Raw genomic sequence first — 57,671 nt, forward strand, 5'->3', positions numbered from 1 at the left:
CTCACGCGCCTGCCGACGCAGAAGGCCAGCGCCCTGGCCGAGCTGCTGCCGCACAACTGGGTGCCCGCCGGCAAGGTGTGATGCCCGTTCGCTTACCACGCAATGCGCCTGTGGTTGCCAGCTCAAGCGCACCGGCGAAGATGTCAGTGAAAAACTCGACTACCCCCCAGGCACCTTCACCGTCGAACGGCATATCCGTGGCTAGTGCTTCTGCGAGGCATACGAAGCGCTGATCCAAGCGCCGGTGACCGCGCAATCGACATGGGATCCCGCGCTCCCCCCCTCTTATGTCAAGCAAACCGCTCGCTATGTGCACAACCACTGAAGAGTAAAATCTAAAGGGCCAAGCAGATGCTGCCAAAGGACTGAGGGTACCGAAGTCCACCGTACAGCAGCTTGGATACCCGCGACCGAGTAAAACAGCTCACCGCAATCAAATGGCCCAATGGTGAAACTTCGCCCCTATGCGAAAGCAAAGATATCTTGGCCACAATGTACAAAAAGGGGGCTTCCGCTTTTTACGACGGCTTCGCCGGAGTTCTCCGTTGGGGTATCCACCTCGACTGGGGCGCCGGATCGCTGGAAGAAGGCTGCGGGCTCGCAGAGGCTGGGGCGGGGGGCAAAGAAGAGGCTGGCGGTGTAACCATAGTCGGAGCGCTATACACGAAGGCGAAAGTTGCAATTCCCAGCGCAGCGGCACCGAGCATCGTCAAGCCTTGGCAACTGACCCTGTAGAAGAATCCCTCCGCTTGCTCAATGGGGTCATCAACCATTTTTTTGAACTCAGCCTCGGAGAGAAAGCGATATAACTTCGGCTGCCAATCATGGCGCAGCTGTCGCTGAATGTTTATGAATTTCCGACCCGACATCACATTGAGCGTCGTATATCCGAATGCAACTGCCATTACGAGCGAAATGAGGTATGGGTTGATTTGCAATGTTAGTCGCGCGACGATCAAGCCCATGCCCACAGTCAGCGCCGTAGAGATCGCCGTGATCGCCTGGCGGGTCGCATCTGTCGCCTTCGAAGTTTCCTCAGTAACAGCCTTGCGAAGGTCTCCCAAAGATTTGAGGGTATCTTTGGTGATCTCTGAAACCGACATCTGATAAGCGATCTTCGCGCAATCCAACGCAGCAGAAAGATTCTCCTTGAAGTACTGCTGCACCTCTCCATCTGCCCTACCAGATCGGGCAATCTCTGCAGAAAGCAGAATATGCTTAACCTCGGCTTCCCGTGCATTCTCGAACACCCAAACTGCGGCGTCCTGGACGACATCGAAGTCTTTCAGAGACATCTGGGTGTCGCCTTCGACCGCTTCTTTGATCGTCAGATTCAGCTTGGGCGGCCCTTTGAAACTGAGATTGCTCCCGGTAGTGTCGATCTCGTTCGCAAAACACCGACTCAAAGCATCGAAGGCATACATTGCCCAAACCATGTGCAAAGAATCATCACCATCCAGGCCATGCCCTTCTGCGAGCAACCAATGGCGCACATCCTCTGGCACAGTCCGGACATTAGCCGACTCCTTCACCAGAAGCCGGGGTGATTTAGTCAGCGGAGACTCGACGAAAGCCTCTACTTCACCCCAATCGCTATACGACCTTGCACGAGTATTGAAGGGCTTGGTCAGGCCGAGCACATGCCAATGCTGCGCAGAATATCCCTTGTCGAGAAAGCCCTTGAAACCCTCCTCTGTCGCCACATACAAAACCTCAGCCCGAACATGCGCCCCCAGAAGAGGCTTTTCCAGCTCAGCACGAAAGGGCCCGAAGTCTTCGTCACCGTCTTCGACTTCGGTTTCGATACCCGCGCTGTCAAAGATCGTGATCGACCAGGTAGCAGCGGAGGCTGCCTGAGCAATTGCCCGGGCGGCCTCCGCTTGTAGGTCAGACACGATGAGGGTTGTCTTTCCCTCAGTAATCAGCGCCTGGCGCTTCCGTGACAAGTCGTTAAGAAGGCAGGCCAGTCTTTGGTGTGACAACGCTGTCCTCCGTGACCCTGTCTGTATCTACGATGATTTGCTTCTTATCCCCCTTCAGATCTACCACCGTCACATTGGGGTTCTCTGCCCTGTCGGGAAACAAGATTGTGACGCCTTCGGCCGTGACGATCTTGCGCATGTATGGCTGCCGAAGGATCCGCCGATCGGGCTTGAAGCTAAGCTCGTGTAGTTTGCTTTTCCTGACACGGCTGCGCGTCTCACGCTCCAGACGATTGGCTACTTTCTCATCTTCAGGATGCCCAGCAGCCAGCATCACTGCCTCAACGATCGCCTCTTCATCGATCCGTCTACGGGTTCCAAGATTGGCCTGGGCTTTCTTCAGCGCTTTGGCCACATCCTGGCCTGGCAAATGAGCTATGCAACTCTGGAGCGTCGCTTTGAGTACCTTGCGGGTGATCTCGCTCAGCTCCGTGTCAGAGACCGCCCTGCTCACAGCCAGGAAGTCAGCGAAGTAGTCCGTGAGGTCTACGCCCTGTTTCGTCCGATCAGTAGCCGAAATGTTCTGGTCTGCAACACCGCCGACCACACGGACGAGTGCAGTTTTCTGAATGGCCCTCTTTTCATCCACCAAGGCATTCACGATACGGCGCAGCTTCTTCCCAGGAGCTCCGTCGTTCTGTTCCAAGGCCAGCTTGTAGTCGTATTTGATCAGGCTATAGATCTTCACATCGGGGTCTTTGACCGCTAGTTCGAACATCAACAGAACCCCATCAGCACTGCCGACCACGTGTTGCCGGTTGAAGCTGGCGGCCAGGCTCTGTGCACCATCAACAAACGATGTGTCTCCGGCTGCAATAGCTTCAATTTCTTTCCGGGTCGTAGACACAGCTTTAAACATGAAGACCGGCGCAGCAGCCATGTCCACAATTTTACCGATAAAGAATGCCTCCTCCTCCAAAGCCCGCTCCGGCATGGCCTCAAAGTGCTTGGTACCCACCACGTGCAGGATCATCCGGGTGATCTTGAGTGAATCTGTCTCTTCGTCCGAAAAAAAGCTCATGCGATCTCCATATAGGCATGCCCTCCTGCACGGAAAGAGAAACCACTCGTCTCGGCAGGCGCCTTGGCGGCGATGGCATCAGTTGCAGCCTGTTGAGGCTGGTGCCACCCCACAATCATGGGATTGGACGTAATGCTGTGGTCGGAGCATATCCGTAAACACTGGCAAGCAGCCAGTACGTCAAGGCAGCGTGCTGCATGGTCGAGTAGTATGGCATTGCACGAACGGCGGGGAGGGTCTGGAGACTCTGCATGAAGTCCATTCAGGGCAGAAAAATGGACTTTGAGATGCACCGCTGGATGCCAGTATTTACGGAGGTAATTTAGGGAGGATATTGAACTGCGGGAGTTGAGCTCTAGGAAGCTGTATCTATCACATCTTGAGTTCTGCCGCTTAGTCGCAGGAATGGGCATAAGTGATCACACTCATCTCAGCGCAATGAGTTCCAGAACCTGGCCTGCCATCGACTCCTGAGAAATCGCCAAGCGGCGGCGGAGCATATCGGCCACGATGGTGCCCCCTATGCTTTCTAACCACTCCACCGCGGCAGACTGCCTATCGAAATCAGCAGGTTTGTTGAGGCGTGCCTCAAGAATGCGTGCGATCGTCGCCGGCGCTGGCACCACCACCGCCGAAGCGCCAGCAGTCAGCGAGTTCATCAGGCCCTGCGGGTCGTAGTCTGGAAAGCTGATTAAATCGGAAATCCCCTCCCTCGCAGCAGAAACAGCCCTCGGCGACCACTGTCGATCGCCCCGAAACAACATAGGTACGTCCTTGAGCTCTGTCGGCAGCTCGTAGAGGTGGGCCGCGAACATAACGCTCAGATTCTCTACCAGCAGCACCCTATCAAGCCCATGCAGGTCGATAGCCTGGACGTTCAGCGTGCCGCCGCGGGGGTGCTGGTAGCCACCTGATGGCAATAGGACCCTACCCGAGGGATGAGCGACCAGCACCAGACCCTCGCCTACCGGCCGGCCGCTGACCTTTTCGTTTCTGGATATCGCCGCCAGAGCCAGCCTATCCCCCTCGAGCGCCGCCGAGCTGTGCTTCAGCGGATCCAGGGACATGTCCTTTCTCACCAGCGCAAGCAGTGTCTGGTGATCCGCAGCAGTCAGCAGCAACGCCGATGTACCGAGCTTCGTCCCTACGCCGTAAAGCTGGTGGATCTGCCGCCAGGTATCCGTAAGGGTGATTTTGTCCTGGTTACGCCGCACCGCATTTATGATCGCCGTCAGGTGGCGCTTATTGGTCAGCATGCTCTATCGCCTCGACGCCCTATCTAGGGTCAACTCCAGGACACGCCGATTCGCCGAAAACCGACTATGAGGCGCCAGCGTCGGCACAAGGCAGTAGTTCAGTTTCTTACCGTTGACTTTGGCGAATGCCGCCTGCAACTGGGCATAGCCATCCAGGGCGTAGAGCCATATTCCTTCAGGGATGTTGGGATCACCACAGTCTTGCCAGTAAGCAGTAGCCGATTGAGGTTTACCAGTGGCAATCAGCTCCCGAAGCATGGCCTCCAAGTGGGCACGCACGAAGGGTTTTTCCAGCTCCTTTTCCTGATTGGCGCCTGAGGGGATAATTTTCGATTCACGCTCCTGGGCAGCTGCCGCTGGCGCCGCTTTGACCTTCGGTGCCGGCAGTGAGGCTATCAGCAACTCCAGCTGCTCAAGGTTCTCGCCGGCGTGGACGTCGCAGAACGCATTGCCGCCCAGTGATAGTGGAGCAGCACCAGCCCAAACTGCAGCATCAAGTCGTTCAAGAAGTGGCCCAAGATCGATTATGCCCCCTGCCTGCAGGTGAGCGTCGACGGCCTGTGCCACCTGGCGCATCTTGTTGCGCTTACGCACTGTCAGACTGAGCCGATCAAGCCGACCAATCATCTCGTCAAGAGCGAAGCGGTTGCGGGACACCGCACCCAACAGACCGTCGATAAGTTTGCCTCGCAGCGCCCGGTCGCTTCTTGTCAGCTGCAATAGGCCCGTGTGTGTAAACAGGCCCAACTTCTCGTGCAGTCGCTTGAGCCGGTCGATCGCATTTTTGATGTCGCGGATCCTGTCGGTGAGCCGGACGGAGAATCCATATCCTCCCTCAATGAATGCCCTGGTGACGTTCTGCTCGTTTCTCAGGTGCTGCACCACCTGGCGGGTGGTATTGGTGACACGCCGCAGGTGGCGCTCGGTCTCGGCCGGATCGCCAGCTGCCTTGGCGCCATGGTAGGCCTCGCACCCCTCCTCAATGCTGATTAGGATCTCCTTGAGGTCAGGCGCTACGCGATCAAACCCTTGGATAGAAATTTGTGCGCCCACGTCGAGCAGTAGGCCACTGAGATGCAACAGGTCGCTGCCCTCTTCCACCAAGCCTTTGGACATGAGCCACGAGAGGCCCTTGGTCATACGCTCCGGGCGCGTGATGCCTGCTTCATCGGCCAAGGCCATAGCTTCCAGCAGATCAGCGTTCGCTTTCAGGTGCTCGCCTAGCCTTACCCAGTCTTCTGCCTTCACAGTTCGAGGCCTCTTTGCTCCAACTGAGTCGAAGATGGTTCCGGCTCCGGATCCAGGCTTAGGCTGCTGAACTCAGCCACCCAGGCCAGGATCATGTAGAAGTACCCCATCTTGCCAGTGGCCACGTAGTTCGCGGACTCACTACTGCGCTTCACTAGGTAACCCGCGTCGGCCAGGGGCCGCAGCACCAGCGCCAATCGTTCTTTGTTGTCCTTGGCGCTCTTGGACTTGCTGAAGAACTCGTGGCCACTCAGGTCTCGCAGCTGATCCCTGTAGGTGGGATTGTTCTCGATGGCCTCGAGCAGATCCGAAAAGGACACCGTGTCGCCGGGCGCTAGGCACGCATCGGTGCGCCCAGAGCGATTGAAGAGGCGGATGAACTCCAGGCAGGGCTTGAGCTGATCGCGCATCTGCACAAGTTGCATAGCCGCTGCAGCTCTATCCTTGGGGTCAGACAGATCGGCATACCGCGAAAAGTACGTGTCCGGGGCAGTTTCTTCACCGATGGTGCCCAGCTCCCGGCCAAGAGGCGCCAGCGCCGCCCTGACCTCTGCCTCAACACCAGGTGCGCGAAGCTGACGATGGAGCTCTGGATAGGCATATTGGCAGATGAAGCCACCAGAGAGCAGGGTTTCGAGGACATCGCGAATCTCGCTCACGATAGGTACTCCTCTGCAGCCAAAGCCTCATTCAGTTCATCCAGCTCCTCGTGCACGTCCAGGCCGTACTCCTTGACGACGATCGTGCCGGTATCAGCCTGCCTCTCCAGGAAGTAGCGGTTGGTGAACTGCCGAAGCAACTCCGGCGCACCACCTGGGAAGCATGCCAGCATGGAGATTCCCCGCTGGTTGAAGTAGTTGACCAAGGCAACATAGTTCTCCGGCGAAAGCTCCAGAGCCTCATCAATGGGGATCGACATTAGGAAATCAGCGTCTTTACGCAGCAGCTCGAACAGAGAGACGTAGATCATTGCAACGATGATCTTGGTCAGACCGGTGCTGCTGAGCTCAATCAGCTCTGAGTTGTTGGTAGCAATCTTCGTCCGGCCCTGGTCATTGCACGACACACTCACGTCAAAGCACTGCTCCAGGTCAGAGGTGAACTTGCCCTCATTGATCTGCCTGGCCACATTCTCCAGGGCCTCGACGAAGCTTTCGGTAGGCATGACGCCATCCCCCATGGCCTGCCAGCGGCGATAGTGCTGATCGTAGATGGATAGATCAGACCAGAAGGACATTTCTTGGATGCGAGATGTAACCCTGAACTCGAACTGTTTGATCTGGGCAAATGCGCCAAGCACCTCCCGAGCTTTCTGCGTCGCATCTCGACCAAGCTGCTGGATACTCCGATGCAGCTCCAGCAGCTTGGTACGACGATCGCAAAGCTCATCAGAAAGGTTCTTCGCCTGCATGATCAGTTTCGTCTTCTGGTCAGGATGCGAGACGTCGATGTATTCCTGCAGGCTCGGTGCCGCCTCCAACCAAGCCAAGTCAGGCTCTGCTGCAGCATTACCGGCCTGACTAGCGATCTGTTCGATGGCAGCGCCTTGCGGCGTATGCAGGAGTTTGCGCGTCCTGAACTGAGACAGTATCTGGCGATAGGTCTCAGAGGCGGACTTATGGAACATACTGCGCTGGAGCATCAACCTGGTTACATCTTCGTCGATGTCCTGGGCAGTCAATCCATCTAACGCGGCGCCGGGATCAACGATGTCGACTTGAGTAAGGCGATTGAGTACACCGTTGAGCAACCTGGCCTGGGCCTCATCCTGCTGCCCTTCCAGCGTTAGTGCCTTGCGCTGGTCGACAATCTCTCTCAGCCGGGCTTTGACCTCTTCGTTGTAGTCAGCGATCTGCCTGTCTACCCTGGCTACCTGACCTTCCAGGTCAGACATCTCGGCGATTCGTATCGGGAGCTGCGGTAGCACGTTCTCCACCCAGTGGCGGTAGCTCTCGATAATCGATCGCTGATCAGTGATCTCCTTAATTTGTGAGTCAAGCTGGTTTATCTCTCGCTCGAGCCGGCGATTTTCCCTGTCATCAATGCCCTCACTGCGGAGCTTGACCGACTTGTCGTTCTCGATGGTCTGAAGCTCTGCGTTCAGCCCTTCGGTGATTCGCTGCAATGCAGCCTTGTGCCCCTCGGTCAGTCGCACACGCTCTTCAGCAAGGTCCTCACGTGCAGTCTTTTCATTCGTGGCCAGCTCCAGCATGTGCCGTCCGTGAACCGACTTCAGTTGCGCGATACTTCCGTCTTTCTCGGCCAAGACCCGCTGCGCTTCAGCAGTGCGTGCACCCTGCTCTTCGATGTAGGCGCTATGTTCATCCTGCGCTCGTTCGTACAGCGCCTTGCGCTGTTCACGCCGCGATGCGAGTTCAATTCCGGCCTGGCTCTCATCGTTCTGGCACTTGCTCAACCGAGCGGTATGCTTCCGGAAGCGCTCTTCCAGAACACGATTCTGCTTATCCAGGCTCTCAAACTCGGCCTGGATACCCTCAAGCCGGAGCGTCAGCGACGCAATTTCTTGTTCCAGCGCTTCATCGCTGGCGAACGCTGGAACTGATAGCCCTTGAAGCGCCAGCTCAAGTCCATAGAGAGATTGTTGGGGGGACTCCAGCATTGCAGGGTTCAGATCAGTTCGCAGGAGCGTCTCTACCGGAACCAGCCTGGCGATATTGTCTTTCCAGCTTGGATGATTCTTTCGCAGGTACCCAAGCATCGTCTCTGCACCAGCGTTAAGTTGCTCCTTCAGCGCGTCGCGCAGCTTCGCTGTTTCGCTACGCTGCTTATCAAGCCCCTGGAACGCAGACACCAGCCTGGATTGCTCATCCTGCAGGCTCTTTTCCTCTCCACGGACAACTGCTAATTCGGCCTGGAAAGCGGCCAGCAGAGCAGCTTGCTCGTCTATCGCGTGCTGAGCTGCGTCAAGGGCGTCTTGGGAGCTAGGAAGAACCTTCGTTTTCTTCAGGTGCTCAAGTTCAGCTGTTGCGCGAGCGGCAGCAGTGGCCAGCAGTTTACGTTGCTGTTCATGCTCCTCGAGTTCAGCGCGCTGCTCCCTTTCGGTCTCCTCCTTGCGGCGGCGTAAATCGTCCTCAAGCTCATCCTGCCGCTTCTGGATAGCCTCCAGCGCAAGACTGTGACGGGAGTGAGCCTCTTCCCGCTGTGCTGATGCAGAGTCCTTGGCTTTCTGGGCACGCACGTCGTAGACCTGTCGTATGTCGAGGCCCTTAACGTTGAGCTTGGTCAGGTGATTCTGTTTCAGATCACGTTGAGTTATCACCTCGCCGATGTTGTCAGCTCTCGCCAACAGGTCTGCCATTCCTGCCTGCTCGTGGTGCTCCTTGGCCACCTCAATTTTGTTTACCGAGTCAGTGGCCGCAGTGAAATTTGCCTGTAGGTGGCCGCGCTTAACTGCCAGCGCCTGACGCTGAGCGCTAGCATCTTCGTTGAAGCGCGTCTCACGCTCAGTAAGCACACTCAGGGCTTCCATCCGCACAGCTTCGCGCTCACCCAGTCGCACAACAATGCGGTTTGCACGGGCCTTCTGAATGCCGAGCTGGCGCGTGGTTGCCTGCTGGTCAATTCGGAGTTGCGACAGTGACATCACCTTAGGTCTCAACTCGTCCATGAGGAGATAACCGACTCGGTTCTCCAGCACCTTGTTGAACGGAGCAGCGTTCAGGGTTTCCAGGGTGCGGCCGAGGTCAGAATTATCCTGCTCGAGGATCTCGGCCATGGTGGTCTTCATGGTGTCGAACGTACCGGCGCTGGCCAGGAGTGCGAGCGCCACATTGTCAATACCGTTGAAGTCAGTCCGCTTCGGCGCCAGCGAAAACGACGGACGGAGTGCCAGGACCAGCTTTCGCTTCTGGGGATCCGTCAGCTTCTCCATGTTGGAGTAGCCGCTGTTGAACTGGATGATGTGCCGGTAGTGAATCGGCTGAAGCTCAGGGCTGCAGTCGATACCTTTCACTGCCAGATGACGTATCAATTCCCCTGCCCTGACCAGTTCTCCGGACTCATAGTCTCGGTAAAGCAGATCTGGCTCCCAGGCGTGTGCCACAAGGCGGTAGGCGTAGCTGTCACCGCTGCGGTGCATGATCGCGCACCGCGGCGCATTCATGGAGTTGGTGTACTCGAAGACGATATAGCTGGAGGCATTGGGCAGATACCAGTTAGCGAAGCTTTCCCGGTTACTCCCTGCCTTGACCAACTGACCAGGCGCAGCCCCATAGAAAACAGGTATGAGCTTCAGAAACGACGACTTACCAATGCCATTTGTGCCATTGACGCTGGTGTTCCCGCTAATCGCTATCTCAGCTTTGGTCCCCGCGCACAACGAGTCGATAAGAACTATCTTGAGCAACTGAGACATCGTAGATTCCTTTCAGATGGCACCGCCACATTTGTAGTCGGCTGATATTTTAGGGTGGTTAACAAGTGCCAGCGCTACAGCAGACCATCCCCCTCAAGGCGGCCAGCCAAGGCCCTAATACAAATTTCCGAGCTTCGATATCCATAATTGCCACTCCATCCTTCACCAGCGCCTTCTTGCTTCCCGAATGCGAATTTATGGCATAGGTGTTGATACTCGGAATCACATCAGAATTTTCACTCCACCTAAGTTTGAATGCTGCCAGCCTTAGATTCCTGACCGAAGCCTAAACCATGACCAAAACGACACAGACGCTGTGCTTGCGCCCGGCACGCTGGCCATCCATCGGATCACCAGCGCGGGCTTAACTGTTAGCGTCGAAGTTACCTTCAGCATTATGAGCGATAGTGTCCGCGTATTTTTAAGCGGACGCGACAGCCCTTACCGTCGGGATATTCATGCACCAACGAGGCTCTTACCACCTATCCCCTATCACCCCGAAGAGGGAAGATAACGCTCGATCTCGGCGATGATCGTGTTCGATGAAGTAATTCGCTGTTCTATGGACTCATCCAGCTTCTGGATAACGTGCTTGTCACGCTCTAGCTTGATGGCACCGAAGAGGTCGAGCTTATCGAGTAGGTAGCAAGCGAAGATCATGCAGAAGGACGTAGAGGCACCAATAATGATCGCCGTGAGCTGTCCGGCGAATGGAATCAACGGCGGAAATGTCATGAGTATCTTTTCCAGTACTTCTTCAAGGGCGATACCGCCGATCAAAATGCCCGCAGCACCAAGCAGCTTCAGCCCCTCATGAGAAGCTTGCTCCCAGGTCATATCCTCTGGTTTAAAGATAAACATGCCTAGAGCTCTCATCAGCGAAAAAACGCCTTCCCGGATCATCCTCACGAGTCGCTTTCCAGTGGTGCAGACCATGTTGATGAGGACCGTAACTATGTTGGAGATAAAGCCTGAAATGAAGCCCTGACCGAACCCCTTGATCACGCCATCCCATTTTGAAGCAACAGTCTTGCCCACTCGAATCAGCCGGACATTGACCTCATCAAGCACGGGAGACTTGTCAGCGTAGCGCTGATACATGTCTTTGATCTCAAGGGTGGCCGCGCTAAAGAACTCCACCATAATAAGACCAAACACCTGCTGAGCCCCCATTTTCAAGCCTTCACTAATGCCTGTCTTTGCGGAATTGACACCATAGAACTTCCCCTTCTGGGCAATTGTTGGAGCGTGCTCTGCTGCGGCCTCTTCACCGCGCTTGACCACCTGCCTCACAAGTTCTGGATCGACCTCGTAATGCTCGCCGTTTTCAACCTCTCGCTTGCCACTTCTTCGTGCAATCCACTCTTGCTTTTCGTGGTCACTCATTGATTGATTAATGGAGCGTTTAGTTATGACAAGATTTCGCGTATCGGTCCCAAAGTCGGCTTTTTCTGCTGCCGACAGCATAAAACCGCCATTCTTGTGAAAGCTTGAAGTGGAAATAATGTGATCCGGACTCGTCTCTTCAGCTTTCAGTTTTTTACCGGTGTAACCGTCCGTTACATTCCGATCTGCATCCATTTGACTGATGGTAAACTGACTACCAACCGACTTTTTACCTTTACCTTGAAATTTTTTACCTTGGCTATTTAGTGACTTTGTGTAGTCATCCCGACGGTACTCATCCTCTTTACGAGCATAAATTTTTTGTTTGGCGTTGTGGATTGTCGTGACATTCCCCCCATTCTTATCGCCTATTTTTTCATGGACAGATAGCACCTTGCCTAGCCCTAGCGGGCCAGCGATAGCACCAATAACATCGCGTTGAGCCTTCTCTAAAGCTTGATCCAGACGATTGCGCTCGAAGGCCTTTTCAAGACGCTTAATCAGCGCTAGGTCTTCACCAGGCAAGGCAACCGAGTTAATTGAAATCATCGAAAAATAGTCAAGTGTCGCAATTCGACTGGTATCCAATGGTGAGTTCAGGAGCGCCTCAACGTCTGCAGCGTCTGCAGCGGGGTGCATCAACGGGCGCCCAGAAATTTTATCCCTTAGTTTTTTTTGCTTGCTGAAAAGATCGGACCTGCTCATATACGTGACCTCAGGCGAGCTTAAAACCATTCCACGCCTGCATGAAGGCATCCTCCATCGGATGCTGAACCTCATCTGCGTGAATAACGATCTGGATAATCTCGTCAAAGACAGGGATTGCCACGCCCGAGTGTTTGGCTAGCTCCCAGGCATCTCGAATCGATGGAGGGGTATCGTAAAGGGATTGAAGCTTGGCGGTTACTTCAGCGGGAATTGAGCTTGCTGAAACCCCCGAAATGAAGAGTTCGATATTTTCGCGCTCTCTCTCACAGATAGAACCATCACAGTTTGCGGTCGCTACAGCTACAGCATGCATAGCGATAATAGCTTTGTAGTGCTCCGCTGCTCCTTTCAGTCCATTGAGCGCGGCCTCTAGGTTTTTCTGTAGATGATCTAGCTCTTGCTGGTGTTGAGCCTTGGTAACTTTAACGCCTTCTCGATAGGCCTCCTCACGTACCTTAGAGTCATCACCAAGCTTATTAGCGATGACGCCCCCCGCTACAGCTGCCGTGCCTGCAGCCGCCACAGCACCTGCACCTGCAAGAGAGCTTGCCAAGGTTGCCCCCGCAAGTAGGGATCCTCCGCCCGTGAAGGGCGCAGCTGCAACAGCTGCGACTCCGACGGATGCCCCAAGCATTACCTTTCCCCACTGAACATCTTTTTCGCCGGATGCCACAGCCCCCGCGTAGTCCTTCGTGGATTCATATGCCTTTGATGCAACGTCGCCGATAACATCCTTGGCGCCACTTGCCGCGTCTGCAACAGCAGACCCTGCCGAGGACAAGCCGCTAGCCGTTGCGTCAATTGCATCACCGGCCTTATCGGCAACTGTGCGAGCCGTGTCAGCAACTACGTCCCTGGCGCTACTTGCCACGTCAGAAACAATGGATCCGGCAGAGGAAAGTCCGCTTGCAGTGACGTCATAAGCATCACTGGCCTTGTCTACGACAACACGCGCCGCATCCCCAATGCCATCAGCCACTTTGGACAGGCCGCTTTTGATCGTTCTGAACATAACTACTCCTTAGTTTTCAGTGTTGCTGAGCTGCTTCGCGAGCATTTTTCTCACGTTTGAGGGCGCTGTACTCGAAATACAGATCCAATGCCTTTCTTGCGATAACGATGAAACCGACTATTGCAAATAGATTTTTCATGGCACACCACTCCACTGACATCAATGAGCCACCATGCGAATATCACATTAGGCCGCTCCCTTCGCAACCACCATACTGGCTGCTCTTACAGGTAAAGTTTTCACCCCATCCCTGTCAGATGGCCTCTCTTGTAGCCCCCAGCAAAACCGCCCCCGCCCCCTTCTTCAGCAGCTCGTACCCCACCGTCAGGAACACATCCCACGTCGACTCGTCGCTGAGCAGCTTGGTCGCCCGATTTGCCCATTTAGTTAGCTGGCACGCAATCCTGGGACATTGGCGTTTTCGCCACGTCGCCGCGACCTGTGCAGATCAGGCTGATGCGCATGCCCGCCTGCAGCCCCGCCGCATAGTTGGCGTGTACTTCGTCCAGCTTGAACTGCGGCTCCATGAATTGATTCACACCACCGCGCAGGGTGACGTAGGGATTGCCGAAGAGATCGGTGTTGATGGAACCCACTACGCCGGTGACTTTGAAACGCTTGCCCTTGAACTGCTGATCAGCCGCCACGGTATTGCGGTCGTAAGCTTGAGCCAGGTGCTGGGCGCTGATTTCACTCCGTGGTTCGGCAGGCGCCGACACATTTTCTGGCTGGCCTTGGCTGGTAGTAGCGGCCGCTGGCCGCGTATCGCTCCGCTCGTGCCCAGCCAGAACAAACAGCGCCAAGCCCAACCAAGCAAAGCCAATTACCCGGCTCGTGGTGCTATGCCCTTGGCGCAGCAAGAACCAGACAAAAACGGCCGGAAACAGGAACACACCCACGCCGAGCCAGAAACCCACGCTCCGGTTAACTACGAGAACTGGCTGCGCTTGAACGGCGGCGGCCTGATCGGCGATAGGCGCACCACAGTGTGGGCAGGCGGCTGCTTGGTCGCTAGCCATACGGTCGCATTCGTAACAGGTGATCAATGCCATGTTGCTACTCCTTGATTGCTCTTCCTGGATTGGCCGGCGCTACCGGCTTGCATGTGCGAACCAAGATATGTAGCGTGACTAGACATATCTAGAGTGTTTGCCCGTACAGGTAAAGTTTTCAAGCAGATGGAGGGGCCATGAAACGCAAGCAATCAATCGAATCCGTACGCTGGGATCTAGCGCTGCGCTATCGCCTGATCGAGACAGTGGCCTGGTGGGAAGGCCGTCTGACCACCAACCACCTGATTCAGAGCTTCGGCATCAGCCGCCAACAGGCGTCGAAAGACATCAACTCCTACATCACAGATTACGCGCCGAAGAACCTGGAATACGACAAGCATCTGAAGGGGTACGTACCCAGCAGGCAATTCAAGCCACTGTTCATCGACGATAGCGCCAGCGCCTATCTGCATCTGCTCAACCAGAATCACGACCGTGCCCCGCATATCGAGGGCCTGGCATTGGCCTATGCACACACCGAGGTGCTGCAGGTGCCGGATCGCACGGTACGCCCGGAACTACTACGCCCGCTTCTGCGGGCCTGCCGAGAAGGGCTGCGCTTGGAGTGTGAGTACGTATCCTTCACTACGCCGGATGCAGAGACACGCTTGATCGCTCCGCATACGCTGATTTACACCGGCATGCGCTGGCACGTACGCGCGTACTGCGAGAAGAATCGCGATTATCGGGACTTCGTATTGAGTCGCTTCCGCGGCGTGCCTGAGCTTATTGATGACCCTTCCGCCAATGGACGCGATCAGGACGCAGGTTGGAGCACTCAGGTGGCTGTCGTGATCGAACCGGACTCACGACTAAAGCCGGAGCAGAAGGTAATCATCGAGACCGACTACGGGATGCGCGAGGGTCAATTGGTGATCGAAACGCGCGGTGCCCTGGTGCAGTACGTCCTGCAGCGCTACCAAATCGACCCGACCAAGGTGCACGCCAAGGCAACGGCACAGCAGATCGTGGTCGCCAACCTGGATGAACTGCAGCCCTGGCTATACCACTAGCAGCTGTTGAGTCCCATCAAGGACTGGCTGAGCCGGTTATGGCTGGCAAGACATTTTCATTTGGTCTTGCAGCATCACGATCAACATCAACGACGCGAGGACCGCACCTTGGAAACAGCACAATGGATCGCCTTGTTCAAGCAAGCCTTTTGCTCAATGGACAAGAAACTTGAGCAGGTTCTGCAGCTAAACAGCTGCCGTGAGCATTGGATACAGGCTGAAATCAGCCTGTATGCCTGGTTCGAAGAAAACATTGAAATTTGGACCGATCTACCAATCGGCGGAGGCCGAAAAGCTGATCTTTATGCCCAAGATGAAAGAGGCGCGACATCCATGGTCGCTGAGGTCAAGTGCCTGAGCGACGCATCGCAAGCCAAGTGTCTAGAAGGGGATTGGTCCGTACGAGCCGATATCGAAAGGCTTAGCTCCTTTAACACCTCAACCCGTTTATTCGTGCTGGTGATTGCTAAAGGTGAGCAGGAAAGCAATACCGGTAAACGTCTTCGCACTGATACGTGGGTGGAAGGGCGCGAATCCATCAACCTAGATTTGGGGCATGCGTTGATTCGGATATGGGCCTTATAACCTTGCCTACCAATGCGTCGACCATCTCCATCACCTGAATCCGACCGAGCTCAGTCAGATGGCACGGCCGCCGTAAGCGAGCCGTGCCAACCCAATCATCAGCAGCATCGAACCCAACAGCACGAGATATTCACTCAGTGAGCTCAGAATGATCATGGAAGGCCTCCTCGGTAGTGACGAGATGACCATAACCTCGGCCCCCACGAACCGCGACACGTAAACTTTCCGCCCGTAAAGGTTTCGGGCACATCCGAACCTGCACTAGCCTCCGGTCATTAACGGTCCTTGGCAGATTGGTAAGCGGCCCCGCGCTCGCGCTTGCCAACGGCAACCACCACGACCAGATCGACGAGCAGGCCACTGCTGCCGTCAGTGCCTAGGACAAGCCCTGCTGCCAAGGCCTGCGCCAGGTAGACGCCGCTTAAAGTAAGTCCCGCCAAACCTCGTTGCGCTCGATGACTCGGATAAACGCCTGAGCGCTGAATCCGTCCGGATAAAGTGTGGCGATCGCCTCCTCTTCCTCCGCGCCCTGGTCAAACGCCCTCAGGTAATGCTGCTCATCACGCAGCGCGACCTCCAGGACTTCTCGGGATACCACAAGAGCACCATCAACAACCTCCCCATCCAGCTCAATCGAGGTGTCTACAACCCAAGCGTGCAAGTGTGGCAACGGATCGGAAATCTCCAGCCCCAGCGCGTCACGCAAGTTAGCGTCCGCCAGCAATGCAGGGAGCGCCGCAGGGCTTTACGCTTCAACTGTCTGGCAGCCTTACGTAACGTATTCGTGCGGTGAAGCCAGACTTCGTGGCCGTTGGACCGGATAAATCCTGACTTGACCTCGAGCAGTAGCAACACGTCTTCGAGGCACGCCAGCACATCGATCTCTCCTGCATCGCCCTCATCCATGCGAGGCGGCTGGTAGCCCACCACCACCTGGAAACCTCGCTGCCGAAGAGACGCAGCCAGTTCGTGTTCGACACGTTCAGTTTCGGAGCGAAGCTCAGGTCTGCGCGTATCCACGCGACGCAAATTGTTTACTGCGGCGGTGAGGCTGTTCTGTCTTCCTGCTATCCAGGGAAACTGAAAGCTGAAGCGGCCGATTTTGTAGAACGGCCGCTCGTATAGGCTGGGCGTCGGTTGATTAGGCGCTTGCTTGATCTGCTCGGACAGCGCCTGAAGATCACTGGTCCAAAACTGCAGAATGGCTTTGGCGGCCTCTGGATCACCTGCGGGATGCTCATCACTGACCGTCCACGCGCGGATCCGCGCCACCTTCTCCGGCAACGCCGACCAGGTCATGGGAAAGCGATTCTCTCCCTGCAGCAGCCCCTCAAAAGCCAAACGCCCCAGTGCCCCTATGGAATCCCCGGAGTCAGCCAGGTATCGCCGATAAGGTCGCAGATAGGCCTGCTCGAAAAAGGCGTTAGTCAGCTCACTGGCCAGCATGGCGTGATGCAGCGAGACCTCCGCCCCATTATTAAGCCTGATGCTTTCGCCTAGCCCAAAAACCACCTGCAGATAGAGCTGGCTACGAATCGCTTTGATGTAGGCAAGCTGGTTGGCTTCATGGTTTTCAGCACTCCCGATGACCTGCCCGGCCAGCTCAGAAGCCGCAAAAACATCAACCGCGCGGCGCATCCAGTAGCACCATAGCAGCTGGCTTTTTCGCTCAGTGCGCTGCCAGCGCAGGGTACCCTCGTCTGTTTTGTTGAAAATGACTGATTGCCCAGGCTGGAGCTGGTAATCGCATTCACTATCGAAGCAAAACCAGTCGATGGAGCGCTCATAGTCAATGAGCTCCCGCGTTGTCTCGATCATCGCGCCGACTGCTTCTAGGTTTACAGCGCACTGCGCGCCTTCCCCAGGCTGCGGAAACAACATGGGCGACAGATGCTGCCTCAACGAACGGCCGAGCACATCGGCAGAAAGCCGAAAATCAGACTCGCCACAAGACTTCAGCTTACGCAGGATGATCCGCTCGTAAGCAAGCCAATCCATGCCTGCTGGATCGTCACCAGCATCCCCGAGACGGGCATAGGCCAATACGCTGAGATAGGAAAGCAGCTCCAAAAGCGTCAGAGACTGCAGTTGTCGCTCAGCACTCTTGATCACGGCTTCAAAGGGTTCCAGCTGCAGCAGCAGACGCTCGCAAACTCCGAAGAACGTCTGCCACTGCTCGCAAGTGCAGTTTTCTTTAAGGTGAGTCCAGAGAGGCGAATCCCTACGGGTGAAAAGCTTGGAGTAGCGAATGGCCCAGCGCAGCTGATCAGGGTGGTGAACTGCCAGGTGATCCAATAGCTCAGTACTGATCACATCATCAAAATGCAGTACACGCGCAAGCGCCAGACTGGCCAGAGCAGCTCCCTCTAGGTTTGCGGGCTGCCACCAAAAATCGGCGCCAGCCAGCCCAAAGGCACGATGCCTCTGGGTGTACTTTCCGCTTGGTCGTTGATCGAGAAAGTCATGCAGACACTCATCAAGCGCAACGCCGCATGCCAGGTAGCGCGCATACTCTGCGAACTGCGTCTGGTAGTAGTCCCTGCACCGCAAGTTAGGCCCCACTAGCACTCCCCGGGGCAATAGCAGCGGAGGCTGGAGCCACCTGACCAGCAGCCGATGAGCCCGTGCAATGCCTAACGTGCAAAAACTCAGCCTTCCTGCTCAGCACGTAGCACCTCAGCCCAGAAAGAATCGATATCGATCGTATGCGCGCCCTGATCGAGCCCAAGCCGGCGCAAATCGAGTGTCCAGCTCAGCGATCGAGCAGAATATCCCGCTGTAGGAACAATCGCCCCCAGCTCCTCCAAGACAGCAGCGAGCTTACTGGTATTGGGCGGATTGGCGCCGGTCGCCTGAAAGTAAGCTACCCCCATGCCTTTTGGGGCAGTGCCATCACGAACATCGGTAGCGCTGTTTGCAAGGGGGAACGCACTCGAGCCAAAGTCAGTCCAGAGCTGCATCAAGGTTAAAGAGATGTCCGCCAACGTAAAGGTCGGACCGCCCTCGATAGCAATGCCACTGTCCGTCAGTTTGTAGCGAAAGGGATTCCCCTTGCTTAGCGTCTGACAGTCGTTCCAAAAACTATCGTCCTCATCTTCTTGGGCGCGGTCCATGACCTGCTCGGAAATCGCCGCGGATGCGCCTGTCTGAGTAGCATCCAGGTCATACCCAATCATGAAAAGCGCAGCCTCGAGCGCCCGTAGACGAGTATCAAAACACTCAATCTGATTGAATCGACTGTTCTGCGCCGCAGGCTGCTCTAGCACGTCACTGAGCAACCAACTGGCTTTCAGATTCCAGGCAGCATGGTTAGCCCCTGACTTTAACCTCGGAAAGAAAAATTCTGACTGGCCTGGGTTACGCCGTTTAGGGGACGGGTCATTAGCTGCGCTCTTTGCAGGAGCCCACGGGAAACGAAGCTCTTGCGGCACCTCTGACAGCCCAGCGGCCTGACAAAACTTCACAACGGCCCAACCCAACGCCGCAGCAACACGGCTGTCATAAATAACGAAGCGGTCGCAGATGAGTGAATAGACCTTGGTCATCCCGGCATTGAACCGGAGATCTTTGGCAACTAGCAGAGGATGATCAGTGCTTCCTGCATCCAAGGCTTGCCTGGTGCTGGATAGAACCTGAGGTAGATTGGCTTGATTCGCATGCAGCCAACGTACGTTGCCAGCACGTACGCCACCCCATGTCATGACGTCGACTGCAGCCGTTACAACCGAGTGATCGCTTCCCTGGGATCCCAAAGCGCTCTGAAGATCATGACTAAGCGCCTGAAGAGTGGCTGCGCTGGATTCGAAAGTGGTGCCTGTCGGCTCTCCGAGACGCTGATTGCCTGGGTGCGGCCAGTGATACTGGGCATAAGCGTCATAAAGGCTGTCGCAGCGCCAGACACATCCCGAACGACGGTTCGTGTACTGATGCGCGAAGGTATCGCCATCGAGGTTCTCACTCATCCATTTGACGAAATTCGCTACGGCGGGAGTCTGTAGGTAGGTGCTCTTTTCCATTCGTGACGTCCTTGAGAAGAATCTTGAACCAACCTGGTTGCTGCGCCAGATCAAAGTCTGAGGCTGGGAATGAGTCAATTGTCCTCAGCAAGGCGCAAGCTAGAAACCTCATCCGCATCCCTCATCGCGATCGCTGTGCTACTCCCCTGGTCGATAGCAAAATCACGCCAGAAGCGGTACAGCCGACGCTCGGGATCAGGTGGTGAATTGAACGGAGAACTGTAGAGTTCAACAAGCGCTTCGCTCGCGCACCGCCCACCGAGCATTGCGGACCATTGCAACCAGTAAACCCCGGAGGCCATGTCGTGCTCTGTCGATGATTCATTCAGTGCCAGCCGTCCACGATAAAAACCTGCCAGCACATCCCCCTCTTCGACCGCCCGCTTGTACCAGAGCATGGCCCTGCCATGGTCGACCATGACACCTTCGTCACCCTCTTCGTAGATTGCTCCCAGCGCCAGCGCAGCACCTGGAGCACCATGCTCGAATGCTTGCTCGTAGTAGTCGATGGCAAGAGCAGGATTCGTGACCATCCCCTTGCCGTAGTAAGCCTGCTCAGCCAGGTTGAAAAACGCTTCGCCGCTGCCCTCGACAGCAGCTAGCTTGAACAGCCGCCTGGCCAATATCGGGTCAGATGCCAAGCGCGTTCCATTGAGCCATAACCAGCCCAAATCATTCATTGCATCGGGGTCGCCATCAACGGCCGCAGCCCTCAGGCAAGGGTATGTTTGATGAATCTCGATCAGGTCAACCAATCCCAGCAGTGGATTAGCCGCTTTGACTTCATGCAGATTGGCAAACCTGGCCTGCCCTGCCAGCTCCGCGGTGCGCAAGGATGGAATCCCAACCCCGCTGTAGAGACGCTGCATTTCACCCGGCTCGACAACCACAACTTGCTCAGGCATCGGGAGCAATCGCTCCAGCAGATTGAACACACAGACCGATTTGCTCATGCTGCAGCCCTATCGTTAATCGCAGGGCTATTTTCCGTGAGTCTTGCGACACCTCATGTCGTGTTGAGCACAAGGATGCAAACGTGGATCAGCTATTTCGCCAGGACCTGATTCTGGGAATTCTTCCCGGCAAGGAAAACGCGTTGGGCAGTACAGCCATTCGCGAGCGCGTAGCTCGACAAGGTCTGAATGTCGACCTGAGGACGATCCAGCGGGACCTGAGCGACCTGAAGGAAAAATACCCTCATGTACACAGCAGAAAAGACGGACGCTCGACGCTGTGGTGGGCGGAAAAGTCCCTTTCCCGATTGTCGATGCTTCCCACCGATGCAATGAACCTGACCATGATCATGGATCACGCCACGCGTTTTGGGATGGCTGCGCAAGTCGAACGACTGGCCCCGCTTCGTGATTACGCTGTTTCCCTGCTCAAAGGCAACCGGCCCAGTCAGGATGTTTCCAATAAGATCACCAGCAACACGCGCTTCATTACCCTGCAGCCCAGCGTGGTCAAACAAGAGGTGCTGGACGTCATTCAGCAAGCGCTTTTGGACGGCATGTCAATCGAAGCGCTCTACCAGAAGCGTGGCGCCGACGAGCCCAAGCTGCTCCAACTAAAACCGCTGGGGCTGTCCTATCAAGATTCGAACATCTATCTCTCGTGCGTCTTCAAGGGGTTGCCTCAAGGCAGTATTGCTGCGCTGCCCCTGCATCGTTTCAGAACCGCACGCACGATGTTCGAGGATATCGCTGCGCCAGAGGACTACGACATCAATTCAATCCCCGCAATGCGCAGCCTGGTGGGTCTGAGAACGGATCATCCTGTCCAGATCCGACTCCGCGTCAGCCACACCTTGAGCGAGCGCCTGCAGGAGAACCCACTCACTGAAGACCAGACTCTGGAACCGGAAACGACGGACTGGTGGCTTATGAGCGGCAGCATCCACCTCAGCCAGGGTTTGGACTTGTGGCTGCTGAGCCAAGGTGAACATCTGGAAGTTCTCGAGCCCACCGCCCTTCGTGCGCAAATCGCAGAGTCGGCTAAGCGCATGGCGGCTCTTTACGCCGGCGAGTGATTGCGACACAGAACGTCGCCCTTCGGCAGCATCATATCTCCACCTTAAAAATGGAGACCTGCTGATGAAAACCTACTCCGCCTTTTTACAACGTGTCGTGGCGAATGCTGGGCCGCGGGCCAATTTCACGATCACCGTCCAAGCGGTGAACTCGGCCATGGCACGGGTAACAGCAGAAGCTCAGTATCCTGGATACAAATGCATCAACGCTCCGGTGCAAGTCCGGTAACTGTTCCAATCATGCGGCCTCGGGACTACCTCTTTTACCTGCTGGGCATCGGTGATGACCCGCAGGTCGCCGTGCCACTCGTTGCGCAGCAGTCGTCGCCCCCGATTCAAGAGGGCTGCTACGAAATTGCCTTGCTCGCCGCTACTGAGGAGGAGGCACTACGGGCATGCAGGGAATTCCTTGAGAGAGGTAGCAGTCCTCACGAACTCCCCAAGCAGAGGCAATCGCGCCACAACTTCCACGCAATCGCCCCGGATGCCACCTGGCCAACGCAGCGATTCCACGAGCTTCACTGGCTATGCAGCCACAGGGACTCGCCAGCCAATCTACAGCGCCTGAAGGGGCTGGCCGACATCATCCATGTACATTACCTCCGACCAGCTCCTTCAGCGATGCCCGCCGGCATTCGCGTCTATCAGTGGACGAAAGAGCAAGACATGTTCGACTTCTGGCATGCCCTGTACGCTGCCCGGGACAACCCAAATTTACTTGGGTTGGACTGGACCAGTTATGCCACCTGGAATCCGCAACAACTGATCGGCAGGTACGTCTCAGCGCAAGCGAAATCAGCCCTTCAAGCATTGCAGCATTTACGAAACCGTGTGCGACTGCACCAGTCAGATCGTGCACAGGAGGCACTGCTAGTCGTTGAAGGCACGCCTACGCTTACGCTCGGCGAATACGCAGCGATAGTCGGCAGTCTGGCGGAAGTACTGGGATGTGAAATCGCCCCAGTGCTTCATCTCACGGATCTGCATGAAGGGTGCAAAATGAAACTGCTGATTTTTCTCCGCAGTGACGGGCCCCGCTACTGACTGCCGCGATCAGATATAACGAAATTTCAGACCTGAATCATTTAAGGGAAGACGGGTGCGTATTGCCCTCTTCAGCCCTTCCCTTCTCAGGAGTCTGAACGATGTCGATTAACTGCCCTTCCTGTAACTCTTCACGCGTCACAGCGCGCAACCATGCCCGCAAAATCGGTGGCGCAGCCGGTGCTGTAGGTGGAGCCGCAACCGGCGCGGCGAGCGCTGCAGCCGGAGCGCAGAGTGGTGCCGCACTGGGCGCGGTCGCTGGCCCCATCGGAGCGGCCTTGGGCGGCCTGGCTGGTGCCATCCTGGGCGGCTTGGCTGGCGGCGCCGTCGGCAGCCTCGCCGGTGCACGCATGGGTGAAGAAATCGATGCCCGCGTGCTCGATAACTTCGAGTGCCATGCCTGCGGCCACATCTTTTCCCTCAGCGACCAGTAATCCTGCCTACCAGGCGCGCCACGCGCCTTCATTCACTCCCATTCCCACCGGCTCGGCACTCGACTGCCGGGCGATAGCCAGTTCCGCTGGCAAGGAGATCTGTATGGCTCACCTCATCGAGCAAATGGCCTACGTCGGAGCCACCCCGTGGCACGGCCTGGGTAATCAACTTACCCAAAAGCAGCCCCTTGAAGTCTGGCAGCGCGAAGCCGGTATGGACTGGCAGATCCTGGAAAGCCCTGTTCATTTCAAGTCAGACGCGATTGGCCATCTCGGCACGATCCACTCGTTCCCCGAGCAGAAGGTATTGTTCCGTTCGGATACCAAGGCGCCGCTGTCGGTGGTCTCCCAGCGCTACCACACCGTGCAACCGCGCGAAGTGCTGGAGTTCTACAGGGACCTGACCGAGGTCTCCGGCTACGAGCTGGAAACCGCAGGCGTACTCAAAGGCGGCCGCAAGTTCTGGGCGCTGGCGCGTACCGGGCAAGGCGCGGCGCTCAAGGGTAACGATCAGGTCAACGGCTACCTGCTGCTCGCCACCTCCTGCGACGGCACCCTGGCCACCACGGCAACCCCAACCACCGTGCGTGTGGTCTGCAACAACACCCTGACCATCGCCTTGGATGGCACCAGTCGCGCGATCAAGGTGCCGCACAACACTCGTTTCGATCCCCAAGCGGTGAAAAAGCAGCTCGGCATCGCCGTCTCGCAATGGGACGACTTCATGTACCGCATGCGCGCGTTGGCCGAACGCAAGGTGCAGTGGCATGAGGCACTGGGCTTTTTCATGAACGTGATGTGCGAGACCAGTCCGACCGGTGCACTGCCAGAACATCTGCCCAACGAGCGCGCCCTGCGCAAGGTACAGGAGCTGTACGAGGGTCGTGGTCGTGGCAGCCAGCTGGACTCGGCACGCGGTACCGCCTGGGGCCTGCTCAATGCCGTCACCGAGTACGTCGACCACGAGCGCCGTGCACGCAGCAACGAGTACCGCATGGACTCGGCCTGGTTCGGCCAAGGCGCGCAGATCAAGCAACGCGCCTTGGACGCTGCGCTGCGGCTCGCCGCTTAAGCCTCCATCAAATCAATCCCTCGCGCCCGGTCAGCCTTGTGCTGGCCGGGCGTTTTTATGTCTGCAGGTGAGCAACATGAAAGCAACTTCACTGAACAGCAGCACCCGCAAGAAACGCCCTGCCTTGCGCCTGGTCAGCACCAAGGAGCTGCCGCGCGAGGACTGGCTGCAAATCCGCAAGCAAGGTATTGGCAGTTCGGATGCGGCAGCAGCGGTCGGCCTCAATCCCTACAAATCGCAGCTGGAACTGTGGCTGGAGAAAACCGGCCGCGACACCAAACTGCCGAAAACCGATCCGCATGACGAAGAAAGCCCAGCCTACTGGGGCAACGTACTCGAGCCTATCGTGGCCTGGCACTACAGCAAGCGGACAAAGAACCGCGTGCGGCGCATCAACGCCGTGCTCCAGCATCCAGATCCGGACATGTCCTGGATGTTGGCCAACATCGACCGTGAAGTGATCGGCGCTGACGATGTGCAGATCCTCGAATGCAAGACCGCCGGCATAAACGGAGCACGCCTTTGGAAAGAGGGCGTGCCCGAGTATGTCCAACTGCAGGTCATGCACCAGCTCGCCGTAACCGGCAAGCAGGCGGCTGATGTGGCTGTACTGCTCGGCGGTCAGACGCTGGAGATTCACCGAATCGAGCGTGACGAGCAGATGATCACGCGGCTCATCGAGCTGGAACGCAGGTTCTGGCAGTACGTGGAAACGGACACACCGCCACCGGCCGATGGCTCGGCATCCGCTGAAATGGCCCTGCGCTGCCTCTATCCGGAAGACAACGGCCAGGTCATTGACTTCAGCAGTCATGCCGGACTGACCGCAGCCTTCATCGAGCTGAAAGCCGTTCGCCAGTCGATTGCCGACAAGGAGAAGCGAGAAGCCGAGCTCAAGCAGATGTTGCAGCAAGCCATGAGTGACGCCAGCCGGGCTGAGTTCGCCAGCGGTTACGTCAGTTGGCGCAGGGCCAAAGATAGCATTGGCTTGGACGTCACTCAGCTACTCAAGGACAAACCTTACTTGCAGGCCAAGTATCCGCTGCTGAAGCCCGGCACGCGGCGCTTCTTGGTCGGCTGAATCCGGCTGTTTCCACCCGTTCCCTCCCCCTTGGCCAGTCCATGCAGTTCGCGCTGCATGGCTGGCCTTTTTTCGTTTCCAGGAGAACACCCATGTTGAAAGGTCTGGCTCTAACGCCCCCAGTGATTGGGCGCATCTCGATCGGCAAAGTCGTCGAGAGAAACGGCAAACGTCTGCCTGAGAAAGACGATCAATTCACCATCACCTCCCAGGTGCAAGGAAAAGACGGCTGGTTACTGCATCCACTCAACGACCAGCTGCGCCAAGGCAAAGAGGACAAACTGCGCAGCATCCCGATCCGCCTGATGTTCAACGAACCCGAGCTCAACTTCCGCGCCGACTACACCCTGTTCGATCGGCAAACCGGACGCCCGGTTTGTGTGGGCAATGGGGAAACCTGCAAGCGCATTGGCCAGGATGGAATCGAGACACTGCCGTGCCCCTCACCAGATGCCTGCCCACTGGCCAAAGGGGGCGCCTGCAAACCGTATGGCCGACTGAACGTGGTTATCGGCGATGAGGATCCGCTTGGCAGCTTTGTGTTCCGCACCACTGGTTTCAACAGCATCCGTACCCTCGCAGCACGCCTGAAATACTTCCAGGCGATCTCAGGCAATCGCCTGGCCTGCCTGGCATTGGAGCTGCGCCTGCGCGGCAAATCCACCCGGCAAAGCCATGGCACGCCAATCTTCTATGTGGACATCACGCTGCGTAGCGGCATGAGCGTGGAGGAGAACCTGCTGGCCGCCAAGCAATTGGATGAGGGTCGCCAAGCGGCCGGCTTCGACCAGCGCGCGCTCGATAGCGCCGCGCAGCAAGGGCTGGGCAATGGCGCCTTCGAAGACAACGAAGAGGACAGCGGCGCGATTGTCGATGAGTTCTTCCCGCTCACCGAACCAGCGCCCACCACCAGCGAGCCTTCATCCCCACAGCGCACAGCCCTGGCCGCCAAGCTGGAATCGCTCAGCAGCGAAGCGAGGCCCTAAGTCTCAGGAGGTTCTTCATGGAAACACGATGCCTGATTTGCGAATCGACGCTCGTGGTCACCAAGGCGCAAGCGCAAGCCGTCTCTCTACTGCTGGGAACGCTAGGCGGCTTCTTGGAGGGCTGTTCGGAGATGCGCGTGCAGAGCGACACGCACCAAAACCGCGATATCGGCGACACGTTTCAAATGGGGCTCGAACGGCTTACACGCGCCGTAGAAAGCGCAACCTCTGGATGCGCACAGGGCTGGGAATTTGCCCAAGACGTTCAGCGTTATCACTTCGGGGAATTCGAGTGCCTTTGCCTGCGCTGTGGTGCACGTTTCGACCAACAGCCTAGCGACACCCTTACGCCTCTGCCAGGCGATCCGCCAACTGCTCGACCAGCCCCAGGATCAACTGACGGTCCGCAGGTGAGACCGTAGCCAGCATACGGCTGATCCGTTGCGCCTGATCGTCAGTTCGCGGGCTTGCTTCTGTCAGCAAGTCCGCGGCCTCGCACTCGAAGATGGCGGCGAACTCCAGCAACCGAGAAATGTTGGGGATGACGATACCCCGCTCGATGCGGGAAATCGCCTCGCTGCCAATGCCAAGCCGCTCGGCCACATGCTCTTGCGTCATACCGACGCGGACGCGCTGCTTGGCAATCGCTCGACCTACAGCTTCGGCTAGGTGCTTCTGATCAATCTCGGACATGTCGCCTCCCATCTCACCCTGGATGGTTGGCTAACCACTTATTGACATGAAGGACCCAAAAAGTCGAATCTCAACCTTTAAAGCCCATATACAACCTAAACACTCAGGAATCCCCCTGCAGGATGCAGCCCGCTTCAAACCTTCCCTTTCATTTTCAAAGCATTCGAGGATCACATGAACCTGCGAACGTTCATTCTCGCGCCGCTTCTGCCCCTGGCGTTGGCCGGCTGCAACGAAGCCATCGATACCGTCAAGAACGGTCGAATGAAAATCAACGAGCAATACACCGTCGACCAGGCGTTCAGCAATCGAAGCATTTGCGACAGCGTCGATTGGGACGTCATCACCGATGACAGAAACAGAGAACTTGTTCAGTACAAGTGCCATATCACCGGCATCGAGTCGTACTACGCACAGGAAAAGCAACGTATCCGGGAGAACTTGCTCAGCGGCTTCGATTTGGAAAAGCGGGCTGCCCAAGTCCATCTAGAACCGGCACGCATGGAGGTGGAAGCCGCCGATAACGCGCTGAATAAACCGCGGCCCGCCAACACTGCTACCTTGGACAGCGACCGGCTCACAGACCTGCTGGCCCGGGAGGATCTGCTCTCCGAAAGCGCCCCCTCACGCTCGCTTCAGAACTATTCCGACAGCCCAGAGGTTGCGGCAGCTGCACAGCGTTACTTCTTGAGCTACGTGCGAGACACAACCTCTCCTCAGTTCGCTGCACACAAGCAGAACGAACAGGAGTTACTTCGGGCCATGGCGACTGAACGCGAAAAAGTTCAAACCCAGATTGCTGAGGAGCGGGCTCGCCTGAGCGAAGTCCAGAATGCTCGCGGGCAAGAATCGGTGGCTCACGCTCAGCAGCGCCTGAACCGGGCAACGGAGCTCTATGAAAACCTGCAGAGCTCCGTTGCTGCCAAGCTTGAGGAACTGGATGTCCAGCACGCCGCCAAGCTGAAGCAGTTCGACGGTGCAGCCACCATAGAGTCAGTAGCCGAGGTCTTTGAGTGGGTCGTCAAGGGTGAGGAAATCGAACTCGTCTGGTCGGGACTGGAAGGCACTTACAGCGACGGGCAGATCAAGAGGTTTGGCCACATCAATCGGCTCGGCAGCCTGCAGGACGTCTATCGCAATAACGTGAAGACCTATTCCGACCTACGCCAAAAAGCGCCGCTGCTGTAGGTGCCCCATGAAGCGACTAATAGCACTTGTTCCGATATTGCTGCTGGCGACCTCGATCAACGTCCAGGCCAATGCCTACTGTGATTCCAGGCGATCTGCTCAAGAGATTGAGACCTGCTATCGGCAATCCCTGACGGCGCTCAAACGAGCTGTCGACAAGGGATTCAATAAAATCATGAACAGTCCCAACTACATCGAAGCGACCAAGCAGCGTATTCAGCAGGAGCAACGCGTTTGGGAGCAGAGCGTCCAGACCAACTGCCAGAACTATGCTTGCGTTGAGTATCAGTTCCAGGGCCGGCTGCTTCAGCTGGGTCGAATGAAAGCAGATCCAGCCCCCTCAGCGATGGATGCTGAGGCGTGCCTGGATGCCTGGATCGCTGCCTATCGCCAAGATGAAGGAGACGAAGTCGCGATCATCCACGACCAAATCACCGAGTGGCAGCAATGGTGTAGCGAAGGCCGCTTGCCCTGATGCCCCACTGACACAGCTGATCTGAAATACGGGTTCAGCTGATCCCCCTCAAACCGCCAGATCACTCGATGGTCCGGCGGTTTTTTTATGCCCCTACAAACACAGCCGTATGGAGGTCCTATGACTGCCAAATTCAAGGCCGGCGAGTCCGCTGGCACCTACATCGCCGATGCACCGGTGACCGAAGCCGATATCGTGGAAATGGCTCAACATCTGGCCAGCAAGCGGCTGCGTAAAGGCCAGGCCTTGCATCAACCCAAGGAGGTTTTTAGCTACCTGCAGCTCCTGCTGCAGGACTATGAACATGAGGTATTTGCACTGCTACTGCTGGACAGCAAGCACCGTGTCATTCGATTTGAGGAGCTGTTTCGCGGCACCCTGGACAGTGCCAGTGTCTATCCCCGCGAAGTCGTCAAAGTAGCGCTGGAACACAATGCAGCAGCAATAGTGTTGGTGCATAACCACCCTTCCGGTGATCCGGAGCCAAGCCATGCAGACCGTGTCCTGACCAGCAGGCTCAAGCAAGCACTCGAGATGGTGGGCGTACGCACGCTCGACCACATTATCGTGGGGGCTGAAGGCTGCGTATCGCTCGCCGAACAGGGATACCTGTGAAACCGTGCGGATCCATGAAGACACACGTCGATATCGACCAGCACAGTAGATCCAGCGTGGGCAGCGTAGCAGCTGCCCACGCCAATCCATGCCCGATATTTTTTTGCCTTGAGAGACCAAAGCTCCGAGGTTTCGTTACGTCTGCAGACGGACGCGATGAATTCCCGCGGTTGTTTCGCAGGGCTACAGAGATGGCTGACCATCTCGTTCCCGAAGCCGAGCCAGGATCCATTCCTGCACCTCGGACTCAACCCACGCTACAGCCTTACCCCCCAAAGCAACTGAGCCAGGGAAGCTCCCCTCCTTCATGACCTTGTAGACGGTAGAGCGGCCAAGGCCGGTCAGTCGCATCACTTCTTTCAGTCGAATCAGTCTCATGGTCGGCACTCCGGTAGTTAGTCCATGAGATGGCTCAGGGGAGTTCGGTTTTAAGACGACTCAGCTGACTCATGCCAAAGTTTCGCTGGCCGTCCCCATACACCTTGGTCCTCTTTTTGGCGAAGTAGCTCAGGCGGTAGAAGACCGACTGATACTGCCGCTCGAACAGCTGATGCTGAATCTTCAACGGCGATACAGGCTGCTGTGGGAAGTGAACCCCACTCCTTGCGACGAACCAGTCCAAGCCCAGTGCCACACCCCAGGCTTTGTAGATACGACCCGCAAGCATTTCATCATAGTTGCAGCCAGCAGGATGCAATTTCGAGTAATCGCCCAAGGTGAAGTAGGCATCGCGATTCAGCATTAGTGCTAGGTGATAATGCGGCTGGCTCGCGTCGTTCCACTCGCGCACCCAAACATAGCGAAGCATCGGATCGTAGGCTCTACCCCCTAACGCTGGCTTAATGGACTGGTCATGCTCAAGCTGGCGCTTAAGTGATTCGATGAAGCCAGTTATTGCCCCTTGAGGCAATATGAATCCTCTGGGTGCTTTTAGGTCAAACCGAATAACCGTCCAGCGCGAATGCATGAGCAAGCCATCCAGCAGTAAAAGGCAGATATTCTTCAGATAGTCTGAGTTAAGGTCACTGGGTGTTAACTGAACAGGAAAGCCTTGCCATTCAGCTGCGCTAGGTGGTGGTTGGCGGTACATGATTAGCTCCTATGATGGGTTCATAGGAGCTCTCTCATCAGTACATATTCACACACACTGAAATATACTCGTTACACCAGCAAACATAAAACCTAATCAATAATAACTAACCAACGTAAAAATACATCCACGCTCCTAAGGCAGCTGAAGGCTGGGCTAGGCTCCGGCATCTCACTCATCTTGCGTCAGCGCTCCGAACTTATTCCGAATGAATGACGCCGCCTACCTCATCAGAGCGATCTCTGGCTGGTGTTTCACGCGTCCACATTTGACCTTTAGCATCCACAAGCACTGAGTAGATTTAGGATGGCTAGCAAGAGCTAGGCATGACCAGCGGAAAAGCCTCCTTTTTGGACCGCTAAGCAAAAAAAATAGTCTAGAAAAATGCTATAAATATTACTAGTAAGCAAGAAAATATATAACCCCAAGGAGCATAAGAAATTGAAATCAGATCATTTTGGAATAAAAAAGGAAACCATTAATGAACTTATGAGCCGACTTCGCAGATCTAAACTAAGCAAAAGGGAGATAATTTGGATATTAGTCTTTTTAAAATCAAAAAAACCCTCCTCCATGAACAGCGAAATTATAGACCTGCCAAATTTAGACCAAGCAATATCCAGCATGATTGTGGCAGCCCCTAGCATTTTGCCATTGATTAATTCAGGCCTTTGCAGAGAGCTTTTAGAAGAAAAGGCATTAGCCTGGATAACCGAAGACAAAATCCAACATGACTGGATTAAAAACAAAATAGACAAGACATTAACAAGCAAAAACATTAAGCCAAGAAACCTCCACGGAATAGCCCCAACAAAAATTACAAGCAAAGATTTCTTGATAGCAACAATTGACACATGGAGCATAGAGCTATCTGAGAAAAACGATATCGTCACAAATCTTAAAAACGAATGGCAATCCAAAAGAAACCCATATAACCACTTTAGCTGGGCCTTAAATGCAGACGAAAGCTATATATCCACATGCATATGGGACTGGATAAAAAATAATAACACCCATATCCAACCTCTACAAACAGCATTCAAAAGCCTCGAAGAGGTGATGCAGCATTTTAATCAAGTTTCGACTAGCGAATACGAACTAGAAGCTATAAAAAAATACGCAAAAAATCGTTGGTATCAAAAAACCTATAGAGAAAACCTAAAAGGAAAAAAGCAACAGAATCTTGTGCTGTCGGAAAAAGCAGTATCACGACTAAAATTGCTATCTAAGAAACATGGCATTAAGCGTAATAAAGTAATAGAGCTATTACTCAAACTAGAAACAGAGCAAAACCTCTACCTCAAGCAAGCGTTAAAAATCATGCACATTGAGGAATAAGCCTCCACCGGAAATATCACGGTAATTAGGCTGAAACTATGTCGCTGATCTTAGGCCCGCCCAAAACAGCCTTCCGAATCATGGAGAGTGTTCTAGCGCCAGGCTGACGTTATCAAGCACTTAGATCGCGGCCGGCGACGAGCAACGTCAATGCTTTGCCACATTCAGGTATGTAGGCAACGACTGAGACGTGATCACGTCGCCGAGCTATTGGCCAAGCTGAGACTAAGGGGTCAAGGCCGGTAGTAGCACAAGCTAGGCACGCGGCACCCGCTTTCGGTCGAAAGTTGACGACGGTAATAGGCAGGAACCGGTCAGAAGCAGTCACTCCGCTCGGGTACTTCGATTTCGACGTCAGCTGCGTTCAGATAGTGCCCTCCTCAACACGCGATATTTTCTGACACTGCACGAGGCGTGCATACTGGATAATCATAGTCGTCACGGTGCGTTCGCCAACGCGCATGATCGCTATCAGGATCGGGGCTGATTGATCGAGGGAACGCCGTGGGGCTGTATAAGAGGTGGTGCAAGTCCACCAAAGAAAAGGACAAGCGCAAGCATTACTGGACCTATGTCGAGAAGGATGGTGGCCGCGACGAGATCCGCGATGACCTCGCCAAGACCATCCGCTCTCACTACGATCGACTCGAACTCATCGCCGAAGACGTGAAGCGACTGGGATACGAAGTCGCCAGTGAAATTCTCAGCGCCAAAATGCCCCAAACGGCCAAGGGCCGCTCCGGCGATCTCGGCGAGATTCTCGCGACCGAGCTGGTCGAGGAAGAGATCGGCCTTCGCGTCCCCGTGCGTCGACTTCGCTACAAGGACGACCGCAACATGGCCATGCGCGGCGATGACTTCATCGGCGCCGGATACGATGGGGCCGGCGAGAAGCTCTGGCTTCTGAAAGGCGAAGCCAAGAGCAACAAGGTACTCGGCAAGGCCACGGTCACGAGCGCCCGCAAGGTGCTTAACCGCGACAACGGTCGTTGCACGCCCGACTCTCTGCTGTTCGTCGCCAACCGTCTACTGGAGAGCAACGACCCTGACGACAACGTACTGGGTCGCAGCCTGCGCGACGAGGTCGGCCTAAAGTCACTGCGCGCCGATCGCATCGACCACATGCTTTTCACAGTTTCGGGCAACGGCCCCCACGCCTCGCTGAAGGAGGACCTCGACGCCACCGGGACCAATCGGGACCATTACGTCGTGAACATCCACGTCGAAGACCACCAAGACTTCATCGCGGATATGTACCTGGAGGCAGAAAACCTTGGAGACGATTGACGAACTGACCGCGTTCCTGACGACCGCGACCGTCGACGGCATCCTTGGGCGCCTCCTCTATCGCGGCGCGGCCTGGTCGCTCATGCGCGACGAGGGCGTGCTGCCACCGAACGCACCGCCCCTTGGCGCGACAATTGAAACCGATCTCGCCGAACACGGCTTCGCCCTGCTCCGAGGCGCGATGGCCCTGCGCGCTCAGGCTGGCGCTTCGGAGCTGACCAGCAAGGCCTTCGAGCGCGCCGCCAACGCATTTGAAGCCCTAGTGCGCAACGGTGACCCCGAGGCGCCTGATCGCGGTTTCCGCCGCACCATCGCCGCCGCTGCCTACCATCTGGCCGGCTTCTCGGCCGTCGCCTATTCGCTCTTCAACGAGACAGCGGGCGACCTCAACACCTCGCCGGGCGAAACGGCGATCCGCCATCTGATTCTTCGAGATCTCGACCAGTTGCGCGGCTTCGTTCGCGAATGGCTCGGCGACGCGGCTCATGGCGACGAGCAGATCGCCGAGGCGCTACGAGGCGAAGACCCTGACGTCGACGAGGTTCTGTCGACCATCCTCAATACGACGATCTGCCGGGCCCTGGCGTTTTTCGACTTCGCGCTTGAGACGGGCGAGCCCGAGCCGATTGAAAGCGCACGGGCCTTGCTCGCCACGGCAGTCAGCCTGGCAGGCAACGCCGAGAATGTTCCGCTGTGGTGGATATCGAACCTCTGTCACCACCTGATCGACGACCTGTGGCAGCACTCTTTGCACCAGAACCTACCGACCGAGCCGCCCGAGGGTACGGAGGAAAAATATCCAGACCTGCGGCGGCTGTTCATCTCCTCGCTCTATGCCCGCAAGACCTCGGAGGTAGAGCTATGGCCCTCGCAGCGCGAAGCCGCCCAGCGCTCCACGGACGTCAGGGACGACTTGGTTGTCGCTCTGCCCACCAGCGCGGGCAAGACGCGGGTAGCCGAGATCGCGACACTGATGACCCTGTCCTCGGTGCGCCGGGTGCTGATCGTCACACCGCTGCGCGCCTTGTCCGCTCAAACCGAGAGGTCCTTCAGGAAGACCTTCGCGCCCCTCGGCTTCAGCGTCTCCTCGCTCTACGGCGCCAGCGGTCTTTCGGCCGGTGATGAAGACGCCCTGCGCACCCGCGAGATCATCATTGCGACGCCCGAAAAACTCGACTTCGCGCTGAGAAGCGACCCGTCGCTGATCGACGATGTTGGCCTGATCGTCCTCGACGAGGGCCACATGATCGGTCCGAGTGAGCGCGAAATCCGCTACGAGACGCTCGTGCAGCGCCTGCTTAGGCGCGCGGACGCGGCCGAACGCCGAATCGTCTGTCTTTCCGCCATCCTGCCGAGCGGCGACGAACTCGACGATCTCACCGCCTGGATTCGTTCCGACGAACCGGGTGAGCCGGTGCGTTCCGACTGGCGCCCCACGCGCCAGCGCTTCGGCGCACTCACCTGGCGCGGCAAAGACGCGCTGCTGCGGCTTGACCTTGATGACGATGGCCCCTTCCTCGACAAGTTCGTCGTGGAGAAACCAGCGCTCGGGAGGGAGACGAAGCCCTATCCACGCAAGAACTCGCACCTCGTTTTGTTCGCGGCGTGGGAGTTCGCGAGCCAGGGCAAGCGCACCTTGATCTTCTCCACCCAGGCGAACTGGGTCGAGAGCTACGGCAAACAGGTCGTGGACCTCTGCAAGCGTGGCTATCTGGACCCGCTGCTAGATGACGAGGCGTCGATCGCCCGCGCCCTCGAGGTCGGCAAGGAATGGCTCGGCGAGGATCATCCCGCCGTGGCCAGCTTGAAGGCGGGCGTCGCCATCCACCATGGCCGGCTGCCGAGCCCGTTCCTGCGTGAGCTGGAAATTCTCCTGTCCGAGGGCGTGCTGAAGGTGATCGTCGCCTCGCCTACGCTCTCGCAGGGCCTCAACCTCAACGCCGCCGTCCTGCTGGTGCCCGCGCTCTATCGGGCGGGGGAGAAGATCAAAGGCGAAGAGTTCGCCAACGTTGCCGGCCGCGCGGGGCGCGCCTTCGTCGACGTCGAAGGGCTGATCGTCCATATCATGTTCGACCAGATCGACTGGCGAAAGCGCGAATGGCGCAGGCTGGTCGCCTCCGCCAAGGCCCGAACCCTGAAGAGCGGCCTCATCCAGATCGTCACCGAGATCCTTGAGCGCCTGGCGCGCGAGGGCGTCCTGGATCGCGCCGACGCCTGGGAATATCTCGCCAACGCCCGCGAGGCCTGGAGATCACCCGACGAAGAAGTCCAGGTGGCCGAGCGGCTGGCAGCCGCCGTGGAATACGACGCTGACGCCGATGACGCCGATGAAGACGACGAGGAGGAACCCATCGACGAGGAGCCGCTGTCTCAGCTCGTCGAACGCCTCGACGCGACCGTGTTCGGCCTAATCGAAGCGCTTGACGCCGATCGCGCCGATCTACCCAAGCTTCTGGACGAGGCGCTTAAGGGCTCGCTATGGGCCCGCCAGATTGCTCGTGAGGGTGAGGACGTCGCCCCTCTGCACAAGAAAGTGTTCGAAGCGCGCGCCGACCTCATCTGGAAGACCACCACGGCGCAAGCGCGGCGCGGGCATTTCGCCATGGGCGTCGGGCTCGAAGCGGGTCTCACTATCGACGCCATGGCCGACGAGCTGGCCGAACTGCTCGATCGGGCAGACGAGGCGGCGCTGAGCGGCGACATCGACGAACTCGTCGACGCGCTCTGCGGTCTCGGCGAACGCCTGCTGTTCATGCGGCCCTTCATCCCCGACAAGGCGAACGCGCTGCCGGCGAACTGGAAGGCCATCCTGCGCAGCTGGGTGTCCGGCGAGGAGGTATCCAAGATCGGACCGCAGAACATGCGCGCGGTTGAAGAGGCTTTCACCTATCGCTTGGTCTGGGCGTTGGAAGCCGTCCGCACCCGCCGCATGTCCCTCGGCTGGTCGCCGGAGACGGTGGCGGGCGGCGCAGCGGCGGCAGTCGAAACCGGCGTCCCGCGATTCATGATGGCAATGCTGATCCGCGCGGGCCTGCCGTCACGGCGCGCGGCTATGGTAGCCATTGAGGACGCCGAGCCGGTCTTCGTCACCCCGGCGGAAATGCGGGCCTGGCTCGAATCCGACGAGATCACGGCCTACACCGACGCCGGCGACTGGCCGACGCCCGACACCGCCGCGCTATGGGCGCGCTTCCGAACCGAGGCTCTCAACGACGGTATCCAGAAGTGGTCGGTCGAACGCTACAAGCGCCTGCTCGACATCGAGGCCGCCCCGCCCGCCGGCCTCTATCGGATCGTCACCGACGAGGGGGACGGACGGACCTGGCTGGCAACCCCGGACTACCAGCGAGTCGCCGCCTTCAAGAAGCCGGCGGTCGATCCCAAACCCAGCCTCTTCTCGGGCCGGCTGCCGGGAAAAACTAGGCTCGTGGAAGCCTTGCGCGTCGGCCGCGGAAAACTGCGCTGGCCGCCCGCAGATGCGTAAAAGGGACAGGTTAGTTAGCCGGCAGCTATCGGTCAGTTAGTGGGCGGGGGGCTTAAGTGGATCGACTATGCGATGAGATACTCTGCCAATGTATGTCCGCTATGGGGCGGAAGCAACCGTTGGCGAGTGACCGCTTTCGGCCGATTTCTGAAACTGACCGATTGCCGGTATCGTGACACCGTAATCGGCAGTCGCAACCTAGCCCAGCGCTTCCTGCATCGAACTAGAAGCAAGCAATGCGCATACGAAGCGGAAACTGAATGCTGTAGAGATGCACAAACCCGGAGCTCCCTCTGGCAGCACAGAAGAGAAGCTGTGCCTTCGACCACTGGATAAAGGCGGCGGATAACAAACCAGCCTTTCGCTCGATAGCAGCACAAAATCCCGGTGGCACAAAAAGTGGCACAAAAATCTAAGGCACCGCAAAACCACTAGGCATAAAAAATCCAGTCACCGCTAAGTGACTGGATTTTTTAGGGTTTTTTGGTCGGGACGGAGTGATTCGAACACTCGACCCCTTGCACCCCATGCAAGTGCGCTACCAGGCTGCGCTACGCCCCGACAATGCGATCCGCTTTGCTACTACTGCGGAAGCGGGTCGCACTATACCCTAAGCTTCTGAAATATGGAAGGTTTCTTCAAACTATTTGCGCAATACAAGCAATACGTCTTCCAATTCGGTAATCATCTGCCGAATGAGTTGCTTATATTGGGTTGTGTCTTCCTTTGCTTCGTCCCCCGAGAGGCGCTGACGGGCTCCACCGATAGTAAAGCCTTGATCGTAGAGCAGCGCCCGGATTTGCCGGATCATCAACACATCCTGGCGTTGGTAGTAGCGCCGATTACCTCGGCGCTTCACCGGGTTGAGTTGTGGGAATTCCTGCTCCCAATACCTCAATACGTGGGGTTTGACGGCGCAGAGCTCACTGACCTCGCCAATGGTGAAGTAGCGCTTACCGGGGATTGCCGGTAACTCGTCGTTATGACTTGGTTCCAGCATAAGCCTCGACTCTGGCTTTCAATTTCTGCCCTGGGCGAAAGGTGACCACCCGGCGAGCCGTAATGGGGATTTCCTCCCCGGTCTTGGGATTGCGACCAGGGCGCTGGCGCTTGTCGCGCAAATCGAAATTGCCAAAACCCGACAACTTGACCTGCTCGTTCAGCTCCAGCGCATGCCGGATTTCCTCAAAGAACAGCTCCACCAATTCCTTGGCTTCCCGCTTATTCAGGCCAAGCTCTTCATACAGACGTTCCGCCATCTCAGCTTTCGTCAGAGCCCCCATACGCTACTTCCTTAACGTGGCGTTGAACCTTTCTTCCAGCGAGGTGAGGATGTTCTGCGTTGTGTTATTCACCTCATCGTCGTTAAGAGTGCGCGATGGATGCTGCCAGGTCAAGCCAACGGCCAAGCTTTTTCTATGCGGATCAATGCCTTTACCGTGATAAACGTCAAACAGCCTGAGGTCAGTCAGCCATTCTCCCGCCGCGTCTCGAATCAAAGCGAGAACGGCATTGGCCTCCACCTCCCGGTCCACCAGGATGGCCAGGTCGCGACGCACCTCGGGGAAACGTGACAACTCACGGAACTGCGGCAGACGACCCTGCGCCACTTCAGACAGCACCAGCTCGAAAAGGTACAGTGGCTGGCTCAGGCCTAGTTCCGCCGCCAGTTGCGGGTGGATAGCCCCTAGGAAGCCGACCAGGCGACCATCCCGCTCGATGCGTGCCGTCTGGCCCGGATGCAGAGCCGGATGTTCACCCGGATGGAAGCTGAAGGCAGCAGTGTCGCCGGCATAACCGAGCAGCGCCTCGACGTCAGCCTTGAGGTCATAGAAATCCACGTTTTCCCGACCATGTGCCCAGGCTTCCGGCAACCGACCACCAGTGATGACGCCTGCCAGCATAGCTTCCTGCTTGAGCCCTTCGAGCTGCCCCACGAAACGCAGACCACTTTCGAACAGGCGAACGCGCGACTGCTGTCGGTTCAGGTTGTGCAGAACCGCCTTGACCAGCCCCGGCCACAGCGACGAACGCATCGCAGCCATGTCAGCAGAGATGGGATTGGCGAGCATCAGTGGTTCGACGCCAGGGTTGAACTGCTCGAACAAGCGAGGATCGATGAAGCTGTAGGTGATCGCTTCCTGGTAGCCGCGAGCAACCAGGAGACGACGCAGCGCAGGCAGCTCCGCCCGCGCTTCGGGACGAGCCTTCGGCGCCAGGCGAGCCTGCGGATAGCGAACCGGTAGCCGGTTGTAGCCATATAGCCGACCGAGTTCTTCGATCAGATCGATTTCCAGGCTGATATCGAAGCGGTGGCTCGGCACCTCGACCTGCCACACACCAGCATCGGCGGACGAAACGCCTAGGCCAAGCGCACTGAGTAGGCGTTCGACATCGCCCGCATCCAGCTCCAGCCCGAGCATCTGGCTGATGCGCTCGGCACGCAGGGTAATCGCAGACATGCGCGGCAAATCGGCCTCGCTGACCGCCTCGATGATCGGCCCCGGCTCGCCACCGACGATATCCAGAATCAATGCAGTCGCCCGCTCCATCGCACGACGGGCAAGCTGCGAGTCGACACCGCGCTCGAAGCGGTGCGACGAGTCGGTATGCAGGCCATAGGAACGCGCCTTACCGGCAAGGGCGATAGTGTCGAAGAAGGCACTTTCGAGGAAAAGATCACGGGTCTTGGCGCTGACACCACTGCGCTCGCCTCCCATGACACCCGCCATTGCCAGGGCGCGCTGATGGTCGGCGATCACCAAGGTATCAGCACGCAGCGCTACTTCCTGACCATCCAGCAAGACCAGCTTTTCGCCCTCCTCCGCCATGCGCACGCGAATACCACCATTGATCTCTGCGAGATCGAAAGCGTGCATCGGCTGGCCGAGTTCAAGCATGACGTAGTTGGTGATATCCACCACCGCGTCGATGCTGCGGATATCGGAGCGCCGCAGTCGCTCTACCATCCAGGTCGGCGTCGACCTGGACAGGTCGACATTGCGAATGACACGGCCGAGGTAACGCGGACACGCCGTGGGTGCCAGCACATCGACAGGGCGAACCTCATCATGGGTCGGGGAAACCGGCTCGATAGCGACCGGAGTGACGGCCACTCCGTAGATCGCACCTACTTCCCGAGCCAGGCCGGCCAAAGAGAGGCAATCGCCGCGGTTCGGCGTCAGCCCCAGTTCGATGCTGGCATCATCCAGGTTGAGATAGGCACGAATGTCTTCGCCCACCGGAGCATCGGTAGGCAGCTCCAAGAGCCCGCTGTCATCATCACTAACCTGCAGCTCGGAAGCCGAGCACAGCATGCCGTTGGACTCCACGCCACGTAGCTTGGCCTTCTTGATCTTGAAATCGCCTGGCAGTTCGGCACCAATCATGGCGAACGGAACCTTGAGCCCCGGCCGTACGTTCGGGGCACCACATACGACCTGGAATTGCGCTTTGCCGTCACTGACCTGACAAACCCGCAGTTTGTCAGCATCGGGATGCTGCTCGGTGCTCACCACCTCACCTACCACCACGCCGGAAAACACACCGGCAACCGGGCTGACGCTGTCTACCTCAAGTCCAACCATCGATAGGCGAGCGACGAGCTCATCACGGGACACCTGCGGATTCACCCAGCTCCGCAGCCACTGTTCACTGAATTTCATCCTGCTCTCCTAAAGCAAATCGGTTACGGTCGTGCGCCCTAGCGAAATTGAGCCAGGAATCGCAGGTCGTTATCGAAGAACAGGCGCAGGTCATTCACGCCATAACGCAACATCGCCAGGCGCTCGACCCCCATACCGAAGGCAAAGCCCTGATATTTCTCCGGATCGATGCCAGACATGCGCAGCACATTCGGGTGCACCATGCCGCAGCCCATCACCTCCAGCCAGCCAGTCTGCTTGCAAACGCGACAACCCTTGCCGCTGCACATCACGCACTGCATGTCGACTTCGGCGGACGGTTCGGTGAACGGGAAGAACGAGGGACGAAAACGAACGCCCAGGTCCTTCTCGAAGAAGACTCGCAGGAACTCTTCGATGGTGCCCTTGAGATCGGCGAAGCTGATGCCTTCGTCGACGAGCAGCCCTTCCACCTGATGGAACATCGGGGAGTGGGTGATATCGGAATCGCAGCGATAGACACGACCCGGGCACACGATACGGATCGGAGGCTGCTGGGACTCCATGGTGCGCACCTGAACCGGAGAGGTATGGGTGCGCAGCAACATGTTCGCATTGAAATAGAAAGTATCGTGCATCGCCCGCGCCGGGTGGTGCCCCGGAATATTGAGCGCCTCGAAGTTGTGGTAGTCGTCTTCGACTTCAGGGCCTTCGGCGATGCCATAGCCGATGTGGGTGAAGAAATGCTCCACCCGCTCGAGCGTGCGGGTGACCGGATGCAGGCCACCGGAAACCTGACCCCGCCCAGGCAAAGTCACATCGATTCGTTCCGCTGCAAGCCGGGCGCTCAGCGCCGCCCGCTCCAAGGACTCCTTGCGGAGATTGAGCGCGTCTAGAACACGCTCCTTGGCGGCATTGATCAAGGCGCCGACTTTCGGGCGCTCTTCCGCAGGCAGGTCGCCCAGGGTCTTCATCACCTGGGTCAGTTCGCCCTTCTTGCCAAGGTAGTGAACCCGGATCTGTTCCAGGGCATTGATATCGTCGGTGTGCTGCACGGCCTCAAGAGCTTGAGTGACCAGCGCATCCAGGTTTTCCATGTACAGGCTCCAGATACGAAATAGGGGAAGAGCACAAGGCTCTTCCCCTATTGGTGACGTTTAGCACCGGGCGAGCCCGGTGATTGTCAAGGAGTTAAGCCAGAACGGCTTTCGCTTTCTCGACAATCGCAGCAAACGCCGCTTTTTCGTTCACTGCCAGATCGGCCAGAACCTTACGGTCGATCTCGATGGCCGCCTTCTTCAGGCCGGCGATCAGACGGCTGTAGGACAGACCGTTGACACGAGCACCAGCGTTGATACGGGCAATCCACAGGGCACGGAACTGACGCTTGCGCTGACGGCGGTCACGGTAGGCGTACTGGCCAGCCTTGATCACAGCCTGCTTGGCGACGCGGAATACGCGCGAACGCGCACCGTAATAGCCCTTGGCGAGTTTCAGAATCTTTTTGTGACGGCGACGAGCGATGACGCCACGCTTAACACGAGCCATGAGTAAATTCCTCTAAGTCTTGACGATCAACGAACGCGCAGCATGCGCTCCACCTTGGCAACGTCGGACGGGTGCACCTGAGTGCAACCGCGCAGTTGACGCTTACGCTTGGTGGTCATCTTGGTCAGGATGTGGCTCTTGAAAGCGTGCTTGTGCTTGAAGCCGGAAGCGGTCTTCTTGAAACGCTTCGCAGCACCGCTCTTGGTTTTCATTTTTGGCATGTTCGGATACTCCGCATTCAGTCAATACATATAACCGCAAGGCCTGCCAGTGCCCTGGAGGTTATTTTCGCTTTTTGGGGGCGATGACCATCATCAGCTGGCGTCCTTCCAGCTTAGGAAATTGCTCGACACTGCCGTATTCCGCGAGGTCATTCTCGACCCGCTTCAACAGCTCCATGCCCAGCTCCTGGTGAGCCATCTCACGACCGCGGAATCGCAGGGATACCTTGGCCTTGTCCCCATCATTAAGGAAACGTATCAGGTTGCGTAGTTTTACCTGATAATCCCCTTCCTCCGTCCCTGGACGAAACTTGATTTCTTTAATCTGAACCTGTTTCTGGTTCTTCTTCGCCGCAGCGACCTGCTTCTTCTTTTCGAACAGGTGCTTGCCGTAATCCATGATCCGGCACACAGGCGGCACTGCATCGGCGGAAATCTCCACCAGATCCAGCTTGGCTTCTTCAGCTACACGAAGCGCTTCATCAATCGAGACGATGCCAATCTGCTCGCCGTCCGCACCAATTAACCGAACCTCGCGTGCCGAGATATTCTCGTTGATCGGGGCTTTCGGTTGAGCTCGTTTATCTTGTCTCATTTCACGCTTAATAATGATTACTCCAAATCTTGGCGACCACGCCGGGAAACCGCCTGCGCGAGCTGACTGACGAATTCATCGACCGGCATGGAGCCCAGGTCGACACCTTCGCGGGTACGCACAGCAACGGATCTAGTCTCGACTTCCCGATCTCCAATAACCAAGAGATAAGGAATCTTGAGCAGGGTATGCTCGCGGATTTTAAAGCCGATCTTCTCGTTTCTCAAGTCGGACTTGGCACGAAAACCGCTTTGGTTCAGTGCTTTCTCAACCTCGAGGGCAAAGTCAGCCTGCTTGTCGGTGATATTCATGATCACCGCCTGAGTCGGGGCGAGCCATGCCGGGAACGCGCCTTCATAGTGCTCGATCAACATGCCGATGAAGCGCTCGAAGGAGCCTAGGATCGCGCGATGCAGCATTACCGGGTGCTTACGATCGTTGTTCTCGCTAACGTATTCGGCACCCAGACGTACCGGCAGGTTGAAGTCCAACTGCAAGGTGCCGCACTGCCAGACTCGACCCAGGCAGTCTTTCAGCGAGAACTCGATCTTCGGACCGTAGAAGGCCCCCTCCCCCGGCTGCAGATCGTACGGCAGACCGGCACTCTCCAGGGCAGCCGCCAAGGCCGACTCCGCCCGATCCCACAGCTCATCGGAACCTACGCGCTTTTCCGGACGCGTCGACAGCTTCAGTTGGATATCCTGGAAGCCGAAATCGGCGTACACATCCAGGGTCAGCTTGATGAAGGCGGCCGCTTCATCCTGCATCTGCTCCTCGGTGCAGAAGATATGCGCATCATCCTGGGTAAAGGCACGCACCCGCATGATGCCGTGCAAGGCGCCGGACGGCTCGTTACGGTGGCAAGCACCGAACTCGGCCAGGCGCATCGGCAATTCGCGATAGCTCTTCAGGCCCTGGTTGAACACCTGCACATGACACGGACAGTTCATCGGCTTGATCGCATAGTCACGACTTTCCGATTCGGTGGTAAACATGTTTTCGGCGTAGTTGGCCCAGTGGCCCGACTTTTCCCAGAGGCTGCGATCGACAACCTGGGGCGTCTTGATCTCCAGATAGCCATTCTCGCGCTGAACGCCGCGCATGTACTGCTCCAGCACCTGGTAGAGCGTCCAACCATTGGGATGCCAGAACACCATGCCAGGCGCCTCTTCCTGGGTATGGAAGAGATCCAGGCGCTTGCCGATCTTGCGGTGATCGCGCTTTTCGGCCTCCTCGATGCGCTGGATATAGGCAGCCAGTTGTTTCTTGTCCGCCCAGGCAGTGCCATAGATGCGCTGCAACTGCTCGTTCTTCGAATCTCCACGCCAGTAGGCACCAGAGATTTTGGTCAGCTTGAATGCCTTCAGGAAACGCGTGTTCGGCACGTGCGGCCCGCGACACATGTCGACGTATTCTTCGTGGTAGTAAAGGCCCATCGCCTGCTCATCGGGCATGTCGTCGATCAGACGCAGCTTGTATTCCTCGCCACGCGACTTGAACACATCGATGACCTGATCTCGGGGCGTCATCTTCTTGATGACGTCGTAGTCCTTGTCGATCAACTCACGCATGCGCTGCTCGATGGCAGCGACATCCTCGGGCGTAAAAGGACGCTCATAGGCGATGTCGTAGTAGAAGCCCTCCTCGATCACCGGCCCGATCACCATTTTCGCGGACGGGTACAGCTGCTTGACCGCATGACCGATCAGATGAGCACAGGAGTGGCGAATGATCTCCAGCCCTTCCTCATCCTTCGGCGTGATGATTTGCAGCGTCGCATCGGCATCGATCAAATCGCAGGCATCGACCAGACGACCATTGACCCTGCCGGCCAACGTAGCCTTGGCAAGGCCAGCCCCAATGGACTGCGCCACTTCGAGCACGGACACCGATTGATCGAACGAGCGCTGACTGCCGTCAGGAAGAGTGATGATGGGCATGGCGCCTCCTCTCCTAGTGGTGACCCCTACCAAAGGCCACGTGGGTTGGGATGAGCCAGTAAGCGATCTGGCGATTTATCTGCCTCACAGCGGCAGAGCCCGAAGGCCAATCAGACCAGACCAGAGTCACTGGAAGTTTCGAAGCCGGGATGCTTTCAGAAAGCCTCGCTCCTGACAAGCGACCCAATAAAAAAGGGTCGCCACTGCGACCCTTTTTGATTTGGTAGGCACAATTGGACTCGAACCAACGACCCCCACCATGTCAAGGTGGTGCTCTAACCAACTGAGCTATGTGCCTGCTGTTGGCCGCGCATTTTACGGAAGCCTGAACCACTGTCAACACTTTTTTCGCTAACTGACTGAAAAAGTGGATTTTTTAATGTTCAGATGAGCGTCAATAATTTTGCACAGCCCCTAGCCGGGCATTTCCAACTCGGGTAGGATCGCTGCGTTCGTAAAAAATAAAAAACAGAGGTTGCAAGATGGCGCACACGCCCTACCCCCTTTCCTACTATGCCGCCTCAGCCAATCCAGCCCCGGTCCGCCCGGCACTCGAAGGCGAGCGCGACGCTGATATCTGCGTTATTGGCGCCGGCTACACTGGACTCTCCACGGCCCTCTTCCTTCTCGAAAGCGGCTTCAAGGTTTGCATCGTCGAAGCAGCCAAAGTGGGCTTCGGGGCTTCAGGTCGGAATGGCGGGCAGATCGTCAACAGCTATAGCCGGGACATCGATGTCATCGAGCGTAGCGTCGGCCCCCGTCAAGCCCAGCTACTGGGCCAAATGGCCTTCGAAGGCGGCCGGATCATTCGCGAGCGCATCGCCAAGTACGGTATTCAATGCGACCTGAAGGACGGTGGTGTATTCGCCGCATTCACCGCCAGGCAGATGGGGCACCTGGAAGCCCAGAAAGAGCTCTGGGAACGCTATGGGCACAACCAGTTGGAGTTGCTGGATGCCAAGGGCATCCGCGATGTCGTGGCGACCGACAATTACGTTGGTGGGATGCTGGACATGAGCGGCGGGCATATTCACCCGCTCAATCTGGCACTGGGTGAAGCGGCTGCCGTGGAATCGCTTGGCGGCACCATCTACGAACAGTCGCCGGCGGTCCGCATCGAGCGTGGCGCCACCCCGATCGTTCACACTCCGCAAGGAAGGGTCAGGGCCAAGTTCGTCGTGGTAGCGGGCAATGCCTACCTTGGAAACCTGATTCCCGAACTGGCAGCCAAGTCCATGCCTTGCGGAACTCAGGTCATCACCACCGAACCGCTTGGTGAAGACCTGGCCCACAGTCTTCTACCACAGGACTACTGCGTGGAAGACTGTAATTACCTGCTGGATTACTACCGTCTTTCCGGCGATAAACGCCTGATCTATGGAGGCGGAGTGGTCTATGGAGCACGCGACCCGGCCAACATCGAAGCGATCATCCGCCCGAAGATGTTGAAGACGTTCCCGCAATTGAAGAATGTAAAGATCGAGTTCGCCTGGACCGGCAACTTCCTGCTCACCCTGTCTCGCCTACCCCAAGTAGGAAGGCTGGGCGACAACATCTACTACTCGCAAGGCTGCAGTGGCCATGGCGTGACCTATACCCACCTGGCCGGCAAGGTGCTGGCAGAAAGCCTGAGGGGTCAGGCCGAACGGTTCGATGCCTTCGCCAGCCTGCCGCACTACCCCTTTCCGGGAGGCCAGCTGTTCCGGGTCCCCTTCACCGCACTTGGCGCCTGGTACTACAGCCTGCGTGACCGCCTGGGAGTATGACCCGAAAAAACGGCGCCTTTCGGCGCCGTTGTTCTTTCGTCAGGAACCAGGACAAGGCGGCGGCACTGCGCACTGGGCACCCGTTTCGACTGACTGACCAAGAGCCGCCGAAAAGCGCGGGTCTTGAGGAGCCAGACGCTGTGCACAGGCCCGCGAGACCCGGGCATCCGACTGGCAGCCACGCTCCGCCAGTACCTCGGAAAGGTTGAACCAGCCGGCGGCGAAATCGGGCGCCCGCTTAACGCTCTCGCGCAATGCCTGCTCTGCTCCGTAGCGATCGCCCCCCGCATGCAGCCCATTGGCCAAGGCGAACCAGCCGACCGACTCGTCAGGCCAACGCTCGACAGCCATCCGATAGGCTTTCAGAGCTACCTGGCGACGACCGGTTTCTTCCAGATCGCTGGCCGCCTTCAGCCAGGGGCGCAATTCGGCGGTCGCCGGCAGCCGATCCGGTGGCAATGTCAGCACCGCCCAACGGCCGCCACGCGCCCAGGTGTTGTCGAAGCTCCTGAAACTGGTAATCCAGCGCCGCGTGGTGCCGGATCGCAAGGTCAGGGTCTTTTCGCGGCGGTCATACCCCACCAACACCGCGAAATGCCATTGTGGCCACCAATCGTAGGCCAAATTCTGAAACACCAGCACCGGATTCCCGGCTGCAACTTCTGCCAGCAGATTCTCCAGACGGGGCTCGACCGGGTAAACGAGCAGGTCGTGAGCACGCGCCGCCGCCACCATCTCGATTTGCAGGCTGCCTTCACGACCGGGAATGTAGACCTTGTCCTTCAGCAGACCCGGACTGGTTACGATCCCACGCTGATTCAGCATGGTGGCCAATGCCGCAGGCCCACATTGGTAAGCGCTCTGCGGGAAGAACGGCACATCGGTCAGTTCGACCCGCTCGGGCAGTCGCGAAGCCTCCGGTGGTAACACCGGAGACCTCGCACATGCTCCCAAGAGCGCTATCAATAACAGAAGGAAGAAATGTCCGTATTTCACCGGTTGATGCACTTCACGAAGCTGAAGATATCGGTCGCGCAGAGCAGGTCGGTGATGATGAAGATCACCAGGAACAGCACGATGATGCCCACCACACCGGCACCAGCGGGCGCCTGGTCAAGCTGTTGATTGAACTGAGCCAATTCGGCGGGCGTCAGGCTGTTGATGCGCTGTTCCACTTGTTCCTTCTGGATACCAAGGGACTCGAGCTTCTTCTTCACATCCTGGTCGTCCAGCATGGTCAGAAGTTGCTGGCGATCGACTTGCAACTGCTGCTCGGCCAATACCTCTGGAGTGCCGACCATGGCTGCTTGCGCGACAGGGACCTGTACCACGAACAGGAAATGCAGGGCGGCCAGGACGGCAGCCCAACGACGTAGGAGCGAGGAGGAAATCATAGGGGTACTCCTGTTTTTCTTTTTGATGGTCTTTTGACCCCGAAATGCCAGCAGGGCCTCCTAAGAATAGACGACTCCGCTGCGGCTAAGTTCCTGGCCGTGGCCCTCTGCGCAAAGCGCTTCAGCGCAACAGAAGATGCACGCCCAGGCCGACGACCGCACAGATCAGCAACACCTCGATAACCGTCCGCTTGTAGCGAAACAGAGCTACCGCGGCACCCAAGGCAATCACTGCCGAAGGCCAATCGAATACTCCAGCGAACCCCTCTGGCCACAACACGTGGTAGCCGAAGAACACAGCGAGGTTCAGGATGACACCCACGACGGCGGCAGTGATGGCAGTGAGAGGAGCCGTGAACTTCAACTCGTTGTGGGTCGACTCCACGACCGGCCCGCCGAGAAAAATGAAGAGGAACGAAGGCAGGAAGGTGAACCAAGTGACCAGCGTCGCCGCCAGGGCACCCGCCAGGAACGCTGAATCCGGCCCGAGAACCTGCTGTACGTACCCCCCCACGAAACCTACGAAGGCGACCACCATGATCAGCGGGCCCGGCGTCGTCTCCCCCAGCGCCAGTCCGTCGATCATCTGCGTCGGCGTCAGCCAGCCGTAGTAACCGACCGCCCCCTGATAGACATAGGGCAATACCGCATAGGCACCGCCGAAAGTCAGCAGGGCCGCCTTGGTAAAGAACCACCCCATCTGCGTGTAGGTACCTTCCCAGCCCTGGGTGGCCACGAGCAGCCCCATCGGTAACAACCACAAGGCTGCTCCGATCATGGCAAGCGACATCAGCCGGGACCAGCGAAAACGCGCATGCTCCGGCGTCGGCGTGTGATCGTCGATCAACGCGGGGCCGAAGGTCTTATCTCCCGCCCCATGTCCACCTCCGGTCACAAAATACTGCGGCGACACCCGCCCCCCAATATATCCAATGACCGCAGCGCCCAGCACGATCAACGGAAACGGCACATTCAATGCGAATATCGCCACGAACGCCGCAGCGGCGATCGCCCACAGCCAGTTGTTCTTCAACGCACGTGAACCGATGCGGTGAGCGGCCTGCACCACGATGGCAGTGACGGCGGGCTTGATCCCGTAGAACAGTCCGGCCACCACCGGCACATCTCCAAAGGCGATGTAGATCCAGGACAGGGCAATGAGGATGAACAACGAAGGCAGCACAAACAGTACGCCAGCCACCACGCCGCCCCAGGAGCGATGCAGCAGCCAGCCGATGTAGGTCGCCAGTTGCTGGGCTTCCGGCCCAGGCAGCAACATGCAGTAATTCAAGGCATGGAGGAAGCGCCGCTCCGATATCCAACGCCGCCTTTCGACCAACTCCTGGTGCATGATCGCGATCTGCCCCGCCGGCCCGCCAAAACTGATGAAGCCCAGCTTCAACCAGAACAGAAAGGCCTCGAAGAGGCTGACGTGACGGGGCGGTTCGCTCAAAGCATCGACGGTGGGCGTCGGGGAATCGCTCATTGAATCATCCATTTGCGCAAAGTGAGCCAGCGTGGGCAATGGTCCAAGCCATCGCACCGCAGAAAGGAACCGAGAATAACGCTTCCGCGCTGCGAATCGATGACTGCGCGGCTGGTCATCTTACGGTTTTCCCCCGCAGGCAAGAACACCTCGTACGTCATGCAGAAGAGCTGCAAAAGCTCATCGAAACGCCAAGAAAGCCAGAACCCTTGCGACGCCGAAGCACCGTGCCCCGACCGGCTCGGGGCGGCATCCCTGCCCCAACCTACCCGAGCATCAACGCGGGATGAGAGCCCATTGCTGATTGCTCTTGCCGGCGTATTTCCAAAGCTGCACCAGAGCCCCGTCAGCCTTAGAGGCATCCTTGATCGCGAGACAAGAGCCCGGCGCATGCACCGGACAGAGTCGGACAGATCGATTGCTCACCGAGGTCACCCGCCATATCTGGTTCTTGCCGCCGAAGTAGTTCCATAAATGAACCTTGGTGCCATCATTCACCGCTCCATCGGCCACATCCAAGGTCCGACCACTAGGTACCCCGGTGATCCGATAGCGATCATCGCCCAAATGCTGGAAACGCCACTTCTGGTTTTCGCCTCGATTGAACTTCCACTGGATGATAGACGTGCCATTCTCGCTCCCACCCTGCGCAGCATCCATCAACAGGCCACTGTTTAGAGAAGCGACACCGTAGATGCCATTTTCTACCGGGCCGGTAACGGTGTACGTCAGAGTACCGAAGCCCAACTGGTCGTAACCGCCGGAGCTGTTGCCATAATCACCCCCGCCGCCCTCTATACCGATCCTGGCCACCATTTCAGTGACATTGGGCGCCTTGAGCCCCATGCGCTTCACGTAATGGTTGTAAACCGCTGCCCAGACGGGGCGATCCTGACCACGCGCCACCGGAGAGACTTCCGTGTGCAAGCCATGGCTGCGATTGTAGTAAGGCTTAAACGGAACATCTTTCAGAAGGTTGTAGGCGGCCACATACTCGGCGCCCTTGAGAAAACGGTTATCGTCGTAGCCATACAAGTCATCGCCCTGGTTCCAGGCCATTTCGCAAATGGCCGCCATCAGACCGATGCCCATCACCGAATGCCCCTGATCCCGGCCAGACTCCTGCCATTGTCCTAAACCATTGGGGTGGATGTACCAGACGGCATTCTTGACCGCCCCGCTCCCATCCCCATGCTTGAAATATTCGACAGCCTCATCGTAGATATCGCGTCGATCGGTCAATACACCGATAGCCATCATTGAGGCCATGCTGGCAAGGTCCCAGTTAGCCCAATAATGTTCAGGCCTGGTCCAGTTATGGACTGTCAGCATTCGCTGATTCCATGGATAGAAAACATCAAGCAGCATTTTTTTGAAGCGCTCGAAGTCTTTCGATGCCCACCCCGGGTAGGTGCGCATGATCTCGGCAGCATTGGCGAGCTGATAGCCCTGAACTCCCGCCACCAGGAATCGATCCGACGTTCCCTGCAGGGAACCCATACCTTTCTTCAGCGCTTTCGACCAAGCGTTCAGAATTTCCACTGCTTTATCGGCGTGCCGGCTATCGCCCGTGATCTTCCAGCGCAATGCGTTGGCGTAGGCCGCCGCGGCGTCACGGTAGATCAGCGGATAATTCTGACCATGCACGCCATCGTTACCGCGGTAAACGATTTCCACGGGCCTTGGTTTCCACCCCAGGGATGCATGAGGGTTCTTGGTCAGCCGCTCGAAACCGGCTGCCCAAGGTTGCGCTCCTTTACCAACCTTTACCCGCATGCGTTCGAAATCCACTTCCGAATGCAGGAGTCCAGGATGAACGAACTTCGCCGGAGCAGCCTGGGCATGCCATGCGGAAATGCAGCACGCCAGCATGAAAGAGCCGCACAGCAGCCCATGCCGAAGTGCCTGGGGTGATAATCTCATTGGGTTTCCTCTCGATTCTGTGCCTGGCCTCCCCTGTATGGGTAGACTTCAGACCGGATGACAGAAAGCAATGCCAAGAGCACGCTGTGCGCCAGCTTTGGCCAGATCGGCACGACATTGATGTGAGAAGACTGGCAAAACGCCGCAATACATTTCTAGCCCCAGACCTCGTCTGAAATTTCGCGAACAACCTCCCTCTATCAATGCCAACTCCCAATGCCCATATCTCTCATGGTAATCACATGAGCGACGACAGCGAGTGAACAGCATCAAGATGATCCCGGTCGTCCTACCGCCCCTTCTCCAGCCTCTTTGCGGTAGACTGCGCGCCCTCGGCAGCACCGATAACATGCCGCTGCCTGAACCAGACGAATGCCGATCGAACAAATGACCGCCCACCCCTTCTTCCCATCGCGCGCCCAGCCCTGCGAGCCGTCCCGTCGCTTCTCGGTGGCCCCGATGATGGATTGGACGGATCGTCACTGCCGTTTCTTCCTGCGTCAGTTATCCCGGCACACGCTGCTCTATACCGAGATGGTCACCACCGGCGCCCTGCTGCATGGCGACCGCGAACGCTTCCTGCGCCATGACGAAGCCGAGCACCCGCTAGCCCTGCAACTGGGCGGCAGCGTGCCGGAGGAATTGGCGGCCTGTGCTCGATTGGCGGAAACGGCCGGCTACGACGAGGTCAACCTGAACGTCGGCTGCCCCAGCGATCGGGTCCAGCACAACATGATCGGCGCCTGCCTGATGGCACATCCGGGGCTGGTCGCCGATTGCGTGAAAGCCATGCGCGATGCCGTGTCGATCCCGGTCACGGTGAAGCACCGCATCGGGATCGATGGCCGCGACAGCTATGCCGAGCTGTGCGACTTCGTGGGACAAGTACGCGAAGCCGGTTGCCACAGTTTTACCGTCCATGCCCGCATCGCGATTCTTGCCGGCCTGTCGCCAAAAGAGAACCGCGAGATCCCACCGTTGCGCTACGAGATCGCGGCGCAGCTCAAACGAGACTTCCCGGACCTGGAAATCATCCTCAACGGTGGGATCAAGACACTGGATGAGTGCCGGACGCATCTGGAGACCTTCGATGGCGTGATGCTCGGCCGTGAGGCCTATCACAACCCCTACCTGCTCGCCCAAGTGGACAACGCACTGTTCGGCACCGATACACCCGTGATCGGTCGTGCCGAGGCATTGCGCCGCCTGCTTCCATACATCGAAGCGCACCTCGCCGAGGGAGGCGCCATGCATCACATCACCCGCCATATTCTCGGTCTGGCCCAAGGCTTTCCCGGAGCACGGCGCTTCCGCCAGTTGCTCTCGGTGGATGTTCACAAGGCAGCCGATCCGCTCGCCCTGCTCGACCGGGCCAGCGCACTCCTCGAAGGGCGCTGAAAGCGGCGGAACGACAGTCGCCTCCGACGATCAAAGCTCTGTTTTCACCAAGCCTCGCCCGGCCCGGTTCGATAGTGCCGCCCCGTTGAGCCTGCGGAAGCGCTCGGGTAAGGTCATAGCAAACCCACAGGACAGAGCCTCCATGATTTCCAAGCTGGAACAACTCAAGCAGTACACCACGGTGGTCGCCGATACCGGCGACCTGGACGCCATCACCCGTCTCAAGCCGGTCGATGCCACCACCAACCCTTCTCTGCTGTTCAAGGCCGCCGCGCTGCCGCGCTACGGCCAGTTACTGGACGATGCCGTGAGCGGTTGCGACGGCGACCTGGGCCTGGCCTGCGACCGTTTCGCCGTCGCCGTCGGCCAGGAAATCCTCAAGGAGATTCCGGGGCGTATTTCCACCGAGGTGGATGCGCGCCTGTCCTTCGACACCCAAGCCACGCTGCGCCGCGCGGAACGTCTGATCGGCCTCTACGAGAAGGCAGGGATCGGTCCGGAACGTGTGCTGATCAAGATCGCCTCCACGTGGGAAGGCATCCGTGCCGCGGAACAATTGGAAAAGGCAGGCATCCAGACCAACCTCACCCTGCTGTTCTCCTTCGCCCAGGCCGCCGCCTGCGCCGACGCCGGTGTCTTCCTGATCTCGCCGTTCGTGGGCCGGATCTATGACTGGTACAAGAAGGCCGAAGGGCGCGATTTCGTCGGCGCCGAAGACCCTGGCGTGCGATCGGTAACTCGTATCTATCACTACTACAAGGCTAACGGCTACGACACCGTGGTGATGGGCGCCAGCTTCCGAAATATCGGCCAGATCGAACAGTTGGCCGGCTGCGACCGCCTGACCATCAGCCCCGAGCTGCTCCAGCAACTGGCCGACGACCAAGGCCCGCTGACTCGCATGCTGGCCGGCAAAGGTCCGGGCGAGTCCCGTCAGAACCTGGATGAAAGCGGCTTCCGCTGGGCCTTGAACGAAGATCCAATGGCCACCGAAAAGCTGGCCGAAGGCATCCGCCTGTTCGCCCGCGACCAGGAAAAGCTCGAAGCCCTGCTGAAAAGCAAAGCCTGATATGCAAAACGGGCGATACCCGCAGAGGTATCGCCCGCTTTCATGGACGGGAAGGATCAGTGGCGTTCGAGCGCGCTGACCAGATCGTGGAACGCTTCGCGGTTGGATTCGTTCAGTCCCATGAGAATCCGGTGCGCTTCCAGCACCTTGGCCTTCACCACTTCCTCGGATTGATCCTGCGACGGCAGGTCGGACAGGCACTCTGGACGCGGCAGCGGCCGATCGACGATGTTGAACACCTGATCGAAGCCCATTGATTGCAATAAACGAGTGATGTCCGGATGGGTGGTCACCACGGTGGGCAGCAGGCCGACCTTCTGGCGCGACAGGATCGACAGCTTCGCCAGCAAGCCCAGGGTCGTGCTGTCGATGCTGCGCGTCTCGGTAAGATCGATGATGATCGCCGAGAAGTTCAGCGCACTGAAGATTTTCTCGATGGTCGCATCCAGCGCCGAACACAGCGTCAGGCGGATTTCACCGACGAACTTGAGGACGAAGGTGCCTTCCTGCTCGGCAAACTGGATTTTACCAGTACTCATGCAAGGTTCCTGCTCAACACCAGCAAGGCGATATCATCCGGCATCTCGCCCAATTTGGCCAACCCGAACACCTGACGCAGACCATCCAGGCTGCCGCCCGCCGTACTCACCAGCTGCGGCAAGACGGCCTCCTTTTCTTTGAGCGTTTCGCCCGGCAAAAGGTCCAGGATGCCATCCGATAGCAAGGTCAGGCTGAAGGACTCGGGCAATTCCAGCTCGTAGTCGGCATAGACCGCCTCTTCGAACAACCCCACCGGCAAGCCGCGGCCCTCCAGATAGCGCGCTTCACCCTGACTATAGAGCACCGGCAACGGCAGATGCCCGCCGATGCTGTAGGTCAGACGGCCGGTCTGCTCATCGATCACCCCACCGAGCATTGTCACGTGTTTGCCCAGCTTGCAGTTGATCAGGCCGCGGTTGATATGCCCCAGCACCTCGGATGGTTTGAATTCCGGCAAGGTGCCATTGCGGCGGGACTCGAACAGCAACCGCGTGGTCATGAACTTCAGCAGAACGGTGACGAACGCGGACGACGCCCCATGTCCAGAAACGTCGGCCAGGTAGAACGCGACCCGGCGCTCATCGACACGGAAATAATCGACGAAGTCGCCGGAAAGGTAGAGTGACGGAATGATCTGGTGGGCGAACTGCAGATTGCCATCCACCACCCAGGGCGTGGCCGGCAGCATGTTCATCTGCACCTGGCGCCCGGCGTTCTGATCTTCCTGCAGCAGGTTGAGACTGGCCTGCAGTTCCCGGTTGGCTGCTTCCAGTTTTTCCCGGTAGCGGCGATTTTCCAGACGCAGGCGCGAACGATCGAGAGCCCGGCGCACCGAGTGTTCGAGCACGGCCAGGTCTTCCAGGGGCTTGATCAGGTAATCGGCGGCGCCGAGGCGCAACGCTTCCACCGCGTCGCTCATCACGCCGGCACCAGAAACGACGATCACCGGGGTGTCGACCTCTTGCTCGCTGATCCTGCGGATCAGTTCGAGGCCGTCCACCTGCGGCATGCGCAGGTCGCAGATGACCAGGTCGGGCTTCGCGCGTTCGAACACTTCCAGCCCTTGCAGGCCGTTGCTCGCTTGAAGAACGCTGAAACCGCTGTCTTCCAGGTAGGCCGCGAGGCTAGCGCGTACAACCTCGTCGTCATCGATAATCAGCAGCGTGGCACTGGGATTGTGCATGGGATACCAGGCAAAACGGCGCCAGGAGGTTGGCTTTAGCGCCAGGCCTTGGCCCTGACGCGTACTGGGTTCGCTTCAAGGCGCAGACGGTACTCTCATCCGATCGTCGATTCAAGCCATCGTCCGGTCGTCGCCGGCCGCCTTTACACTCGAAATCGGCGAGAGTTATAAGAACTTCAGTGGAACTCCCGAAAACAAGAGGACAAGGTCCAATGAGTCTGAGCGATCGAGCCTACAGCGAGAAGCGCGACTACATCCGGATGCGCCTGGAAGCGCCGGTGATCCTGCAGTACGCCGGACGGGAGCTACCCGCCCTGTGCATTGACCTGTCGAGCACCGGCATGCAACTGGAAGCCGAGTGCTCCCTGAATGTCGGCGATAAGGTCAGGGTCCGGATACCTTCGGATCACAGCCAACTCAAGGGCCTGGAGGCCGAAGCCGAAGTGGTGCGCGTCAGCGACCTCGAAGGCGGGCGGCAATCCGTAGGTCTGTCGATCCTGGCGATGCGCTGAACCAGCCCGAAACGACGAAGGCGGCCAAATGGCCGCCTTCGTACTTTCCGCCGGATCAGAAGTCGTCTTCGACTTCGCCGTCCTTCACGCGGAACTCGCGATTCTGCAGATACGCGTTGCGGATGAAGATGTACTTGTCGCCGCTGATCATCTTTTCCGCCGACAATAGGCTCGCCCGGGTATCGATCACATCGACCGCACGGGTGACGTTGCGGGTCGGGATATGGTCGATGTAGGGGTAAGGCTCCAGGAAACTGTCCGGGATTCGCCCACCGGCATCGCGCACGGTGCTCGGCCCCATCAGCGGCAGCACCAGATACGGACCGCTGCCCAGGCCCCAGGCACCGAGCGTCTGGCCGAAGTCTTCGTCGTTGCGCTGCAGTCCCATTTGGGTCGCCACATCGAAGAAACCGAGCACGCCGAAGGTGGTGTTGAAGATCAATCGTCCGGTATCGACGCCCGCGTCATGAAACTTGGCCTGGAGCAGGTCGTTCGCCAGGTTGCCGACATCGCCCAGGTTGCCGAAGACGTTATGGACGCCGTCCTCGAGGAATTGCGGGGTGACCTTCTGATAGCCCTGGGCCAGAGGCTTCAAGGCATAGGTATCGAGGGTATCGTTGAAGCGGAAGACAGCGCGATTGAAGCCCTCCCAGGGGTCTTCCTCGGCGGCCTGTACCGCGACCGGCAATAGCACCAGGCTGGCACAGGCCAGCAGCCGGCCCAGACGACCGACCCAGTTCGCACCGGACTCACGCATTTGCAGTCTCTCCTTGAGATGAGTAGTGTGACGGCCCGCGGCCATCACAGGCCGCGCAGTATAAGGCTTCGGCCGCTGGGTTGGGCAGTGGGACGGTTCCGGACATGCAGAAAAAACGATTGCTCCATATTGCGCATATCCCGGTACGTTGGGGCGACATGGACTCCCATGGCCATGTCAACAACACCCTTTATATGCAGTATCTGGAAGAGGCGCGGGTCGCCTGGTTCGAGCAGTTCGGCATCGCCATGAACAACGTCCCGCAGGGGCCGGTGGTTCTTCAGACGCTCCATACCTACCTCAAGCCGGTGGTGTATCCCGCCACGGTGGTGGCCGAACTCTTCGCCGGCGCGCTTGGACGCACCAGCCTGGTGGTGGAACACCGACTCTCCACGCTGGAAGATCCCGATCATTGCTACGGAGAGGGCCACTGCAAGCTGGTCTGATCGACCACGGCAACGACCGACCGGTCCCCGTACCGGACGATCTCCGGGCAGTGTTCGAAGAGACCTACGCCGGATAGCGCGGAACTGGCCCGCACCGTCCGTCACAAATCCTTCATCCAGACGTCACTTGCACCGGCTAGGTTGGATTGGACCTTTTACCGGAGCGAAGAGGATGCCCGCCACCGCCATCGAGCCCCCCGCCTTCTCCGCCGTGCTCTTCGGCCTGTCCGGTTGCCTGGTGGATTTTGGTGCTCGCACCGTGCCAGTCGCCCTGCAATACGCCTTTCCTCGTCACCAAGACCTCGGCAGCGTCGAGCGCCACCCTGAGACAGCTTTACGTGCCTGGCTCGAACGCACTCCCGATGACTCGGATCGGCATACCCTCGCCCAGGCGTTGATGCAAGCGGCAATCGAGCACACCGAACTCACCCCAGGATGCCGGGAGCTGCTGGCTGATCTCTTCCGCCAGGACGTGCGCTGTGTCTGGCTGGACGAGCTGCCGAACGAGGCCAGCCACACGCTGGCCAGCATCCTGCCGGATGGAGTGATCGGCATTACCGCTTCGCCCCCTCGCCCCTGGCCGGCGCCGGACGCCTGCTGGCAGGCGTTGATGGCGGTCGAGGCTAACGACCCACGCCATTGCGTGGTGGTCAGCGGCGATCCACGCCTGCTCCGCTCGGGCCTGAACGCTGGCGTTTGGACCGTGGGCCTGGCCGCCTGCGGCCCCCTTTGCGGCCTGGCTCCTGCCGACTGGCAGGCACTCGCCCCGCTGGAGCGCGATCGACTCCGTGCCCAAGCCA

Annotated in this window: 52 protein-coding genes, 2 tRNA genes and 2 pseudogenes (1 of these 56 running past the window's edge); 21 read left to right on the plus strand and 35 right to left on the minus strand. The window is 57.8% G+C overall.

From position 1 onward, the window contains the following. Positions 1-97 precede the first annotated feature (97 nt). A pseudogene (locus BZL41_RS20295) lies at positions 98-202 on the plus strand (IS66 family transposase zinc-finger binding domain-containing protein); the annotation flags it as partial. A 316-nt stretch (positions 203-518) separates the two neighbouring features. On the opposite strand, the gene BZL41_RS20300 reads toward BZL41_RS20295, so the two are convergent. From BZL41_RS20300 to BZL41_RS29495, 10 genes are all read right to left on the minus strand, one after another. Continuing rightward, the gene (locus BZL41_RS20300) at positions 519-1,895 is read right to left on the minus strand and encodes a hypothetical protein (RefSeq protein ID WP_224031555.1); all 1,377 of its coding nucleotides are present in this window, start codon (positions 1,893-1,895) and stop codon (positions 519-521) included. 55 nt (positions 1,896-1,950) lie between these two features. Further along, entirely contained in the window at positions 1,951-3,003 is a 1,053-nt protein-coding gene (locus tag BZL41_RS20305) for a hypothetical protein (RefSeq protein WP_095600964.1), read from the minus strand. Positions 3,004-3,428: 425 nt separating this feature from the next. After that, positions 3,429-4,259, minus strand: coding sequence for a hypothetical protein (locus BZL41_RS20310; RefSeq protein ID WP_095600965.1), 831 nt, complete (start codon positions 4,257-4,259; stop codon positions 3,429-3,431). Between the two features lie 3 nt (positions 4,260-4,262). Beyond that, a complete protein-coding gene (locus BZL41_RS20315; RefSeq protein WP_095600966.1) occupies positions 4,263-5,507 on the minus strand; it encodes a hypothetical protein in 1,245 nt (414 codons plus the stop codon). Further along, positions 5,504-6,166 carry a hypothetical protein gene (locus BZL41_RS20320; protein ID WP_034017452.1) on the minus strand — a complete coding sequence of 221 codons (663 nt, stop codon included), beginning with the start codon at positions 6,164-6,166 and terminating at the stop codon, positions 5,504-5,506. Before BZL41_RS20320 ends, BZL41_RS20315 begins: the two co-directional genes overlap by 4 nt. Further along, positions 6,163-9,882, minus strand: coding sequence for an ATP-binding protein (locus BZL41_RS20325; protein WP_095600967.1), 3,720 nt, complete (start codon positions 9,880-9,882; stop codon positions 6,163-6,165). Before BZL41_RS20325 ends, BZL41_RS20320 begins: the two co-directional genes overlap by 4 nt. A gap of 492 nt (positions 9,883-10,374) precedes the next feature. Further along, positions 10,375-11,973, minus strand: coding sequence for a hypothetical protein (locus BZL41_RS20330; RefSeq protein WP_143518131.1), 1,599 nt, complete (start codon positions 11,971-11,973; stop codon positions 10,375-10,377). A 10-nt stretch (positions 11,974-11,983) separates the two neighbouring features. Continuing rightward, on the minus strand, positions 11,984-12,988 hold the full coding sequence (locus BZL41_RS20335) for a hypothetical protein (protein ID WP_095600969.1): 1,005 nt from the start codon (positions 12,986-12,988) through the stop codon (positions 11,984-11,986). Between the two features lie 16 nt (positions 12,989-13,004). Beyond that, positions 13,005-13,127 carry a hypothetical protein gene (locus BZL41_RS29180; RefSeq protein WP_256578210.1) on the minus strand — a complete coding sequence of 41 codons (123 nt, stop codon included), beginning with the start codon at positions 13,125-13,127 and terminating at the stop codon, positions 13,005-13,007. Positions 13,128-13,371: 244 nt separating this feature from the next. Then, the gene (locus tag BZL41_RS29495; RefSeq protein WP_034017256.1) at positions 13,372-14,040 is read right to left on the minus strand and encodes a hypothetical protein; all 669 of its coding nucleotides are present in this window, start codon (positions 14,038-14,040) and stop codon (positions 13,372-13,374) included. Between the two features lie 137 nt (positions 14,041-14,177). Here BZL41_RS29495 and BZL41_RS20345 point away from each other — a divergent pair, with 137 nt between their 5' ends. Then, positions 14,178-15,053, plus strand: a complete 876-nt coding sequence (locus BZL41_RS20345) for a WYL domain-containing protein (protein WP_034017255.1) — start codon at positions 14,178-14,180, stop codon at positions 15,051-15,053. 6 nt (positions 15,054-15,059) lie between these two features. After that, complete coding sequence (locus BZL41_RS20350) at positions 15,060-15,638, plus strand: hypothetical protein (RefSeq protein ID WP_235551485.1); 579 nt, start codon at positions 15,060-15,062, stop codon at positions 15,636-15,638. A 421-nt stretch (positions 15,639-16,059) separates the two neighbouring features. Here the strand turns inward: BZL41_RS20350 and BZL41_RS29195 are convergent, their stop codons facing one another. The 4 genes from BZL41_RS29195 to BZL41_RS20365 form a co-directional block, all read right to left on the minus strand. Further along, a complete protein-coding gene (locus BZL41_RS29195) occupies positions 16,060-16,344 on the minus strand; it encodes a hypothetical protein (RefSeq protein WP_256578211.1) in 285 nt (94 codons plus the stop codon). Beyond that, a complete protein-coding gene (locus BZL41_RS20355; RefSeq protein ID WP_256578212.1) occupies positions 16,281-18,200 on the minus strand; it encodes an NERD domain-containing protein in 1,920 nt (639 codons plus the stop codon). Before BZL41_RS20355 ends, BZL41_RS29195 begins: the two co-directional genes overlap by 64 nt. An 86-nt stretch (positions 18,201-18,286) precedes the next feature. Continuing rightward, a complete protein-coding gene (locus tag BZL41_RS28775) occupies positions 18,287-19,654 on the minus strand; it encodes a hypothetical protein (RefSeq protein WP_174706189.1) in 1,368 nt (455 codons plus the stop codon). 74 nt (positions 19,655-19,728) lie between these two features. After that, positions 19,729-20,607, minus strand: a complete 879-nt coding sequence (locus BZL41_RS20365) for a tetratricopeptide repeat protein (RefSeq protein WP_095600970.1) — start codon at positions 20,605-20,607, stop codon at positions 19,729-19,731. 83 nt (positions 20,608-20,690) lie between these two features. Between BZL41_RS20365 and BZL41_RS20370 the strand changes: the two genes are divergently transcribed. From BZL41_RS20370 to BZL41_RS28180, 3 genes are all read left to right on the plus strand, one after another. Then, positions 20,691-21,683, plus strand: a complete 993-nt coding sequence (locus BZL41_RS20370; RefSeq protein ID WP_095600971.1) for a YafY family protein — start codon at positions 20,691-20,693, stop codon at positions 21,681-21,683. Between the two features lie 64 nt (positions 21,684-21,747). After that, on the plus strand, positions 21,748-21,912 hold the full coding sequence (locus tag BZL41_RS28660) for a hypothetical protein (protein ID WP_162836284.1): 165 nt from the start codon (positions 21,748-21,750) through the stop codon (positions 21,910-21,912). Between the two features lie 437 nt (positions 21,913-22,349). Then, positions 22,350-22,727: a hypothetical protein gene (locus BZL41_RS28180; protein WP_143518132.1), complete on the plus strand. Its 378-nt coding sequence runs from the start codon at positions 22,350-22,352 to the stop codon at positions 22,725-22,727. 131 nt (positions 22,728-22,858) lie between these two features. On the opposite strand, the gene BZL41_RS29500 is transcribed toward BZL41_RS28180, so the two are convergent. Next, positions 22,859-23,125: a hypothetical protein gene (locus BZL41_RS29500; RefSeq protein WP_034017244.1), complete on the minus strand. Its 267-nt coding sequence runs from the start codon at positions 23,123-23,125 to the stop codon at positions 22,859-22,861. Positions 23,126-23,264: 139 nt separating this feature from the next. On the opposite strand from BZL41_RS29500, the gene BZL41_RS20385 reads away from it, so the two are divergent. The 3 genes from BZL41_RS20385 (at position 23,265) to BZL41_RS20395 (ending at position 26,300) form a co-directional block, all read left to right on the plus strand. Then, entirely contained in the window at positions 23,265-24,233 is a 969-nt protein-coding gene (locus BZL41_RS20385) for a DUF932 domain-containing protein (protein ID WP_095600973.1), read from the plus strand. A gap of 76 nt (positions 24,234-24,309) precedes the next feature. Beyond that, on the plus strand, positions 24,310-25,314 hold the full coding sequence (locus BZL41_RS20390) for a YqaJ viral recombinase family protein (protein WP_095600974.1): 1,005 nt from the start codon (positions 24,310-24,312) through the stop codon (positions 25,312-25,314). A gap of 92 nt (positions 25,315-25,406) precedes the next feature. Further along, entirely contained in the window at positions 25,407-26,300 is an 894-nt protein-coding gene (locus tag BZL41_RS20395) for a hypothetical protein (protein ID WP_034017239.1), read from the plus strand. 345 nt (positions 26,301-26,645) lie between these two features. Here BZL41_RS20395 and BZL41_RS20400 read toward each other — a convergent pair whose 3' ends face one another. Continuing rightward, entirely contained in the window at positions 26,646-26,993 is a 348-nt protein-coding gene (locus BZL41_RS20400) for a helix-turn-helix domain-containing protein (protein WP_033866967.1), read from the minus strand. Positions 26,994-27,167: 174 nt separating this feature from the next. On the opposite strand from BZL41_RS20400, the gene BZL41_RS20405 reads away from it, so the two are divergent. From BZL41_RS20405 to radC, 3 genes are all read left to right on the plus strand, one after another. Next, entirely contained in the window at positions 27,168-28,181 is a 1,014-nt protein-coding gene (locus BZL41_RS20405) for a hypothetical protein (RefSeq protein ID WP_095600975.1), read from the plus strand. 7 nt (positions 28,182-28,188) lie between these two features. Continuing rightward, a complete protein-coding gene (locus BZL41_RS20410; RefSeq protein WP_095600976.1) occupies positions 28,189-28,656 on the plus strand; it encodes a hypothetical protein in 468 nt (155 codons plus the stop codon). 120 nt (positions 28,657-28,776) lie between these two features. Then, the gene (gene radC / locus BZL41_RS20415; RefSeq protein WP_049247413.1) at positions 28,777-29,271 is read left to right on the plus strand and encodes a DNA repair protein RadC; all 495 of its coding nucleotides are present in this window, start codon (positions 28,777-28,779) and stop codon (positions 29,269-29,271) included. A gap of 183 nt (positions 29,272-29,454) precedes the next feature. On the opposite strand, the gene BZL41_RS20420 is transcribed toward radC, so the two are convergent. Together BZL41_RS20420 and BZL41_RS20425 are read right to left on the minus strand one after the other, a co-directional pair. Beyond that, on the minus strand, positions 29,455-29,649 hold the full coding sequence (locus tag BZL41_RS20420) for an AlpA family transcriptional regulator (RefSeq protein ID WP_025297465.1): 195 nt from the start codon (positions 29,647-29,649) through the stop codon (positions 29,455-29,457). 34 nt (positions 29,650-29,683) lie between these two features. After that, positions 29,684-30,361, minus strand: coding sequence for an inovirus Gp2 family protein (locus BZL41_RS20425; RefSeq protein ID WP_079993859.1), 678 nt, complete (start codon positions 30,359-30,361; stop codon positions 29,684-29,686). A 441-nt stretch (positions 30,362-30,802) separates the two neighbouring features. Here BZL41_RS20425 and BZL41_RS28185 point away from each other — a divergent pair, with 441 nt between their 5' ends. The 3 genes from BZL41_RS28185 (at position 30,803) to BZL41_RS20435 (ending at position 36,470) form a co-directional block, all read left to right on the plus strand. Next, complete coding sequence (locus BZL41_RS28185; RefSeq protein WP_143518133.1) at positions 30,803-31,699, plus strand: hypothetical protein; 897 nt, start codon at positions 30,803-30,805, stop codon at positions 31,697-31,699. Between the two features lie 504 nt (positions 31,700-32,203). Then, positions 32,204-32,986 (plus strand): DUF1837 domain-containing protein, encoded by a 783-nt coding sequence (locus tag BZL41_RS20430; RefSeq protein ID WP_033866960.1) that lies wholly within the window; start codon positions 32,204-32,206, stop codon positions 32,984-32,986. Then, positions 32,973-36,470, plus strand: a complete 3,498-nt coding sequence (locus tag BZL41_RS20435; RefSeq protein ID WP_095600977.1) for a DEAD/DEAH box helicase — start codon at positions 32,973-32,975, stop codon at positions 36,468-36,470. Before BZL41_RS20430 ends, BZL41_RS20435 begins: the two co-directional genes overlap by 14 nt. A 484-nt stretch (positions 36,471-36,954) precedes the next feature. On the opposite strand, the gene BZL41_RS20440 is transcribed toward BZL41_RS20435, so the two are convergent. The 10 genes from BZL41_RS20440 to BZL41_RS20485 all read right to left on the minus strand — a co-directional run bounded on the left by BZL41_RS20440 (position 36,955) and on the right by BZL41_RS20485 (position 44,695). Further along, positions 36,955-37,031 (minus strand) — tRNA-Pro (locus BZL41_RS20440). Positions 37,032-37,113: 82 nt separating this feature from the next. Next, complete coding sequence (locus BZL41_RS20445) at positions 37,114-37,470, minus strand: MerR family transcriptional regulator (protein WP_095600978.1); 357 nt, start codon at positions 37,468-37,470, stop codon at positions 37,114-37,116. After that, positions 37,451-37,753, minus strand: a complete 303-nt coding sequence (gene ihfA, locus BZL41_RS20450; protein WP_084337660.1) for an integration host factor subunit alpha — start codon at positions 37,751-37,753, stop codon at positions 37,451-37,453. Before ihfA ends, BZL41_RS20445 begins: the two co-directional genes overlap by 20 nt. A 3-nt stretch (positions 37,754-37,756) precedes the next feature. Next, complete coding sequence (pheT, locus tag BZL41_RS20455) at positions 37,757-40,135, minus strand: phenylalanine--tRNA ligase subunit beta (RefSeq protein WP_095600979.1); 2,379 nt, start codon at positions 40,133-40,135, stop codon at positions 37,757-37,759. 38 nt (positions 40,136-40,173) lie between these two features. Next, positions 40,174-41,190 carry a phenylalanine--tRNA ligase subunit alpha gene (gene pheS / locus BZL41_RS20460; protein WP_095600980.1) on the minus strand — a complete coding sequence of 339 codons (1,017 nt, stop codon included), beginning with the start codon at positions 41,188-41,190 and terminating at the stop codon, positions 40,174-40,176. A gap of 94 nt (positions 41,191-41,284) precedes the next feature. Next, positions 41,285-41,641, minus strand: a complete 357-nt coding sequence (gene rplT, locus BZL41_RS20465) for a 50S ribosomal protein L20 (protein ID WP_084337666.1) — start codon at positions 41,639-41,641, stop codon at positions 41,285-41,287. A gap of 26 nt (positions 41,642-41,667) precedes the next feature. Further along, positions 41,668-41,862: a 50S ribosomal protein L35 gene (gene rpmI, locus BZL41_RS20470; RefSeq protein WP_084337668.1), complete on the minus strand. Its 195-nt coding sequence runs from the start codon at positions 41,860-41,862 to the stop codon at positions 41,668-41,670. 61 nt (positions 41,863-41,923) lie between these two features. Further along, on the minus strand, positions 41,924-42,475 hold the full coding sequence (infC, locus tag BZL41_RS20475; RefSeq protein ID WP_170837204.1) for a translation initiation factor IF-3: 552 nt from the start codon (positions 42,473-42,475) through the stop codon (positions 41,924-41,926). Further along, positions 42,475-44,397: a threonine--tRNA ligase gene (gene thrS / locus BZL41_RS20480; RefSeq protein ID WP_095600981.1), complete on the minus strand. Its 1,923-nt coding sequence runs from the start codon at positions 44,395-44,397 to the stop codon at positions 42,475-42,477. Before thrS ends, infC begins: the two co-directional genes overlap by 1 nt. 221 nt (positions 44,398-44,618) lie before the next feature. Next, positions 44,619-44,695: transfer RNA gene (locus BZL41_RS20485), tRNA-Val, on the minus strand. Positions 44,696-44,879: 184 nt separating this feature from the next. Here BZL41_RS20485 and BZL41_RS20490 point away from each other — a divergent pair. Further along, positions 44,880-46,163 carry an FAD-binding oxidoreductase gene (locus tag BZL41_RS20490; protein ID WP_095600982.1) on the plus strand — a complete coding sequence of 428 codons (1,284 nt, stop codon included), beginning with the start codon at positions 44,880-44,882 and terminating at the stop codon, positions 46,161-46,163. A gap of 39 nt (positions 46,164-46,202) precedes the next feature. On the opposite strand, the gene BZL41_RS20495 is transcribed toward BZL41_RS20490, so the two are convergent. The 4 genes from BZL41_RS20495 to BZL41_RS20510 all read right to left on the minus strand — a co-directional run bounded on the left by BZL41_RS20495 (position 46,203) and on the right by BZL41_RS20510 (position 50,915). Further along, positions 46,203-47,093 (minus strand): PA2778 family cysteine peptidase, encoded by an 891-nt coding sequence (locus BZL41_RS20495; RefSeq protein WP_095600983.1) that lies wholly within the window; start codon positions 47,091-47,093, stop codon positions 46,203-46,205. Between the two features lie 62 nt (positions 47,094-47,155). Then, a complete protein-coding gene (locus BZL41_RS20500) occupies positions 47,156-47,557 on the minus strand; it encodes a PA2779 family protein (protein ID WP_095600984.1) in 402 nt (133 codons plus the stop codon). Between the two features lie 121 nt (positions 47,558-47,678). After that, on the minus strand, positions 47,679-49,043 hold the full coding sequence (chrA, locus tag BZL41_RS20505; protein WP_095600985.1) for a chromate efflux transporter: 1,365 nt from the start codon (positions 49,041-49,043) through the stop codon (positions 47,679-47,681). Between the two features lie 276 nt (positions 49,044-49,319). Further along, the gene (locus tag BZL41_RS20510) at positions 49,320-50,915 is read right to left on the minus strand and encodes an RICIN domain-containing protein (protein WP_095601007.1); all 1,596 of its coding nucleotides are present in this window, start codon (positions 50,913-50,915) and stop codon (positions 49,320-49,322) included. A gap of 438 nt (positions 50,916-51,353) precedes the next feature. Between BZL41_RS20510 and dusA the strand changes: the two genes are divergently transcribed. Then, on the plus strand, positions 51,354-52,364 hold the full coding sequence (dusA, locus tag BZL41_RS20515) for a tRNA dihydrouridine(20/20a) synthase DusA (RefSeq protein WP_095601008.1): 1,011 nt from the start codon (positions 51,354-51,356) through the stop codon (positions 52,362-52,364). A gap of 142 nt (positions 52,365-52,506) precedes the next feature. Then, entirely contained in the window at positions 52,507-53,433 is a 927-nt protein-coding gene (tal, locus tag BZL41_RS20520) for a transaldolase (RefSeq protein ID WP_095600986.1), read from the plus strand. 56 nt (positions 53,434-53,489) lie between these two features. On the opposite strand, the gene rssC is transcribed toward tal, so the two are convergent. Beyond that, positions 53,490-53,972 carry an anti-sigma factor antagonist RssC gene (gene rssC / locus BZL41_RS20525; protein ID WP_084337686.1) on the minus strand — a complete coding sequence of 161 codons (483 nt, stop codon included), beginning with the start codon at positions 53,970-53,972 and terminating at the stop codon, positions 53,490-53,492. After that, complete coding sequence (gene rssB / locus BZL41_RS20530; protein WP_084337688.1) at positions 53,969-55,156, minus strand: two-component system response regulator RssB; 1,188 nt, start codon at positions 55,154-55,156, stop codon at positions 53,969-53,971. Before rssB ends, rssC begins: the two co-directional genes overlap by 4 nt. Positions 55,157-55,368: 212 nt before the next feature. On the opposite strand from rssB, the gene BZL41_RS20535 reads away from it, so the two are divergent. Next, positions 55,369-55,668, plus strand: coding sequence for a PilZ domain-containing protein (locus BZL41_RS20535; RefSeq protein ID WP_095600987.1), 300 nt, complete (start codon positions 55,369-55,371; stop codon positions 55,666-55,668). 55 nt (positions 55,669-55,723) lie between these two features. On the opposite strand, the gene BZL41_RS20540 is transcribed toward BZL41_RS20535, so the two are convergent. Next, positions 55,724-56,425 (minus strand): VacJ family lipoprotein, encoded by a 702-nt coding sequence (locus BZL41_RS20540; protein WP_095600988.1) that lies wholly within the window; start codon positions 56,423-56,425, stop codon positions 55,724-55,726. Between the two features lie 104 nt (positions 56,426-56,529). On the opposite strand from BZL41_RS20540, the pseudogene BZL41_RS20545 reads away from it, so the two are divergent. Further along, positions 56,530-56,948: pseudogene (locus BZL41_RS20545) on the plus strand (acyl-CoA thioesterase). Positions 56,949-57,043: 95 nt separating this feature from the next. Further along, on the plus strand, positions 57,044-57,671 hold the 5' portion of the coding sequence (locus BZL41_RS20550; RefSeq protein WP_095600989.1) for a phosphatase. 110 nt of this gene lie beyond the right edge of the window; 628 of the gene's 738 nt are visible here — the first part of the coding sequence; its start codon is at positions 57,044-57,046; its stop codon lies beyond the right edge, outside the window.

It is taken from the genome of Pseudomonas sp. PIC25 (genome assembly GCF_002286785.1).
Classification (GTDB): Bacteria; Pseudomonadota; Gammaproteobacteria; order Pseudomonadales; family Pseudomonadaceae; genus Pseudomonas_M.

Excerpts from the sequence above, each read along its gene's own strand:
- pheS (WP_095600980.1), bottom strand. The coding sequence starts at position 41,190 with ATGGAAAACCTGGATGCGCTGGTCACTCAAGCTCTTGAGGCCGTGCAG.
- BZL41_RS20420 (WP_025297465.1), bottom strand. The coding sequence starts at position 29,649 with ATGAGACTGATTCGACTGAAAGAAGTGATGCGACTGACCGGCCTTGGC.
- ihfA (WP_084337660.1), bottom strand. The coding sequence starts at position 37,753 with ATGGGGGCTCTGACGAAAGCTGAGATGGCGGAACGTCTGTATGAAGAG.
- BZL41_RS20305 (WP_095600964.1), bottom strand. The coding sequence starts at position 3,003 with ATGAGCTTTTTTTCGGACGAAGAGACAGATTCACTCAAGATCACCCGG.
- BZL41_RS28180 (WP_143518132.1), top strand. The coding sequence starts at position 22,350 with ATGTTCGACTTCTGGCATGCCCTGTACGCTGCCCGGGACAACCCAAAT.
- BZL41_RS20490 (WP_095600982.1), top strand. The coding sequence starts at position 44,880 with ATGGCGCACACGCCCTACCCCCTTTCCTACTATGCCGCCTCAGCCAAT.
- BZL41_RS28775 (WP_174706189.1), bottom strand. The coding sequence starts at position 19,654 with ATGGAAAAGAGCACCTACCTACAGACTCCCGCCGTAGCGAATTTCGTC.
- BZL41_RS20345 (WP_034017255.1), top strand. The coding sequence starts at position 14,178 with ATGAAACGCAAGCAATCAATCGAATCCGTACGCTGGGATCTAGCGCTG.
- dusA (WP_095601008.1), top strand. The coding sequence starts at position 51,354 with ATGACCGCCCACCCCTTCTTCCCATCGCGCGCCCAGCCCTGCGAGCCG.
- BZL41_RS20335 (WP_095600969.1), bottom strand. The coding sequence starts at position 12,988 with ATGTTCAGAACGATCAAAAGCGGCCTGTCCAAAGTGGCTGATGGCATT.
- chrA (WP_095600985.1), bottom strand. The coding sequence starts at position 49,043 with ATGAGCGATTCCCCGACGCCCACCGTCGATGCTTTGAGCGAACCGCCC.
- BZL41_RS20330 (WP_143518131.1), bottom strand. The coding sequence starts at position 11,973 with ATGAGCAGGTCCGATCTTTTCAGCAAGCAAAAAAAACTAAGGGATAAA.
- BZL41_RS29500 (WP_034017244.1), bottom strand. The coding sequence starts at position 23,125 with ATGGCACTCGAAGTTATCGAGCACGCGGGCATCGATTTCTTCACCCAT.
- BZL41_RS20390 (WP_095600974.1), top strand. The coding sequence starts at position 24,310 with ATGAAAGCAACTTCACTGAACAGCAGCACCCGCAAGAAACGCCCTGCC.
- pheT (WP_095600979.1), bottom strand. The coding sequence starts at position 40,135 with ATGAAATTCAGTGAACAGTGGCTGCGGAGCTGGGTGAATCCGCAGGTG.
- BZL41_RS20540 (WP_095600988.1), bottom strand. The coding sequence starts at position 56,425 with ATGCGTGAGTCCGGTGCGAACTGGGTCGGTCGTCTGGGCCGGCTGCTG.
- BZL41_RS29180 (WP_256578210.1), bottom strand. The coding sequence starts at position 13,127 with ATGAAAAATCTATTTGCAATAGTCGGTTTCATCGTTATCGCAAGAAAG.
- BZL41_RS20425 (WP_079993859.1), bottom strand. The coding sequence starts at position 30,361 with ATGTACCGCCAACCACCACCTAGCGCAGCTGAATGGCAAGGCTTTCCT.
- rplT (WP_084337666.1), bottom strand. The coding sequence starts at position 41,641 with ATGGCTCGTGTTAAGCGTGGCGTCATCGCTCGTCGCCGTCACAAAAAG.
- rssB (WP_084337688.1), bottom strand. The coding sequence starts at position 55,156 with ATGCACAATCCCAGTGCCACGCTGCTGATTATCGATGACGACGAGGTT.
- BZL41_RS20445 (WP_095600978.1), bottom strand. The coding sequence starts at position 37,470 with ATGCTGGAACCAAGTCATAACGACGAGTTACCGGCAATCCCCGGTAAG.
- BZL41_RS20325 (WP_095600967.1), bottom strand. The coding sequence starts at position 9,882 with ATGTCTCAGTTGCTCAAGATAGTTCTTATCGACTCGTTGTGCGCGGGG.
- rpmI (WP_084337668.1), bottom strand. The coding sequence starts at position 41,862 with ATGCCAAAAATGAAAACCAAGAGCGGTGCTGCGAAGCGTTTCAAGAAG.
- BZL41_RS29495 (WP_034017256.1), bottom strand. The coding sequence starts at position 14,040 with ATGGCATTGATCACCTGTTACGAATGCGACCGTATGGCTAGCGACCAA.
- BZL41_RS20410 (WP_095600976.1), top strand. The coding sequence starts at position 28,189 with ATGAAGCGACTAATAGCACTTGTTCCGATATTGCTGCTGGCGACCTCG.
- BZL41_RS20510 (WP_095601007.1), bottom strand. The coding sequence starts at position 50,915 with ATGCTGGCGTGCTGCATTTCCGCATGGCATGCCCAGGCTGCTCCGGCG.
- BZL41_RS20405 (WP_095600975.1), top strand. The coding sequence starts at position 27,168 with ATGAACCTGCGAACGTTCATTCTCGCGCCGCTTCTGCCCCTGGCGTTG.
- BZL41_RS20310 (WP_095600965.1), bottom strand. The coding sequence starts at position 4,259 with ATGCTGACCAATAAGCGCCACCTGACGGCGATCATAAATGCGGTGCGG.
- BZL41_RS20395 (WP_034017239.1), top strand. The coding sequence starts at position 25,407 with ATGTTGAAAGGTCTGGCTCTAACGCCCCCAGTGATTGGGCGCATCTCG.
- BZL41_RS20400 (WP_033866967.1), bottom strand. The coding sequence starts at position 26,993 with ATGTCCGAGATTGATCAGAAGCACCTAGCCGAAGCTGTAGGTCGAGCG.
- tal (WP_095600986.1), top strand. The coding sequence starts at position 52,507 with ATGATTTCCAAGCTGGAACAACTCAAGCAGTACACCACGGTGGTCGCC.
- BZL41_RS20365 (WP_095600970.1), bottom strand. The coding sequence starts at position 20,607 with ATGAGCAAATCGGTCTGTGTGTTCAATCTGCTGGAGCGATTGCTCCCG.
- BZL41_RS28660 (WP_162836284.1), top strand. The coding sequence starts at position 21,748 with ATGAAAACCTACTCCGCCTTTTTACAACGTGTCGTGGCGAATGCTGGG.
- rssC (WP_084337686.1), bottom strand. The coding sequence starts at position 53,972 with ATGAGTACTGGTAAAATCCAGTTTGCCGAGCAGGAAGGCACCTTCGTC.
- radC (WP_049247413.1), top strand. The coding sequence starts at position 28,777 with ATGACTGCCAAATTCAAGGCCGGCGAGTCCGCTGGCACCTACATCGCC.
- thrS (WP_095600981.1), bottom strand. The coding sequence starts at position 44,397 with ATGCCCATCATCACTCTTCCTGACGGCAGTCAGCGCTCGTTCGATCAA.
- BZL41_RS20535 (WP_095600987.1), top strand. The coding sequence starts at position 55,369 with ATGAGTCTGAGCGATCGAGCCTACAGCGAGAAGCGCGACTACATCCGG.
- BZL41_RS20385 (WP_095600973.1), top strand. The coding sequence starts at position 23,265 with ATGGCTCACCTCATCGAGCAAATGGCCTACGTCGGAGCCACCCCGTGG.
- BZL41_RS20500 (WP_095600984.1), bottom strand. The coding sequence starts at position 47,557 with ATGATTTCCTCCTCGCTCCTACGTCGTTGGGCTGCCGTCCTGGCCGCC.